General features: G+C 69.6%; 48 protein-coding genes (1 of these 48 running past the window's edge). 20 read left to right on the top strand and 28 right to left on the bottom strand.

Annotated elements, in window-relative coordinates:
- The 3 genes in view from PGB34_RS13055 to imuA are tightly spaced (each overlapping or abutting the next) and all read right to left on the bottom strand, a layout consistent with a single transcriptional unit that may run on beyond the window.
- Positions 1-2,958: the 5' portion of an error-prone DNA polymerase gene (locus PGB34_RS13055; protein ID WP_271428533.1), read on the bottom strand. It extends 552 nt beyond the left edge of the window; only the first 2,958 of its 3,510 coding nucleotides appear in the window; it begins with the start codon at positions 2,956-2,958; its stop codon lies beyond the left edge, outside the window.
- A complete protein-coding gene (locus PGB34_RS13050; RefSeq protein ID WP_271428532.1) occupies positions 2,951-4,372 on the bottom strand; it encodes a DNA polymerase Y subunit UmuC family protein in 1,422 nt (473 codons plus the stop codon). Before PGB34_RS13050 ends, PGB34_RS13055 begins: the two co-directional genes overlap by 8 nt.
- Positions 4,338-5,183 (bottom strand): translesion DNA synthesis-associated protein ImuA, encoded by an 846-nt coding sequence (imuA, locus tag PGB34_RS13045; protein ID WP_271428531.1) that lies wholly within the window; start codon positions 5,181-5,183, stop codon positions 4,338-4,340. Before imuA ends, PGB34_RS13050 begins: the two co-directional genes overlap by 35 nt.
- A 269-nt stretch (positions 5,184-5,452) precedes the next feature.
- Here imuA and PGB34_RS13040 point away from each other — a divergent pair, with 269 nt between their 5' ends.
- Both PGB34_RS13040 and PGB34_RS13035 read left to right on the top strand, forming a co-directional pair.
- Positions 5,453-6,682 carry an efflux RND transporter periplasmic adaptor subunit gene (locus PGB34_RS13040; protein ID WP_271428530.1) on the top strand — a complete coding sequence of 410 codons (1,230 nt, stop codon included), beginning with the start codon at positions 5,453-5,455 and terminating at the stop codon, positions 6,680-6,682.
- Between the two features lie 13 nt (positions 6,683-6,695).
- Positions 6,696-9,836, top strand: a complete 3,141-nt coding sequence (locus PGB34_RS13035; protein ID WP_408647897.1) for an efflux RND transporter permease subunit — start codon at positions 6,696-6,698, stop codon at positions 9,834-9,836.
- Positions 9,837-9,968: 132 nt separating this feature from the next.
- On the opposite strand, the gene PGB34_RS13030 is transcribed toward PGB34_RS13035, so the two are convergent.
- Positions 9,969-10,712: a GntR family transcriptional regulator gene (locus tag PGB34_RS13030; RefSeq protein WP_271428528.1), complete on the bottom strand. Its 744-nt coding sequence runs from the start codon at positions 10,710-10,712 to the stop codon at positions 9,969-9,971.
- A gap of 177 nt (positions 10,713-10,889) precedes the next feature.
- On the opposite strand from PGB34_RS13030, the gene PGB34_RS13025 reads away from it, so the two are divergent.
- Genes PGB34_RS13025 through PGB34_RS13010 form a run of 4 tightly spaced genes read left to right on the top strand, consistent with a single transcriptional unit; the run spans position 10,890 to position 14,458 of the window.
- Positions 10,890-11,780, top strand: a complete 891-nt coding sequence (locus PGB34_RS13025) for a dihydrodipicolinate synthase family protein (RefSeq protein ID WP_271428527.1) — start codon at positions 10,890-10,892, stop codon at positions 11,778-11,780.
- A 47-nt stretch (positions 11,781-11,827) separates the two neighbouring features.
- Entirely contained in the window at positions 11,828-12,811 is a 984-nt protein-coding gene (locus PGB34_RS13020; protein WP_271428526.1) for a tripartite tricarboxylate transporter substrate binding protein, read from the top strand.
- Positions 12,812-12,848: 37 nt separating this feature from the next.
- On the top strand, positions 12,849-13,847 hold the full coding sequence (locus PGB34_RS13015; protein WP_271428525.1) for a dihydroxyacetone kinase subunit DhaK: 999 nt from the start codon (positions 12,849-12,851) through the stop codon (positions 13,845-13,847).
- Positions 13,847-14,458 (top strand): dihydroxyacetone kinase subunit L, encoded by a 612-nt coding sequence (locus PGB34_RS13010; RefSeq protein WP_271428524.1) that lies wholly within the window; start codon positions 13,847-13,849, stop codon positions 14,456-14,458. The genes PGB34_RS13015 and PGB34_RS13010 overlap by 1 nt, the downstream gene beginning before the upstream one ends.
- Positions 14,459-14,463: 5 nt before the next feature.
- Here the strand turns inward: PGB34_RS13010 and PGB34_RS13005 are convergent, their stop codons facing one another.
- The 4 genes from PGB34_RS13005 to PGB34_RS12990 form a co-directional block, all read right to left on the bottom strand.
- Positions 14,464-15,270, bottom strand: a complete 807-nt coding sequence (locus PGB34_RS13005; RefSeq protein ID WP_271428523.1) for a substrate-binding domain-containing protein — start codon at positions 15,268-15,270, stop codon at positions 14,464-14,466.
- A gap of 119 nt (positions 15,271-15,389) precedes the next feature.
- Complete coding sequence (locus PGB34_RS13000; protein WP_333909031.1) at positions 15,390-16,247, bottom strand: alpha/beta hydrolase; 858 nt, start codon at positions 16,245-16,247, stop codon at positions 15,390-15,392.
- A 77-nt stretch (positions 16,248-16,324) separates the two neighbouring features.
- The gene (locus PGB34_RS12995; protein ID WP_271428522.1) at positions 16,325-16,483 is read right to left on the bottom strand and encodes a hypothetical protein; all 159 of its coding nucleotides are present in this window, start codon (positions 16,481-16,483) and stop codon (positions 16,325-16,327) included.
- 97 nt (positions 16,484-16,580) lie between these two features.
- Positions 16,581-17,198: an NAD(P)-dependent oxidoreductase gene (locus PGB34_RS12990; RefSeq protein WP_271428521.1), complete on the bottom strand. Its 618-nt coding sequence runs from the start codon at positions 17,196-17,198 to the stop codon at positions 16,581-16,583.
- 124 nt (positions 17,199-17,322) lie between these two features.
- On the opposite strand from PGB34_RS12990, the gene PGB34_RS12985 reads away from it, so the two are divergent.
- Positions 17,323-18,240 (top strand): LysR family transcriptional regulator, encoded by a 918-nt coding sequence (locus PGB34_RS12985; protein WP_271428520.1) that lies wholly within the window; start codon positions 17,323-17,325, stop codon positions 18,238-18,240.
- On the opposite strand, the gene PGB34_RS12980 is transcribed toward PGB34_RS12985, so the two are convergent.
- Complete coding sequence (locus PGB34_RS12980; protein WP_271428519.1) at positions 18,227-19,039, bottom strand: DODA-type extradiol aromatic ring-opening family dioxygenase; 813 nt, start codon at positions 19,037-19,039, stop codon at positions 18,227-18,229. The genes PGB34_RS12985 and PGB34_RS12980 overlap by 14 nt on opposite strands.
- A 204-nt stretch (positions 19,040-19,243) precedes the next feature.
- On the opposite strand from PGB34_RS12980, the gene PGB34_RS12975 reads away from it, so the two are divergent.
- The 3 genes from PGB34_RS12975 (at position 19,244) to argG (ending at position 24,381) form a co-directional block, all read left to right on the top strand.
- Positions 19,244-21,073: an ABC transporter ATP-binding protein gene (locus tag PGB34_RS12975; protein ID WP_271428845.1), complete on the top strand. Its 1,830-nt coding sequence runs from the start codon at positions 19,244-19,246 to the stop codon at positions 21,071-21,073.
- Positions 21,074-21,075: 2 nt separating this feature from the next.
- Positions 21,076-22,899 (top strand): hybrid sensor histidine kinase/response regulator, encoded by a 1,824-nt coding sequence (locus PGB34_RS12970; RefSeq protein WP_271428518.1) that lies wholly within the window; start codon positions 21,076-21,078, stop codon positions 22,897-22,899.
- Positions 22,900-23,043: 144 nt separating this feature from the next.
- Positions 23,044-24,381 carry an argininosuccinate synthase gene (argG, locus tag PGB34_RS12965; RefSeq protein WP_271428517.1) on the top strand — a complete coding sequence of 446 codons (1,338 nt, stop codon included), beginning with the start codon at positions 23,044-23,046 and terminating at the stop codon, positions 24,379-24,381.
- 94 nt (positions 24,382-24,475) lie between these two features.
- On the opposite strand, the gene PGB34_RS12960 is transcribed toward argG, so the two are convergent.
- From PGB34_RS12960 to PGB34_RS12915, 10 genes are all read right to left on the bottom strand, one after another.
- Positions 24,476-25,093 (bottom strand): glutathione S-transferase, encoded by a 618-nt coding sequence (locus PGB34_RS12960; RefSeq protein ID WP_271428516.1) that lies wholly within the window; start codon positions 25,091-25,093, stop codon positions 24,476-24,478.
- Positions 25,094-25,111: 18 nt separating this feature from the next.
- Positions 25,112-26,827, bottom strand: coding sequence for an FAD-dependent oxidoreductase (locus PGB34_RS12955; protein WP_271428515.1), 1,716 nt, complete (start codon positions 26,825-26,827; stop codon positions 25,112-25,114).
- The gene (locus PGB34_RS12950) at positions 26,824-27,573 is read right to left on the bottom strand and encodes an SDR family NAD(P)-dependent oxidoreductase (RefSeq protein ID WP_271428514.1); all 750 of its coding nucleotides are present in this window, start codon (positions 27,571-27,573) and stop codon (positions 26,824-26,826) included. Before PGB34_RS12950 ends, PGB34_RS12955 begins: the two co-directional genes overlap by 4 nt.
- 19 nt (positions 27,574-27,592) lie before the next feature.
- On the bottom strand, positions 27,593-28,345 hold the full coding sequence (locus PGB34_RS12945) for an SDR family NAD(P)-dependent oxidoreductase (RefSeq protein ID WP_271428513.1): 753 nt from the start codon (positions 28,343-28,345) through the stop codon (positions 27,593-27,595).
- Between the two features lie 38 nt (positions 28,346-28,383).
- Positions 28,384-29,115: an ABC transporter ATP-binding protein gene (locus PGB34_RS12940; RefSeq protein WP_271428512.1), complete on the bottom strand. Its 732-nt coding sequence runs from the start codon at positions 29,113-29,115 to the stop codon at positions 28,384-28,386.
- Positions 29,108-29,875 carry an ABC transporter ATP-binding protein gene (locus PGB34_RS12935; protein WP_271428511.1) on the bottom strand — a complete coding sequence of 256 codons (768 nt, stop codon included), beginning with the start codon at positions 29,873-29,875 and terminating at the stop codon, positions 29,108-29,110. The genes PGB34_RS12940 and PGB34_RS12935 overlap by 8 nt, the downstream gene beginning before the upstream one ends.
- Entirely contained in the window at positions 29,872-30,819 is a 948-nt protein-coding gene (locus PGB34_RS12930) for a branched-chain amino acid ABC transporter permease (RefSeq protein ID WP_271428510.1), read from the bottom strand. The genes PGB34_RS12935 and PGB34_RS12930 overlap by 4 nt, the downstream gene beginning before the upstream one ends.
- 5 nt (positions 30,820-30,824) lie before the next feature.
- Positions 30,825-31,727 carry a branched-chain amino acid ABC transporter permease gene (locus PGB34_RS12925; RefSeq protein ID WP_271428509.1) on the bottom strand — a complete coding sequence of 301 codons (903 nt, stop codon included), beginning with the start codon at positions 31,725-31,727 and terminating at the stop codon, positions 30,825-30,827.
- A gap of 64 nt (positions 31,728-31,791) precedes the next feature.
- On the bottom strand, positions 31,792-33,000 hold the full coding sequence (locus tag PGB34_RS12920; RefSeq protein WP_271428508.1) for an ABC transporter substrate-binding protein: 1,209 nt from the start codon (positions 32,998-33,000) through the stop codon (positions 31,792-31,794).
- A 46-nt stretch (positions 33,001-33,046) separates the two neighbouring features.
- Complete coding sequence (locus PGB34_RS12915) at positions 33,047-33,895, bottom strand: SDR family NAD(P)-dependent oxidoreductase (RefSeq protein WP_271428844.1); 849 nt, start codon at positions 33,893-33,895, stop codon at positions 33,047-33,049.
- A gap of 160 nt (positions 33,896-34,055) precedes the next feature.
- Between PGB34_RS12915 and PGB34_RS12910 the strand changes: the two genes are divergently transcribed.
- Entirely contained in the window at positions 34,056-34,760 is a 705-nt protein-coding gene (locus PGB34_RS12910) for a GntR family transcriptional regulator (RefSeq protein ID WP_271428507.1), read from the top strand.
- 66 nt (positions 34,761-34,826) lie between these two features.
- On the opposite strand, the gene phhA is transcribed toward PGB34_RS12910, so the two are convergent.
- Both phhA and hppD read right to left on the bottom strand, forming a co-directional pair.
- Entirely contained in the window at positions 34,827-35,741 is a 915-nt protein-coding gene (phhA, locus tag PGB34_RS12905; protein WP_408647883.1) for a phenylalanine 4-monooxygenase, read from the bottom strand.
- A gap of 20 nt (positions 35,742-35,761) precedes the next feature.
- A complete protein-coding gene (gene hppD / locus PGB34_RS12900) occupies positions 35,762-36,850 on the bottom strand; it encodes a 4-hydroxyphenylpyruvate dioxygenase (protein WP_271428506.1) in 1,089 nt (362 codons plus the stop codon).
- Positions 36,851-36,980: 130 nt separating this feature from the next.
- On the opposite strand from hppD, the gene PGB34_RS12895 reads away from it, so the two are divergent.
- The gene (locus PGB34_RS12895; RefSeq protein ID WP_271428505.1) at positions 36,981-37,463 is read left to right on the top strand and encodes an Lrp/AsnC family transcriptional regulator; all 483 of its coding nucleotides are present in this window, start codon (positions 36,981-36,983) and stop codon (positions 37,461-37,463) included.
- 19 nt (positions 37,464-37,482) lie between these two features.
- Here the strand turns inward: PGB34_RS12895 and PGB34_RS12890 are convergent, their stop codons facing one another.
- Entirely contained in the window at positions 37,483-37,716 is a 234-nt protein-coding gene (locus PGB34_RS12890) for a hypothetical protein (protein WP_271428504.1), read from the bottom strand.
- Between the two features lie 191 nt (positions 37,717-37,907).
- The gene (locus PGB34_RS12885) at positions 37,908-38,837 is read right to left on the bottom strand and encodes a LysR family transcriptional regulator (RefSeq protein ID WP_271428503.1); all 930 of its coding nucleotides are present in this window, start codon (positions 38,835-38,837) and stop codon (positions 37,908-37,910) included.
- Between the two features lie 118 nt (positions 38,838-38,955).
- Here PGB34_RS12885 and hpaH point away from each other — a divergent pair, with 118 nt between their 5' ends.
- Genes hpaH through PGB34_RS12865 form a run of 4 tightly spaced genes read left to right on the top strand, consistent with a single transcriptional unit; the run spans position 38,956 to position 43,118 of the window.
- Positions 38,956-39,759, top strand: coding sequence for a 2-oxo-hept-4-ene-1,7-dioate hydratase (hpaH, locus tag PGB34_RS12880; protein WP_271428502.1), 804 nt, complete (start codon positions 38,956-38,958; stop codon positions 39,757-39,759).
- An 18-nt stretch (positions 39,760-39,777) separates the two neighbouring features.
- Positions 39,778-41,250, top strand: a complete 1,473-nt coding sequence (locus tag PGB34_RS12875) for an aldehyde dehydrogenase family protein (protein ID WP_271428501.1) — start codon at positions 39,778-39,780, stop codon at positions 41,248-41,250.
- Positions 41,251-41,265: 15 nt separating this feature from the next.
- Complete coding sequence (locus PGB34_RS12870; protein ID WP_271428500.1) at positions 41,266-42,159, top strand: DODA-type extradiol aromatic ring-opening family dioxygenase; 894 nt, start codon at positions 41,266-41,268, stop codon at positions 42,157-42,159.
- The gene (locus PGB34_RS12865; RefSeq protein WP_271428499.1) at positions 42,156-43,118 is read left to right on the top strand and encodes a fumarylacetoacetate hydrolase family protein; all 963 of its coding nucleotides are present in this window, start codon (positions 42,156-42,158) and stop codon (positions 43,116-43,118) included. Before PGB34_RS12870 ends, PGB34_RS12865 begins: the two co-directional genes overlap by 4 nt.
- A gap of 82 nt (positions 43,119-43,200) precedes the next feature.
- Here PGB34_RS12865 and PGB34_RS12860 read toward each other — a convergent pair whose 3' ends face one another.
- From PGB34_RS12860 to PGB34_RS12845, 4 genes are all read right to left on the bottom strand, one after another.
- Complete coding sequence (locus PGB34_RS12860; protein ID WP_271428498.1) at positions 43,201-44,928, bottom strand: sensor histidine kinase; 1,728 nt, start codon at positions 44,926-44,928, stop codon at positions 43,201-43,203.
- A 164-nt stretch (positions 44,929-45,092) separates the two neighbouring features.
- Positions 45,093-45,800: a response regulator transcription factor gene (locus PGB34_RS12855; protein ID WP_271428497.1), complete on the bottom strand. Its 708-nt coding sequence runs from the start codon at positions 45,798-45,800 to the stop codon at positions 45,093-45,095.
- 159 nt (positions 45,801-45,959) lie between these two features.
- Positions 45,960-46,745, bottom strand: a complete 786-nt coding sequence (locus PGB34_RS12850) for a GNAT family N-acetyltransferase (RefSeq protein WP_271428496.1) — start codon at positions 46,743-46,745, stop codon at positions 45,960-45,962.
- Positions 46,746-46,812: 67 nt separating this feature from the next.
- Complete coding sequence (locus tag PGB34_RS12845; RefSeq protein ID WP_271428495.1) at positions 46,813-48,996, bottom strand: bifunctional 2',3'-cyclic-nucleotide 2'-phosphodiesterase/3'-nucleotidase; 2,184 nt, start codon at positions 48,994-48,996, stop codon at positions 46,813-46,815.
- 169 nt (positions 48,997-49,165) lie between these two features.
- Here PGB34_RS12845 and PGB34_RS12840 point away from each other — a divergent pair, with 169 nt between their 5' ends.
- Entirely contained in the window at positions 49,166-51,727 is a 2,562-nt protein-coding gene (locus PGB34_RS12840; protein WP_271428494.1) for an ABC transporter permease, read from the top strand.
- A 196-nt stretch (positions 51,728-51,923) separates the two neighbouring features.
- Positions 51,924-52,982 (top strand): PLP-dependent cysteine synthase family protein, encoded by a 1,059-nt coding sequence (locus PGB34_RS12835; protein ID WP_271428493.1) that lies wholly within the window; start codon positions 51,924-51,926, stop codon positions 52,980-52,982.
- 23 nt (positions 52,983-53,005) lie between these two features.
- Here the strand turns inward: PGB34_RS12835 and PGB34_RS12830 are convergent, their stop codons facing one another.
- Complete coding sequence (locus PGB34_RS12830; RefSeq protein ID WP_271428492.1) at positions 53,006-54,226, bottom strand: ABC transporter substrate-binding protein; 1,221 nt, start codon at positions 54,224-54,226, stop codon at positions 53,006-53,008.
- A gap of 143 nt (positions 54,227-54,369) precedes the next feature.
- On the opposite strand from PGB34_RS12830, the gene PGB34_RS12825 reads away from it, so the two are divergent.
- Together PGB34_RS12825 and PGB34_RS12820 are read left to right on the top strand one after the other, a co-directional pair.
- Entirely contained in the window at positions 54,370-55,452 is a 1,083-nt protein-coding gene (locus PGB34_RS12825) for a lipocalin-like domain-containing protein (RefSeq protein WP_408647882.1), read from the top strand.
- A gap of 122 nt (positions 55,453-55,574) precedes the next feature.
- Entirely contained in the window at positions 55,575-56,039 is a 465-nt protein-coding gene (locus PGB34_RS12820) for a hypothetical protein (protein WP_271428491.1), read from the top strand.
- Positions 56,040-56,141: the final 102 nt, after the last annotated feature.

The raw sequence follows: 56,141 nt of genomic DNA, 5'->3' as shown, positions 1-56,141 counted from the left end.
GCCGGTGCCAGCCACGCGCGGGCCCGTGGCCTCCCACACCTGCTGGCGCCGATGGCCGGCCAGTGCGCGCAGGGCCTCGGCGCCGGCCAGCGCCGCCATGTCGCGGCTGTCCAGCGCCGCGCGCAGCGCCAGGTCTTCGACGCTGCAAAAAGGCTGCTGGGCGCGGGCCTCGATCAGGCGCTGGGCGCCAGCCTGGCTCAGGCCCTCGATGCGCGACAGGCCCAGGCGCACCGCCGGCTGGCCGCGCCCTTGCTGGCGGCCCTGACGCGCGGCATGGCGGGGCTCGAGCTGGGGTGACTCGAAGCCCGGTGTGCGCGGCTCCAGCGTGCTGTCCCATTCGCTGGCCATCACGTCCACGGGCCTCACCTGCACGCCATGGCGGCGCGCGTCCTGCACCAGTTGCGAAGGCGTGTAGAAGCCCATGGGCTGCGAATCGAGCAGCGCCGCGAGGAAGCAGGCCGGCTCGTGGCACTTGAGCCAGGCACTCACCGTGACCAGCAAGGCAAAGCTGGCCGCGTGGCTTTCGGGAAAGCCGTATTCGCCGAAGCCTTCGCACTGCTTGAAGATGGCTTCGGCGAAGGCGCGGTCGTAGTCGCGCGCCACCATGCCTTCGACCAGTTGGTCGTGAAACCTGTCGATGCCGCCTTTCTTCTTCCAGGCCGCCATGGCGCGGCGCAGGCGGTCGGCCTCGTCAGCCGTGAAGCCGGCCGCGATCATCGCGATCTGCATCACCTGTTCCTGGAAGATGGGCACGCCCAGGGTGCGGCCCAGCGCATCGTCGAGTTCTTCCTTGGCCAGCACGATCGGGTCCCCACGCCGCTGCCGCTCGCGCTGCTTGAGGTACGGATGCACCATGCCGCCATGGATGGGACCGGGCCGCACGATGGCCACCTCCACCACCAGGTCGTAGTAGCAGCGCGGGCGCAGGCGCGGCAGCATGGACATCTGGGCCCGGCTCTCGATCTGGAACACGCCGATGGTGTCGGCCGCGCAGATCATGTCGTAGGTGGCTTCGTCGTCGTTGGGCAACTGGTGCATTTCGCACTGCGTGCCGCGCCAGTCGTTCATGAAGCGCAGCGCGCGCCGGATGGCGCTGAGCATGCCCAGCGCCAGCACGTCGACCTTGAGCATGCCCATGGCCTCGAGGTCGTCCTTGTCCCACTGGATCACCGAACGGTCCTTCATGGAAGCGTTCTCCACCGGCACCAGGCTGGTGAGCCGGCCTTCGGTGAGCACGAAGCCGCCCACATGCTGGCTCAGGTGGCGCGGAAAGCCGCGCAGCGTGCGCGCCAGCTCCACCCACAGGTGCAGCTTGTGCGGCGGCGCCACCGCGCCGGACTTGTCCATGGCCTGCTGCAGGCTGGCGATCACGCCTTCCGTCATGACGCTCTGCGCCGACGCCTCCTGGCCAGGCCCGAGCGAATCGAACCAGTGGTGGTCCTTGGCGAAGGCGTCGATCAGCCGCGCATCCACGCCCAGGGCCTTGCCCACGTCGCGGATGGCACTGCGCGTGCGCCAGGCGATGACCACGGCCGCAATGGCCGCGCGCTCGCGGCCGTACTTGCCGTAGATGTATTGAATGACCTCCTCGCGCCGCTGATGCTCGAAATCGACGTCGATGTCGGGCGGCTCCTTGCGCTCGCGGCTGAGGAAGCGCTCGAACAGCAGGTTGGCGTCATCGGGCGCGAGCGCCGTGATGCCCAGGCAGTAGCAGACCGCGGAATTGGCCGAGGAGCCGCGGCCCTGGCAGAGGATCTTCTTTTCCCTGGCAAAGGCGACGATGTCTTCCACCGTCAGGAAGAACATCTCGTAGCCCAGCTCGATGATCAGGTCGAGTTCGCGCCGGACCTGCACCTGCACGGACTCGGGTACGCCGCCCGGGTAGCGCTGCTGCGCGCCGGCCCAGGTTTTGCGCCGCAGGGTCTGCGCGGCCGTTTCGTTGGGCTCGACCAGCTCCAGCGGGTACTGGTAATGCTTGCGCAGCGCTTCCAGGGAGAAGCCGCAGCGCGCGCGCACCTGCATCGTGCGCGCCAGCAGCTGCGCCGGGTAGGTGCGCGCCAGCCGCATGCGCGAGCGCAGATGGCGCTCGGCATTGGCCGCGCGCGCCAGGCCGCATTCGGCCACCGGGCGCCCCAGGTCCACGGCCGTGAGCACGTCCAGCAGCGGCTTGCGCGAGCGCACATGCATGCGCACGCCGCCCGCGGCCACGCAGGGCACGCCGCTGCGCTCGCCGGCCTGCTGCAGGGCGGCCAGCCAGAGGTCGTCATCCAGCTCGTGGTGCAGTTCCACGGCCAGCCACAGACCGGGCGGAGCCTCCTCATCGGGCTGGGCCGGGTCGGCGGGCGGCACCACCTGTTCGGCCACGGCGCGCAGGTCGGCCACCAGCGTGTCGATGTCGATGGGCGCACCGCTGTGCCGGTGCGGCACGAACAGCAACTCGCAGTCGCGCAAGGCCGCAAGCGCCGCCAGGCCGCCTTCGAGCTGGTACCGGCCCTTTTGCACCTCGTCCTGCGTGCGCGCGGCGGTGATCGTCTCGCACAACTGGCCCCAGCTCTTCAGGTCGCGCGCCAGGGCCACGAGCGTGTAGCGCTCCAGGCGGAACTCGCTGCCGTAGAGCAGCCTGAAGTCGGGGTTGCGCGGCAGTTTGGGGCGTTCGGGCTCCTTGCGCTCCAGCTCATCCAGATCTTCGATGAATTCCTTCAAACCCACCATGGCGCGCACCACGCCTGCCACCGAGCATTCGTCGGTGATGGCCAGCCCGCAATAGCCTCTGGACCAGGCATGCACCGCCAGCTCTTCCGGGTGCGAGGCGCCACGCTGGAAGCTGAAGTTCGTGATGGCATGCAGCTCGGTGTAGGCGGGCAGGCCCGGGCGCTGCGGGCCTGGCGGCAGCGCTTGCGGCAGCGTGCTGCGACGCCCGTGGCGCGCCGCCTCTTCCTTGGCGCTCAGGTCAGGCATACAGGCCCTGCAGAAACCAGCGCGGCACCTGCCCGGCGCCGTGCAGCGTCGTGCGCTCGCGGTAGATCCAGACCAGGCCGGCCTGCGGGCTGCGCGCGATGTAGTAGTCGCGCGCCACGGCCGCGCCCGGTGCCTGGGCATCGGCCCCCTCTTCCCGCGGCTCCCACCAGCCATCGCCTTCCAGGCGTTGCGGCCCCACCAGCGTCTTGAGCTGGCCGTGGTAGTGCGGCCTGCCGTCGCGCACGTCTAGCGGCAGCGGCTCGGGCAGCAGCCAGGTTGGCAGCAAGGCACTGATGGGCGTGCTGGCCTCGGGGGCGGCGCAGGGGGTGCCGGGGCCGGCAGAGTGCACCGCCGGGGCCCAGCGCTGCATGCGTTCGGGCCGGTGATCGGCCTGCGGCACGGGCACCTGCACCGCCTGCGGGCCCAGCCGGGCGCTGAGTTTCTCGACCAGCTGGTGCAAGGGCTCGCCGGCCCCCGGCTGCCCGGCCTCCTGGGCCTTGCCGTCCCTGGCCGGCAAGTGGCGCGGCGGCAGCAGACTGCGTGCGGCGCCGCCCCAGGGTGCCGTCTCGATGGAACGCAGGCGCAGCCAGCCCGTGGGCGCCAGCAGCGTCACCAGCGCCAGGCGCTCGGCCAGCAGGCGGCGCAGATGGGCCATGTCCTGCGTGGGTTCAGCGGTGCGCACCAAGAGATGCTGCGTGCGTGGCAGGTCCACGCCCTGCAGGCGCTTGAGGTCCAGCGTCCATTCCAGCTCGAAGGCCAGCACGCCGCGCTGGCGGGCCTGCAGCCACAGCCGCAGCGCGCTCATCAGGCGCTGGGCCGACCACAGCAGCTCGGGCCCCGAGGTCGCCAACGCCGGCAGCTCGGCCTTCTGGTCGAAGGTCTCGGGCACGCTCAGCCAGGGCAGCCGATCGGGCCGCAGGCCCCAGGCCACATCCAGCGCTTCGCGCAGTTCGGCGCCAAAGCGCCGCACCACGCCCGCGCGCGGCAGCGCCGCCACGTCGCCCCAGGTCTGGCAGCCCAGGCGGGCCAGCACGTTCAGGTGCGGCCGGGCGGCGTCCAGCGTCCGCAGCGGCAGCGCATGGGGCAGGCGCGCAGGCGGCTGCTGGCCTTCGCAGTACAGGCGCAGCCGGGCCAGCGCCACCAGGCTGCTGGCGCCCTGCGCCTGGCGCGGGCGCAGGCCTTCGGGCGCGTCGGCGGCCATCTGGCGCATCAGCGCCTGCCGCCCGCCCCACAGGCGCTCGCAGGCCGACACCTCCAGCATCAGGGCCTCTTCGCACCAGGCCACATGCGGCGTGAACTGCAGCGCCCACCAGCCCAGGGCCTGGGCATCGGGCAGCTCGGCGTCGCGGGCCACGGCGGGCGGGGTGCCGACCGCGGCCTCAGGCGCCGACCAGTGAAGGGCGATCCAGTGCATGGCCGGTGGAAGATGAAGGCCCGGCCCCGCGCGCACCCGGCCACGACAGCACGCGCGCGCCCGCCACAGGCGCCGCTGCCGCACCTGAAGGCGCAAGCACCTGCCGACGTGCGTGCGCAGCGGCCAGCAGGGCTTGCAGCGGCAGCGGCTGCGCCGGCACCTGCACGGGCCGCACGGCGGGCGGGCCGCGCCGCTTGAGCAGCTGCAGCGACATCAGGGCCGGCGCATCCGCTGGCGCCGGCAGCAGCTCCATCGCCAGCCGCAGCCGGGCCGGCGATGCCTGCTGCGCCTGGCTGGAAGGCCGCAGTGCGAACAGCAGCCCGCCCTGGCGTGCGGCAGCCAGCTGCAGCCGGCGCAGATCGGCCACGCGCGACTGCGGCAGCCACACCAGCACCGCGCCCACGTCGGCACAACGCAGGGCCTGCTCGCTGGCCCACAGGCGCTCGGCCGCCGCCTGGGCCTGCACGCACAACAGCGCGGCCGAGGGCAACCCGCCGGCCGCCAGGGCCGGGCCGAAAGGAGGCAGGGGCGGCGCCACCAGCACCACCCGCGCGCTGGGGCGCTGCGCCACGGTGAGCGCCAGCGCCGGCAGCAACAGGGGCCACAGCGGCTGCGTCGGCTCGCTCTGCAGCAGTTCGGTGAGCGCGCCCAGCGGCCAGCCGCCGCCGGGCAGTTCGGCGTCCAGTGCCGCATGGCCGGTGCTGCAGGCGGCCTCGCTGCTGCCGTCCAGCTCATCCGCACGCCAGATGCCCTGCTCGCGAAAGGCGGCAGGGTCCACGGCAGACACGGCATGCAAGGCAGAGGAAGACATGGCAAAGCTCAAAGACTGGTTATTTATACAGTATTTGACCTTTGCTGTGCGCTTGAACTTGTTCAAACGCTCGGAAAACTTTGCTTGCCGTTCACACAATCCCTTTACGCTAGAAGAAACTTCGGTGCATACAAGGCACTCTTTTTGCCTAACACCCAGGCTCGTCAAGGATGTACATCACACAGTGCATGCCTGATGACGGGATTGCTGAATTTGATCTGGCCGCTGTCCATGCCCCATGCCGCGGCCCGGCCCTCCAAGGACGACCTTTGACAGTCACTCGATATCCGGCCCTGGCGGCCCTGTTCTGTGCCGTGGGCCTGCTGGGCGCCTGCCGTGAAGCCCCCAAGCCCGCCGCCGCGCCGCCCGTGCCCGAGGTCACCGTGCGCACGCTGGCGGTGCAGAGCGTGCCCCTGCGTACCGAGCTGCCGGGGCGCACCGCCCCCTTCATGACCGCCGAAGTGCGGCCCCAGGTGGGCGGCATCATCCGCCAGAAGCCCTTCACCGAAGGCACGCAGGTCAAGGCCGGCCAGGTGCTGTACGAAATCGATCCGGCCCCCTTCCAGGCTGCACTGGCACAGCAGGAAGGTGCGCTGGCCAACGCCCAGGCCACGGTCAATTCCACGCGCGCGCTGGCCGAGCGCTACAAGGCGCTGCTGGCCCACAACGGCGTGAGCAAGCAGGAATACGACAACGCCCAGGCCGCCTACGGCCAGGCCCAGGCCCAGGTGCGCGTGCAGTCGGCGCTGCTGGAGACCGCGCGCATCAACCTGCGCTACACGCGCGTGACGGCCCCCATCGCCGGCCACACCAGCCGCAGCGCCGTGACGCCGGGCGCGCTGGTGGCCGCCGGCCAGGCCACGCCGCTGCTGACCATCTCTCAGCTCGACCCGATCTATGTCGACATTTCGCAGTCGAGCACCGAAATACTGCGCCTGCGCCAGGCGCTGGCGGCCGGCAAGCTCAGCCGCGAGGCGGCGGGCCAGCGCGTGTCGCTGACCCTGGAAGACGGCAGCACCTACGCCCACGAGGGCCGCATCCAGCTGACCGAGGTGACGGTGGACCCGAGCAGCGGCTCGGTCACGCTGCGCGCCAGGTTCCCGAATCCCGAAGGCCTGCTGCTGCCGGGCATGTACGTGCGCGCCGTGGTCACCGAGGGCAGCACGCCCGACGGCATCGTGGTGCCCCAGGCCACCCTCTCGCGCGACCGCCGCGGCACCCCGCAGGCGCGCCTGGTCAATGCCCAGAACAAGCTGGAGGTCCGCCCCGTGGTGGTGGCGCGTGCCGTGGGCAACCAGTGGCTGGTGAGCGAAGGCCTCAAGCCCGGCGAGCGCCTGGTGATGGCCGGCGGCCAGAACCTGCAGCCCGGCGCCACCGTCAAGCCGGTGGAAGAACCGCCGGCCGCCGCCGCGCCGCCGCACAGCAGCGCTGCAAGCACGCCCACGGCCACCAGCAGCGCCGCCACGGGCACCGCCGCCGAAGCCGCCCGCAAGCCCTGATCCGCCGCCGATGATTTCCCGCTACTTCATCGACCGGCCCATCTTCGCCTGGGTCATCGCCATCACGATCATGCTGGCCGGCGCGCTGGCCATCCACCTGCTGCCGCTCACGCGCTACCCGACGGTGGCGCCGCCTTCGGTCAGCATCTTTGCCTACTACCCGGGCGCCAATGCGCAGACGCTGGAGAACAGCGTCACGCAGGTGATCGAGCAGCAGCTCACGGGCCTGGACGGCTACCTCTACATGACGGCGCGCAGCGACTCCTCGGGCCGCGTGCAGATCCTGGTGAGCTTCCAGCCCGGCACCGACCCCGACACCGCGCAGACGCAGGTGCAGAACCGCGTGCAGCAGGCCACGCGGCGGCTGCCCACGGCAGTGCAGGAACAGGGCGTGACGGTGCGCAAGGCCGGCGTGGCCACCGACCTGTTCGTGACGCTGTACGACACCACCGGCCGCATGACGCCGGGCGACGTGGCCGATTTCCTGGTCAGCGATCTGCAGGACGTGATCAGCCGCGTCAACGGCGTGGGCGAGGTGCAGGTCATCGGCGGCCAGTACGCCATGCGCATCTGGCTGGACCCGTTCAAGCTGCGCAGCTACGCGCTCACGCCTTCGGACGTGCAGGCCGCCATCCAGGCGCAGAACGTGCAGCTGGCGGCCGGCCAGATCGGCGACCAGCCGGCGCCGCCGGGCCAGCAGCTCAACGCGGTGGTCAACGCGCAGTCGCGCCTGCGCACGGCCGAGGAATTCCAGGCCATCCTGCTGCGCAGCAACCCCGACGGCTCGCTGGTGCAGCTCAAGGACGTGGCGCGCGTGGAGCTGGGTTCGGCCAACTACACCTTCAGCGGCAACTTCAACGGCCATCCGGCCTCGGGCATCGCCGTGCGGCTGGCGCCCGATGCCAACGCGCTCGAATCCATCGCTGCCGTGAAGACCCAGGTGGAGCAGATGCGCGGCGCCTTCCCGCCCGGCGTGGAGGTGTTCTACCCGGTGGACAGCACGCCCTTCGTGGAGCAGGCCATCGGCGACGTGGTCAAGACGCTGATCGAGGGCATCGTGCTGGTGGTGCTGGTGATGTTCCTGTTCCTGCAGAACTGGCGCGCCACGCTGATTCCGGCCATTGCCGTGCCCGTGGTGCTGCTGGGCACCTTCGGCGTGCTGTCGGTCTTCGGCTATTCGATCAACATGCTCACCATGTTCGGCATGGTGCTGGCCATCGGCCTGCTGGTGGACGACGCCATCGTGGTGGTGGAGAACGTCGAGCGCATCATGGAAGAGGAGCACCTCCCGCCCAAGGAGGCGACGCGCAAGTCCATGGGCGAAATCACCGGCGCGCTGATCGGCATCGGCGTGGTGCTGTCGGCCGTGTTCCTGCCCATGGCCTTCTTCGGCGGCGCCACCGGCATCATCTACCGCCAGTTCTCCATCACCGTCGTCTCGGCCATGGTGCTCTCGGTGATCGTGGCGCTGGTGCTCACGCCCGCGCTGTGCGCCACGCTGCTCAAGCAGCACGCCGCGGGGCACGAGAAGAAGACCACGGGCTTCTTTGGCTGGTTCAACCGCTTCTTCGACCGGCAGGTGGAGCGCTACGACGGCAGCCTGCGCAAGCGCCTGCCGCGGCGCGCCCTGTTCATGGGCATCTACGTCCTGATCTGCGGCGGCATGGTCATGATGTTCATGAAGACGCCCACGGGCTTCCTGCCCGACGAGGACCAGGGCTCCATCATCGTCAACTACAGCCTGCCCGAAGGCGCGACGCTGGAGCAGACGCGCGCCGTGGCGCAGCGCATCAGCACCTATTTCCGCGAGCAGGAAGCGGCCAGCGTCGACGGCGTGTTCACCTCGCCGGGCTTCAGCAGCGCCGGCTCGGGCCAGAACCTGGGCCAGGCCTTCGTCAAGCTCAAGGACTGGGCCGACCGGCCCGGCGCCGACAACAGCGTGTTCGCCATCCGCGAGCGGGCGCGCCGGGCGCTGGCCAACGACCCGGTGGCGCGGCTGATCACCGTCATCGTGCCGCCTGCCGTCTCGGGTCTGGGCAACTCGGCCGGCTTCGACCTGCAATTGCAGAACACCGCCAGCCTGCCGCGCGACGAGTTCCTCGCCCTGCGCGACAAGCTGCTGGCCCGCGCCCGCGCCGACCAGGACCTGCGCCAGATGCGCTTCTCGGGCCTGGAAGACCAGCCGCAGCTGCAGGTGGACATCGACCGCGCCAAGGCCGGCGCGCTGGGCATCGCGCAGGCGCAGATCAACACCCTGCTCAGCTCCACCATCGGCAGCGTCTACATCGGCGACTTCATCGACCGCGAACGCGTCAAGAGCGTGTACCTGCAGGCCGATGCGCCCTACCGCATGAACCCCGAGGACATCGGCCTGTGGAGCCTGCGCACCGGCGACGGCGCGATGGCGCCCTTCTCCACCATCGCCAACACCTACTGGACCTACGGCCCCTCGGCCCTGTACCGCTACAACGGCATGCCCTCCTTCAACATCCAGGGCGAGGCCGCGCCGGGCTTCAGCTCGGGCGAGGCGCTGCAGCGCATCGAGCAGTACGTGGCCGAGCTGCCCGACACCGTGCGCGGCGCCTGGACGGGCCTGTCCTACCAGGAGAAGCTGGCCTCGGGCCAGGCCCTGGCGCTGTACCTGATTTCGCTGCTGGTGGTCTTCCTGGCGCTGGCCGCGCTGTATGAAAGCTGGACCATCCCGATCTCGGTGCTGCTGGTGGTGCCGCTGGGCATCGTGGGCGCGCTGGTCGCGGCCAACCTGCGAGGGCTGAACAACGACATCTTCTTCCAGGTGGGCCTGCTCACGACCATGGGCCTGGCGGCCAAAAACGCGATCCTGATCGTGGAATTCGCCGCCGACGGCGAGCGCCGCGGGCTGAAGCTGTGGGACGCCACGCTGCAGGCTGCCAAGCTGCGCCTGCGCCCGATCCTGATGACCTCGCTGGCCTTCGGCGCCGGCGTGATCCCGCTGACCATCGCGTCCGGCGCGGGCTCCGGCAGCCAGCATGCCATCGGCACCGGCGTGATCGGCGGCGTGGTCACCGGCACCGTGCTGGCCATCTTCTTCGTGCCGCTGTTCTACCTCATCGTCCGTTCGCTCTTCGGGCGCCACAAGGACGACGCCGCGCCCGAACCGGCGGCGGCGCACTGAGCGCGCCCGCCAGGCGCGCCATGCATACGAAGGCCGGGCATCGCCCGGCCTTCCTCTTTGTGAAGCAGCCACCGGCTGCTCAGCAACCGCAGCGCCTCAGTCCAGCCTGCTCACTCCGCTGAACGAACACGCCTAAGCGGCCAGCGGCGCCCCGCCCTGCAGCATGCCGGACAGCACGCGGTGCTTGGACTGCTCGATGTGGCTCATCATCCGCGCCAGGGCACCCGCCCGGTCGCCGGCCTGCAGCGCGCGCAGGAACTCGAGGTGCTCACGCATGGCGGGCACCACCTGCATGGGCCGCATGGAGTCGGCGTCGTAGCGGATCAGCCGCACGTGCAGGCTGTTGACCCGGTAGATCTCGGACAGGATCTCGTTGCCGATGCTGTCCACCATCAGGTCGTGCAGCCCCCAGTCCACCGCCTGCGCATCCTTCTCCAGGCCCGGGTCGGGCTGCGGCTGCAGCGCCCGCTGCAGGATGGCCTCGTGGTCATCGATGAGCCGTTGCAGCGTGGCGGGCGTGGCCACTTCGGCAAAGCGCAGCACGGCTTCGCGCTCGACCATGGCCCGCACCTGCCAGGCGTTGCGGATCAGCTTCATGTCCACCGTCGCCACCTGCAGCCCGCGCTTGGGCACGGCCTTGATCAGGCCGGCGGCTTCGAGGCGCGGCACCATCTCGCGCACCGCCGCCAGCGACATGCCCAGCAGTTGCATCAGTTCGCGCTGCGACACGAACTGGCCGGGGCGGATGCGCGCATCGATGATCTGCTGGCGAAAGCCCTGGAAGGCCAGGTTGCGCTGGGTCATGGCCGGCGCGGGCCCGGAGGCGGCGGCCGGGGCGGCGTCGGCATCGGCTCGGGCGATGGCGGGGGAAGTCATGGCGCACATGGTATCGGTGGCGGGGGCGCGGCAAGCGCCTGAGCACGGGCTAGGGATAGTACTAGCATCGATCTGACATGTCAGTGAGCGTATAGTTCGAGCTCAGCACGGCACCTTCGGGGCTGCGCGGCTCTTTCCCACCCATTCCCTCCTCTCTTTTTTCCGGAGCACCTGTCCATGGCCCTCGAACTCACTGGCGTCATTCCGCCCCTCGTCACGCCCTTCACCGCCGACGGCGACATCGACGAAGCGGCCTTCCGCCAGGTCATCCGCTTCAACCTGGGCAAGGGCGTGCATGGCCTGTGCCCCGGCGGCAGCAGCGGCGAAGGCCACACGCTGACGGCCGAGGAGTTCAAGCGCCTGCTCGAGATCACCTGCGAAGAGGTGGCGGGTCAGGTGCCCGTGGTGGCCGGCATCATTTCCAACAGCACGCGCGACGCCATCGCCCGCGCCCGTTCCATCGCCCACCTGCCCATCGCCGCGCTGCAGGTCACGCCGGTGCACTACCTCTTCAAGCCCGATGAGGAGGCCACCTTCAACCACTTCAAGGCGCTGACCGAGGCCGTGGACATCCCGGTCATCATCTACAACGTCGTGCCCTGGAACTACCTGAATCCGGCGCAGATGATCCGTCTGATGAAGGAGCTGCCCGGCGTGCAGGGCATCAAGCAGAGCCAGGGCGACCTGAAGCTGATGGCCGACCTGGTGCTGGGCGTGCCCGAGGGCTGCAAGGTGTTCTCGGCGGTGGACGCGCTGCTGTACTCGTCCTTCGCGCTGGGCGCGCACGGCACCATTGCCGCCACCCCGGCCGCCCTGCCCGGCGTGTGTGTGGCCCTTTGGAATGCGGTGCAGGCCGGCGACCACGTCAAGGCGCTGGAAATGCACCGCTCGATGCTGGCCTTCTGGAACGCCGTGGTGGGCGACAACCTGCCAGCCAACCTGAAGACCACGATCACGCTGCAGGGCTGCCCCGCGGGCCTGCCGCGCGCGCCCATGCCCGCCACCAGCCCGGCGCAGACCGAGCGCATCCGCAAGGCGCTGGACGACGTGCTGCGTTTCGAGGCCTGAGCGCCTGCACCGCCCCCGCAGCCTTTTCAAACAGAACGGAGACACGCATGAACATCCAACGACGCCAACTGATGCAGGCCGGCGCGCTGGCCGCGGCCAGCCTGGCCGCAGGCCCGCGGGCCTTCGCGCAGGGCAGCTTCCCCAACAAGCCGGTCACGCTGATCGTGCCCTTCGCGCCCGGCGGCAACACCGACCTGGTGGCCCGCACCTTCGCGGTGGCCTTCGGCAAGGCGCTGGGCCAGTCGGTGGTGGTGGACAACCGGGGCGGCGGCGGTGGCGCCATCGGCGCGAACCTGGTCGCCCGCGCGCCGGCCGACGGCTACAACCTGCTGGTGGCCGGCGGCGGCGTGGTGGCGGTGCTGCCCGAGATGATCAAGACGCCCTACGCCCTGTCGAACTTCACGCCGCTGGGGCTGGTGAACAAGAGCTCGATGGTGCTGCTGGCCCGCAAGAACGAGACACGCTTCAGGAACCTCAAGGAGCTGGCCGCCTACGCCCGCTCGGCCGACGGCAAGCTCACGGCGGCGCACTCCGGCCCGGGCACGCCGAACCAGCTTGCGCTGCTGCAGCTGGAAAGCCTGCTCAAGGCCAAGTTCACGGTGGTGGGCTACAAGGGCGCCGGCCCGGCGCTGGTGGACCTGATCGGCGGGCAGGTGGACGTGGCCTTCGACCAGATCACCGGTTCCATGCAGCACATCAAGGCCGGCACCCTGCAGGCGCTGGCCGTGGTGGGGCCCACGCCCGATCCCGCGCTGCCCGAGGTGCCCACGGTTTCGCAACTGGGCCTGGGCGACATCGACGGCACCACCTACCTGGGCATCCTGGCTGCGGCCGGCACGCCAAAGGATGTGCTGGACAAGCTCTCGGCCGCGCTGCAGCAGGCCACCAAGGACCCGCAATACGTCAACACCATGCGCGAGATGGGCGCGGTGGCCCAGGGCAGCGCGCCCTCCGAGTTCGGCCGCATCCTGCAGGCCGAACAGACGCTGGCGCAGCAGGCCGTCAAGGACGGCCGGCTGAAGGCCGAATGACGCCCCCGCACTGCCCACCGCGCCAGGACCCCGCACCGTGAAGAAGATCCTCAACGACCCCCAGGCCTACGTCGACCAGATGCTCGACGGCCTGGTGCTGTGCCACCCCGAACTCGCACGCACGGGCGACGATGGCCGCGTCATCGTGCGCAGCCGCGGCGCGGTGCCCGGCAAGGTGGGCATCGTGACCGGCGGCGGCTCGGGCCACCTGCCGGTGTTCCTGGGCTACGTGGGCGAAGGCCTGCTCGACAGCTGCGCCGTGGGCAACGTCTTCGCGGGCCCGCGCATGGACGACTGCATGACGGCCGCGCGCGCGGCCGACGGCGGCGCGGGCGTGCTGCAGCTGTACGGCAACTACGGCGGCGACCGCATGAACTTCGACATGGCGGCCGAGATGCTGGCGCTGGAAGGCCTGCAGGTCGCGTCGGTGCGCGTGGCCGACGACGTGGCCAGCGCGCCCGCCGAGCAGCGCGAGAAGCGCCGCGGCGTGGCGGGCCTGGTCTTCGTCTACAAGGCCGCCGGCGCCAGGGCCGCCGCAGGGGCCTCGCTCGAGGAAGTGGCCGCGCTGGCGCGCAAGGCCAACGACGCCGTGCGCTCCATCGGCGTGGCGCTCACGCCCTGCGTGGTGCCCGAATCGGGCAAGGCATCCTTCGAGATCGCCGACACCGAGATCGAGTTCGGCATGGGCATCCACGGCGAGCCCGGCATCTGGCGCGGCCCGCTCAGGAGCGCCGACGCGCTGGCCGACGAGATGCTGCAGCAGGTGCTGCCCGAGCTGCAGCTCGCGCGCGGCGACCGCATCGCACTGCTGGTCAACAGCCTGGGCGCGACGCCGCTGGAAGAGCTGTACATCCTCTACCGCCGCGTGCGCCAGGTGCTTCATGATCTCGGCATCGTCATCGCACGCCCGCTCGTGGGCCGCTACGCCACCTCGATGGAGATGGCCGGCGCCTCGATCAGCGTGATGAAGCTGGACGACGAGCTGGCGCAGTTGCTGGCCGCGCCGGCCGACTGCCCCTTCTGGAGCGTGCGCTGATGGCCTCCCCTGCCCTGAGCGCCGCCGGCTTCGCCGCCGCCCTGCCCCGCTGGTGCGCGGGCGTGCACCGCGCCGCGCCCGAACTCAACGAACTCGACGGCCGCCTGGGCGACGCCGACCTGGGCGCCACGCTGGACAAATGCGCCACCCTGGTCGAACAGGCCCTGCCCGAGCTGGCCGGCGCCCCGCTGGACGCGATGCTGCGCCGCTGCGCACAGGCCTGCGCCAAGGCTTCGGGTTCGAGCTTCGGCACCTTGCTCACGGTCGCGCTGATGACCGCCGCCAAACGCTGCGCCGGCAGCGAGGCGCTGGCGCGCAGCGACCTGGCTGCGCTGCTGGGCGAGATCGTCGACACGCTGGCTGCACGCGGCGGCGCCAGCCTGGGCGACAAGACCGTGCTGGACAGCCTGCATGCCGTGCGGCAGGCCCTGGCCGAAGCCCCGGAAGGCGCAGCCCTGCGCCCCATTGCCTGCGACGCGGCCCAGGCCGCACTCGACGCCTTCCGCGACCGGCCCAACCGCATCGGCCGCGCGCGCATGTTCGCCGACAAGACCATCGGCATGGACGACCCGGGCATGGTGGCGCTGCTGCGCATGGCGCAGAGCCTTTAGATCGGCTACTTCGCCGTGATCGGCTCCAACCCCGTCTTCGCGATGGCCGGCGCGACCCCGGGCGAGGTCAGGTAGCGGATCAGCTCGCGCGCCGCCGCGGGCTGCTTCGACGAGGTGGTGATGCCGGCCGAGAAGACCGTCACCCGTTGCACCTCGGCGGGCAGCGGGCCGATGTAGTCCACGCCCGGGATGGGCAGCAGCTCGCTGATCTGCTGCAGGCCCAGCGCCGCGTCGCCGCGCGCCACCACCGTGCCCACCCGCTCGCTCAGGATGCGCCGGCTCTTGGGCTTGACTTCGGCTTCGATGCCCAGCTTCTTGAGCAGCTCGGTCTCGTAGTACGTGCCGCTGGCGCTGGCCGAGTAGGCCACCGAGGGCGCGGCCAACAAGGTGCGCTTGAGCGCTTCGACGCTGCTCACGTCGGGCCGGGGCTGGCCCTGGCGCACCACCAGGCCGATGGACGAGCGCACCAGATCGACCTGGCTGCCGGCAACGACCTTGCCGTCCTTGACCAGGGCGTCGAGCGCCGGCCGTGCCAGGATCACCACGTCAGCCGGCTCGCCGCGCCCGAGACGGCTGGGGATGGAATCGCTCGCGTTGCCCATCGACGCGCCGTAGGCGGTTTTCACGGAGTGGCCGGACTGCTTCTCGAAACCGGGGCGCAGGTCGTTGTACGCCGCCGTGAAGCCGCCCGAGGTCATCACGTGGATGTCGGCGGGTGCGGGCCTGCCGCCCAGCGAGGTGCAACCGGCCAGTGCGAGCGCGCCGCCGATCAGCGCCAGGCGCCGGGTCAGGAAAGGAATGGTTGGGGGCATCGAGGTCTCCGGAAGTGCTTGTTCCGAAGCATCCTAGGCAGCGGAGCTGTCAATTGGCCCACAGCGATCTTTGGGTTTTCACCAAGTCCCGGCCCGGCGGCCCTGGCTCTTTTCTTTCTTCAGTCGCCGAAGCCGAACAGGGCCCGCAGGGCTTCGCGGTAGGCCGGCTCGCCCATCACATCGGCGTTCTCGTGCACGGCGCCTTCGATCAGCACGAAGCGCTTGGGCGGCAAGGCGCGCTCGTACAGCGCGCGGCCCAGCGCGGGGTCGATCATGGTGTCGCCGGCCGCATGCACCACCAGCAGCGGCGAGCCCACTTCGGCCACGCGCGATCCGGCATCGAAGTGCTGCGTCATCAGCGGCGCGATGGGCAGCCAACCCCAGCGCGTGCTGCGCACCACGTCCAGCGCAGACGTGAAGCCGCCTTCAACGATCAGGCCGGCTTCGTCCGGCACCTCGGCCGCCAGCCGCACCGCCACGGCGCCGCCCAGCGAATGGCCAAACAGGAAGCGGCGTGCCTGCGGGTGCGCCTGCGCCAGCCACTGCCAGGCTGCGCGCACGTCTTCGGCCACCAGCGTTTCGGAAGGCATGGCCGCGCTGCTGCGGCCAAAGCCGCGGTAGTCGATGCCCAGCACCGAGAAGCCCAGCCGGTGCAGCTGGCGCATGCGCGGCGCGCTGGCGCGCACGTCCCAGCGCACGCCATGCAGAAAGAGGATCACCGGCGCGTCCGGCGCCGGCTGCGGCAGCCACAGCCCGTGCAGGCGCACGGCCTCGCCGGGCTGCTCGGGGTGCTGCGAGACATAGTCGATCCAGACGTCTTCCATGCCCACGGCCGCCGCCACGCCGGGCGCCCAGCTGCGCTCGCCGGGCATGAAGATCCAGCGCCGCTGCTCGTGGTCGACGATGGCGCAGCCGGCCAGCAGCAGGCCGGCGGCCAGCAGGCTCGTGATCAGGAAGGCCCGGCGCATGAGGAGCATGTTCTCATGCGCCCGCCCGCAGCCCGCGCGCTCGCGCCTCGGCTGCGGGCGAGGGGCTCAGGCTGCGCGCGCAGCGCTCAGCAATTGCCCTTCTTGGCCTGGCCGGGCGGGCAGAACTTGCCCTGACCACCGCCATGGCCGCCCGGCGGGTCGATGATGACGGCGCCCGAAGGGCCATGAACCGCGCAACCGGTGAGGGTGGATGCGAGGACCAGCAGTGCGAGCAGTGACTTCATGGGATGACCTTTTCGTTATGGATGGAAACGCGGTGAAGTCTAGGGCCTGTGCACTTTGTTTCAGTGTCGGCCCGCCCGCCATCCGGCCTCACCCGCTTCAATACGCCACAGCGAAGCGCTGGCGCGAATGCCGCGGCTTCTCGATCTCGTCGACCAGCGCGATGGCGTAGTCCTCCATCGAGATGCGGCTGTTGCCCTGTGCGTCGGCCATGAACTGGTCACCGCCCAGGCGGAAGCGCCCCGTGCGCTCGCCGGGCTCGAACAGCGCCGCGGGCGAGAGGAAGGTCCAGTCGATGCCGCGCTCGCCGCGCAGCGCCTCGAGGAAGACGCGGCCGGCGCCGGCTTCGGCCTTGTAGGCCTCGGGGAACTGGGGCGTGTCGATCAGCGCCACGCCGGGCGCCACTTCCAGGCTGCCCGCGCCGCCCACCACCAGCACGCGCGGCACGCCGGCCTCGCGGGCAGCGGCCAGCAGGGTCGGCGCCGTGATGCCGTCGGCAAAGCGGGTGCTGCTCACCACCGCGTCGTGGCCCTTGAGCAGCGGCGCCAGCGTGTGGGCATTCGTGGCGTCGGCCGCCACCAGCGTGAGGCCCGGCTGCGCCGGCACCTGGCTGACCTTGCGTGCGATGCCGGTGACGGTGTGGCCGCGCTGCAGCAGCTCGGCGGCGATGCGGGAACCGGCGCGGCCGGTGACGCCCAGGACAACGATGTGGCTCATGGAATAACTCCTTGGAATCGAGACAGAAGACGGGTTCGGACAAGCAATGCAGGCATCGTAGGTTTCCTTTCTTGAACGAAATAGCCCCTAATATGGCGCTCTTTGTTGCATCAATCGATCAAATATGGACCGTGTGACCGCCGCCCAGGTCTTCGTGCAGATCGCCGAGCGCGGCAGCATGGCCGCGGCCGCCCAGGCGCTGGAGATGTCGCGCGCCATGGTCACGCGCTATCTGTCGCAGATGGAGAACTGGGCCGGTGCGCGCCTGCTGCACCGCACGACCCGGCGCCTGAGCCTGACGCCCGCCGGCGAGCAGACGCTGGCGCGCTGCCGCCAGTTGCTGGAGGTGGCGCAGGAAATGGCGATCGGCCCCGCCGAAGATGGCGCCGACCCCGTGCAGGGCCTGCTGCGCGTGGCCTGCGCGCAGTCGACGGCGCAGACCCTGCTGGCGCCGCTGGTGCGGCGCTTCCTGGCGGAGCACCCGCAGGCGTCCATCGACCTGCGCATCGATGCGCGCGCAGTGAACCTGGTGGAGGAGCGCATCGACCTGGCGATCCGCATCACCAATGAGCTGGACCCGAACCTCATCGCACGCCGGCTCGGCGACTGCCCTTCGGTGATCTGCGCCGCGCCGGCCTATCTGGCGCAGCGGGGCACGCCCATGCAGGTGAGCGAGCTGGCACTGCACAACTGCCTGACCTACACCTACTTCGGCCGCAGCCTCTGGGAGTTCGACCATCCGCGCCTGGGCCGCAGCAGCGTGGCGGTGGGCGGCAACCTGAGCGCCAACGAATCACAGGTGCTGCTGGCCGCCGCCCTGGAGGGCGTGGGCATCAGCATGCAGCCGCTTCATGTGGCGCAACCCCACCTGGCCAGCGGCGCGCTGCAGGCCGTGCTGGGCGAGCACGAGCCGCTGTGCCTGGGCATCCACGCGGTGTTCGCCTCGCGCCGGCAGATGTCGCCGGTGCTGCGCGCCATGCTCGACCTGCTGGCCGCGCATTTCGGCGGCGCGCAGGCCATCACGCCGGTCAGCCGATCCTGAAGCTGGACACCGTCAGGCCGCCCATGAAGGCGTTCTCGTGGTAGACGCACTGGCCGGGCTCGGCCTCGGCGGCGCCCACGGCCACCATCAAGGGCAGCAGGTGTTCTTCGCGCGGATGGGCGATGCGCGCGGCCGGGGCCTGTTCCCAGGCGATCAGCTGCTGCGTGCGCACGGCCGGTTCGCTGTTCACCACGGCCTGCTGCAGCCAGTCGTCAAAGGCGCGCGAAGGCGCGGCGGCCACGGGGCCGAAGGCCCGCAGGTTGTGATAGCTCAGGCCGCTGCCGATGATCAGCACGCCTTCGCCCCGCAGCGGTGCCAGCACGCGGCCCAGCGCCAGGTGCTCGGCCGGGTCCAGCCCCTTCTTCAACGAAAGCTGCACCACCGGCACATCGGCCTCGGGGTAGATGGCTTTCATGGGCGAGAACATGCCGTGGTCGAAGCCGCGTTCGGCGTCCAGCCCGGCCGGCAGGCCCGCGGCCTCCAGCAGGCCCTGCACGCGCGCGGCCAGCGCCGGGTCGCCCGGCGCGTCGTAGCGCACGCTGTAGGTGTGGGGCGGAAAGCCGCCGTAGTCGTAGACCATGGGCGGCTGCGGATGGGCCTGCACGGTGAAGTTCATGCGCTCCCAGTGCGCCGACACCATGAGGATGGCCCGCGGGCGCACGCCGATCTGGCGCGGCATGTCGGCCAGCGCGGCTTCCAGCTTCGCGTAGGTGTCGCCCATCTCGTCCTTCATCCAGGGCCAGGGGCCGCCGCCGTGCGAGATGAAGTAGGTGGGCAGGCGTGGGGTCGTGGTGCTCATGGCGCAAATCTCCGTTCCCTGGAATGTAGGGGCGGCGGGCGGCGCCGCGAGCCCTGGCCTTGCAACAATCCGGTCCACGCACCGCACCAATGATCGGCCGCCGGCGCCGGCTTGACCCCTTCCTACATGCGGTCACGGCGGCGCCGCGCCACGCGGTCACGGTGGCTCGCTACAGTCGGCCGCTTCACGGGAGCCCCTGGTTTGCTGTTCCGCTTTTTCGAAAAACGACTTTCCCCCTACCCCGAGGCCGAGCCGGTCCTGCCGCCCAAGGGCTTCTTCGCCTTCTTGTGGGCCTGCACCGACGGCGTGCGCGGCAAGGTGGCCTGGCTGGCCGGGCTGACGGCGCTGATGTCAGCCTTCGAGGCTCTTCTGTTCGCGCTGCTGGGCCGCCTGGTGGACTGGCTGGGCGGCGTGGCGCCGGACCAGCTGTGGGCCGAGCGTGGCGGCGCCCTCGCCTGGCTGGCGGTCGCGCTGGCCGCCAGCGTTCTGGTGGTGGCGCTGCAGACCATCGTCAAGCACCAGGTGCTGGCCATCAACCTGCCCATGCGCCTGCGCTGGAACTTCCACCGGCTGATGCTGGGCCAGAGCATGTCCTTCTACCAGGACGAGTTCGCGGGCCGCATCACGACCAAGGTGATGCAGACCGCGCTGGCCGTGCGCGACACCCTGTTCGTGATGGCCGACGTGCTGGTGACCATGGTGATCTACGTGGCCACCATCGTGGTGCTGGCCAGCGTGTTCGCGGGCGCGCTGGTGTGGCCCTTCGTGGTGTGGCTGGTGCTGTACCTGGCGGCCATGGTGTGGTTCGTGCCGCGGCTGGGCCGCATCGGCAAGGCCCAGGCCGATGCGCGTTCGGCCATGGTGGGCCGCGTGACCGACGCCTACACCAACATCGCCACCGTCAAGCTGTTCTCGCACACCCACCGCGAAGCGCATTTCGCGCGTGCGGCCATGAAGGACTTCATGGCCACCGGCTACAGCCAGATGCGGCTGGTCAGCGCCTTCGAGATCGTGAACCACACCCTGTCCATGGGGCTGGTGGGGGGCATGGCGGGCATGTCGCTGTGGATGTGGTCGCAAGGCCAGGTGGGCGTGGGCGCGGTGGCTGCCTCCACGGCCATGGCGCTGCGGCTGCAGGGCATGTCGCACTGGATCATGTGGGAGATGACCAGCCTGTTCGAGTCGGTGGGCACGGTGCAGGACGGCATCAACACCCTGAGCCGGCCGCGCACGGTGGTGGACGCACCCGATGCGCGCGCGCTCACCGTGAGCCGCGGCGAGGTGCGCTTCGAGCACGTGAGCTTCCGCTACGGGCCCGGCAAGCCGGCCGTGGTGGAAGACCTGAACCTCGTGGTCAGGCCCGGCGAGCGCATCGGCCTGGTGGGCCGCTCGGGCGCGGGCAAGAGCACGCTGGTCAATTTGCTGCTGCGCTTTCACGACATCGAGTCGGGCCGCGTGCTGATCGATGGGCAGGACATCGCCCATGTCACGCAGGACTCGCTGCGCGCGCACATCGGCATGGTCACGCAGGACACCAGCCTGCTGCACCGCTCGCTGGCCGACAACATCGCCTACGGCCGGCCCGACGCCACCGAGGCCCAGATCCGCGCCGCCGCCGAACGGGCCGAGGCCTCGGGCTTCATCGACCACCTGACCGACCTGCAGGGCCGCACGGGCCTGGCGGCCCACGTGGGCGAGCGCGGCGTCAAGCTCAGCGGGGGCCAGCGCCAGCGCATCGCCATCGCGCGCGTGATGCTCAAGAACGCGCCCATCCTGCTGCTGGACGAAGCCACCAGCGCGCTCGATTCCGAGGTGGAAGCCGCCATCCAGGCCAGCCTGGACACGCTGATGGAAGGCAAGACCGTGATCGCCATCGCGCACCGGCTGTCCACCATCGCGGCGATGGACCGGTTGATCGTGCTCGAAGGCGGCCGCGTGGTCGAAGAGGGCACGCACCGCGAACTGCTGGCCACGGGCGGCCTCTATGCCCGGCTGTGGGCGCACCAGAGCGGCGGGTTCATCGGCGAAGAGTAAGGATGGAAGCCGCCCAGCCCGTGCCGCCCGCCGGCGCCGAGCCCATGGCCGCGCGCGTGCTGCGCGAGCAGGTGGCCATGCTCTATGCCAACATCGGCGCCTCCACGCTGGCCGACACGCTGGTCGCCTGGCTGCTGGGCGCCCTGTTCTGGTGGCGCCTGGGCGACCCGCTGGTGGGCGTGTGGCTGCTGGCGCATCTGGTGCAGACGCTGCGCTACCCCGTGATGGGCGCCTACCACCGCGACCCCCAGGCCGCCCGACGAAGCGCGCACTGGGCGCGCGTGCATTCGCGCGAGCTGCTGATGTACAGCATCGTCTGGGGCCTGGCGCCCTGGTTGCTGCTGGGCGGGGCCGACCTGCCCATGACCACGCTGCTGATGCTGGTCATGCTGGGCCTGATCGCCGGCGGCATGGCGGCCATGTCGGCGCATTGGCCTTCCACGCTGTGCTTTGCGGTGCCCATGAGCCTGGGCCTGGCCAGTGCCCTGGCCTGGTACGGCGACCTGATGCACATCTTTTTGGCGGGTTGCGCGCTGATCTACCTGGCCACCTCGCTGTACTTCGCCCGGCTGCAGAACCGGCTGCTGATCGAGGCCCTGAGCGGTCGCTTCGAAAAGGAGGCCCTGGCCGACCAGCTGCGCGAGCAGATGCAGGCCGTCGAGCGCGTCAGCGCCGAGAAGACACGCTTCCTGGCCGCGGCCAGCCACGACCTGCGCCAGCCCCTGCATGCCATCAGCCTGTTCGGCACGGCCCTGCAGCAGGAACTGCAGAGCCAGCCTGGCGCCGCCATCGCGCGCCGGCTCATGGGCGCGGTGGGCACGCTGAACGCCTCGCTCGAGGCCATGCTCGACATCTCGCAACTCGACGCCGGCGTGGTGCATGCCCGGCCGCAGCCCCGCCCGCTGCAGCCACTGCTGCGCCGGCTCGGTGAGGTGTTCGAGCTGCAGGCGCGCAAACGCGGCCTGCAGCTGCGCGTGCGCCCCAGCGCGCTGTGGGTCCACGGCGACGAACAGCTGCTGTACCGCCTGCTGGCCAACCTGATCGACAACGCCATCAAGTACACGCCGCAGGGCGGCGTGCTGGTGAGCGCCCGCGCGCGCGGGCCGCAGGTCTGGGTCGAGGTGTACGACACGGGCATCGGCATCGCGCCGGAGCACGCGGCGCTGGTGTTCAACGAGTTCTACCAGGTCGACAACCCGGGGCGCGACCGCTCGCGCGGCCTGGGCGTGGGCCTGTCGATCGTCAAGCGGCTTTCGCTGCTGCTCTCGCACCCGCTGCAGCTGCATTCGCGGCCCGGGCGGGGCACGCGCTTTCGCCTGTGCCTGCCGGCCGCAGCGGCCCGCAGCCAGGCGCCCGAGACCGAATCCGCCTGCCCGCCCCCGGCCGGCCCGCTGCCCACCCGCGTGCTGGTGCTGGACGACGAGCTGGAGGTGCGCGAGGCCATGCAGGCCCTGATGCAGGCCTTCGGCATCGCCGTCACGCTGGTGACCGACGAGACGCAGGCCCGCGCGGCACTGGACCATGCGCAGGCGCAAGGCCAGCCTTTCGACGTGCTGCTGTGCGACTGGCGGCTGGCCGAAGGCCAGGACGGCCTGGCCGCTGCGCAGCGCCTGCAGGCCCTGGCACCGGGCCTGGGGCTGCCGGTGCTGATGATCACCGGCGAAACCGACGCCCAGCGCCTGCAGCGCGTGCACGACAGCGGCCTGCCCGTGCTGTTCAAGCCCGTGGCAGCCCACACCCTGATGCAGGCGCTGGCCGAACGGGTGCCCCATGGGCTGGTGGCGCCCGCTGCGGCGGTGCAGCCCGACCCCGAACCGGGGTTCTGAGACCCCGTTCCGCGCCAGGCCTGGCTACCCCAAGGCCCCCGCATGCCGAATGCGGCCCTTTTCTATGGTCCAATTTCGGGTTTCGCATCCGGGGGCGCGGCGCGCCGGCCCGCGATGCACGCGCCGTCTACTTTCCCGAGCACCATGAGCACCATCCTGCAATCCCTCCCCACCGGCCAGAAGGTCGGCATCGCCTTCTCCGGCGGCCTGGACACCAGCGCCGCCCTGCTGTGGATGAAGAAAAAGGGCGCCCAGCCCTACGCCTACACCGCCAACCTGGGCCAGCCCGACGAGCCCGACTACGACGAGATCCCGCGCAAGGCCATGGCCTACGGTGCCGAGAAGGCGCGCCTGGTCGACTGCCGCCAGCAACTGGTGGCCGAGGGCATCGCGGCGCTGCAGGCCAACGCCTTCCACATCTCCACCGGTGGCGTCACCTACTTCAACACCACGCCGCTGGGCCGTGCCGTCACGGGCACCATGCTGGTGGCCGCGATGCGCGAAGACAACGTCAACATCTGGGGCGACGGCAGCACCTTCAAGGGCAACGACATCGAGCGCTTCTACCGCTACGGCCTGCTGACCAACCCCTCGCTGAAGATCTACAAGCCCTGGCTGGACCAGAGCTTCATCGACGAGCTGGGCGGGCGCAAAGAGATGAGCGAGTTCCTGATCGCCAACGGCTTCGACTACAAGATGAGCGTGGAAAAAGCCTACAGCACCGACTCCAACATGCTCGGCGCCACGCACGAGGCCAAGGACCTGGAGGAGCTCTCTAGCGGCATCCGCATCGTCAACCCGATCATGGGCGTGGCCTTCTGGAAGCCCGAGGTCGAGGTCAAGGCCGAGGAAGTCACGGTGCGCTTCGAGGAAGGCCGCCCCGTCGCCCTGAACGGCCAGAGCTTCAGCGACCTGGTGGCGCTGATGGAAGAAGCAAACCGCATCGGCGGGCGCCACGGACTGGGCATGAGCGACCAGATCGAGAACCGCATCATCGAAGCCAAGAGCCGCGGCATCTACGAAGCCCCCGGCATGGCGCTGCTGCACATCGCCTACGAGCGCCTGGTCACCGGCATCCACAACGAAGACACCATCGAGCAGTACCGCATCAACGGCCTGAAGCTGGGCCGCCTGCTCTACCAGGGCCGCTGGTTCGACCCGCAGGCCATCATGCTGCGCGAGACCGCCCAGCGCTGGGTGGCCCGCGCCGTGACCGGCGAAGTGACGCTGGAACTGCGCCGCGGCAACGACTACTCGATCCTCAACACCGACTCGCCCAACCTGACCTACGCGCCCGAGCGCCTGTCGATGGAAAAGGTCGAAGACGCCCCCTTCTCCCCCGCCGACCGCATCGGCCAGCTGACCATGCGCAACCTCGACATCGTCGACACGCGCGCCAAGCTGGCGACCTATGTGGCCACCGGCCTGCTGGCCAAGCCCGAAGGCACGGAGCTGCCGCAGATCAAGGACGAGCGCCACTGAGAAGTTGCGCGCCCGGGCCCGGCATCGGGCCCAGGCAGCCACAAAAAAGGCGACCTCGCGAGGTCGCCTTTTTCATGGCGATGGGGCGCTGCCCTCAAGCCGGTGGCAAGGCCCAGCTTGCCTGCAGCGAGGGACGCTGGGAGAAGCTCTCGTACCAGGCCGCCACCGCTGCAAAGCGCTCGCGCCATCCGAAGTCGGGAAAGCGCAGGTCCAAATACCACAGCGCGCAAGCGACGGTGAGTGTCCCGATGTCCACCCGCCCGGGCGCAAGCAGCGCGGGATGGGCTTGCAGGTGGGCCAGCGAGGTCTGCGCCTTGTCCAGCTGGGCCGCGCGCCACTCGGGCCAGCGCAGCGCTTCAGGGCGCGCCACATCTTCGTAGCGGGCGAGCAGCGCGCCGTCGAGGATGCCGTCAGCCAGGGCCTGCAAGGTCAGCGCGTCCCAGCGGGCGGCACCGCCGGAAGGCAGCAGCGAGCCGTTGCCCATCTCGTTCAGGTATTCGCAGATCACCCGGCTGTCGTACAGCACGACGCCGTCATCGGTGATGAAGGTCGGCACCTTGCCCAGCGGGTTCTTGGCGATGATGTCCTGGTCGCGCGTGACCGGGTTGGCGTTCGAGGGCAGCAGCTGCACACGATCGCTCAGGCCCAGCTCATGGGCCGTCACCAGGCACTTGCGCACATAGGGAGAAAAAGGAGAGAAAAAGATCTGCATGGCAATTCAGTGGTCCGTTCATTGATCGTGGGCAGCCGCCTGCTGCGCCAGATGGCGGCCGGCTATCCAGCCGAAGGTCAGCGCGGGGCCGAGTGTGATGCCCGGCGCAGGATACTCGCCGCCCATCACCGAATGCATGTCGTTGCCGGCCATGTACAGCCCCCGGATCGGCCGGCCGGCGTCGTCCAGCGCCTGGGCCTGCGCATTGCACGCAATGCCCACGGCCGTGCCGATGTCACCCGCCACCACCTTCACCGCATAGAACGGCGCCTTGCGCAGCGGCCCCAGGCAGGGATTGGGTTGGTGGTCGGCATCGCCCAGGTAGCGGTTGTAGGCAGTGCTGCCCTTGCCGAAGTCATCGTCGCGGCCCTGCTCGGCCAGCGTGTTGAAGCGCGCGGCCGTGGCCTCCAGCGCCGCACCGTCCAGGCCCAGTGCCTGGCCCAGCGCGCGCAGCGTCGGCGCCTTGCTGAGGTAGCCGGCCTTGACCAGGTGCTCGCGCGGGCGACCGCCGGGCAGCGCCAGGCCCATGCCCCACTTTTCCATGAAGTCGTGGTCGCAGATCAGGTAGGCGGGCATCGTCGGCACCGTCTGGTGCGAGTGGTACATGGCTCGCACGAACTCGTGGTACGAGGTCGATTCGTTGACGAAGCGCCGGGCGGCGCCGTTGACGGCCATCAGGCCGGGCTTGGCGCGGTCCCACACCAGGTGCGGGTAGCGCGTGACGCTGCCGTCGGGCCGCTGCAGCACCGACACCGGCGCCCAGAAGGCGGGGTTGGTGTGGCCCTGGCCCAGCACCGCACCGGCCTCGCGCGCCAGCGTGATGCCTTCGCCGCGGTTGTCCTGCGGGGACATCGACCACGGCCCGCTGGGCTGCGGGTACTGCTCGCTGCGCAGCGCCTCGCCCCAGGGAAAGCCCCCCGTGGCCACCACCACGCCGCGGCGCGCCTTCACGCGCTGGGTCCGCCCCTGGCGAGTCACGGCGACGCCGGTCACGGCGCCATCGACCCGCTCCAGCTTCTGCAGCGGCGTGCCGAGCCAATAGTCGATCCTGTGGTCCAGCACGCTCTTGAACAGGCGTGCCGCCAGCGCATTGCCCAGCACCACGCGCGTGCCGCGGTGATAGCCGCGCAGCCGGTCGCCGAAGTAGCGCAGCACCAGCTTCATGCCTTCGCGCCAGGACTTGAAGGACTTCGTGACCGCCAGCAGGTGCCTGGCATCGGTCATCGTGATCATCATGCCGCCCAGCACCATGAACTCGGGCAGCGGGTCGCGCAGTTCCTTGAACTTTGCGCCCAGCTCGCGGCCGTCGAACATCGCCGGGTCCAGCGAGCGGCCACCCATCGCAGCGCCTTCACGGTCGGGGTAGTAGTCGGGCGAGTAGCTGCGCGCCACCAGGCGCACGGCCGTGTGCTTCTCGAAGTAGTCGACCATGCCCGCGCCCTCGCGCAGGTAGGCTTCCTGCAGCGCGGCCGGGGCGGCATCGCCCACCGTGTTGCGCATGTAGGTCCACACCTTCTCGAAGCTGTCGGGGTGCCCGACCTTTTCGGACTGCGCGTTCAGCGGTGCCCATACGGCCCCGCCCGACACCGCCGTAGAGCCGCCCACGCGGTCGGTCTTCTCGACCAGCAGCACGCTCAGGCCTTCGATCTTCGCGGTGAGCGCCGCGGCCATGCCGCCGGCGCCCGCGCCGATCACGACCACGTCGTACTCGGCGTCCCAGTTTTCCTGTGTCATGCGCCCGACCCACCCAGTGACTTGCCGCCATCCACGAACAGCACCTGGCCCGTGATGAAGCCGGTTTGCGGCGACACGAGGAAGGCCACGGCCTGCGCGATGTCTTCCGGCCGGCCCGCCTTGCCCGTGGGCTGCAGCGCCAGTTGCGCAGCCAGGCGCTCGGGCGTGAGCGCCCGCAGAATCGGTGTGTCGATCAGGCCCGGCGCGATGGCGTTCACCAGAATGCCGCGGTGCGCCAGCTCCATGGCGCTGGCGCGCGTGTAGCCGACCACGGCCGCCTTGGAAGCCACGTAGTGCGGATGGTTCTTGGCACCCAGGTAGGCGCGCGAGGCGATGTTGACGATCCGCCCACCCTCGGGCATGGTCTTGGCCACCTCCTGCGTCAGCGTCGCCACGGCGATGAGATTGACCTCGTAGGCACGGCGGAAATCGGCGTTGGCCACTTCCATGAACTTGCGCTCATCGAAGATGCCCGCGTTGTTGACCAGCGCACTGACGGGCGGCAGCGACTGCACCAGGCCACGCACGGCGGCCTCGTCGGTCAGGTCGAGCACGCGGCACTGCACATCCAGGCCGGCTGATTGGAGCCGCTCGGTTTCGCGCGTGGCCATCGCTTCGTCGCGATCCACCATCACGACGCTGTAGCCCTCGCGGGCCAGGCGCTCCACCGTGGCCAGGCCCATGCCGCCGGCACCACCGGTGACGATCGCGATCGGTTTGCCGCTTCTGCTGTTGTTGTTGTCCATGTTTCCGATGACTCCCATTTCAGGCGGAGAGGAAGCCGCCGTCGACCGGCAGCACCACGCCATTCACATAGCTGGCCATGGCCGAGCACAGGAAGACCACCGGCCCCACGATCTCCTCGACCTCGCCGCCTCGCGCCATGGGCACGCGCTTCATGTACCAGTCCGTGCCACCGGGCACGGCCAGCTGCGGCGCCACCATCTCGGTCAGCATCAGGCCCGGCGCCACGGCATTGGCCCGCACGCCGGCCGGTGCCAGGTCGCGCGCCAGCGCCTGCGTGAACGAACGCACCGCCCCTTTGGACGCGATGTAGCCGGCCGAAGAGATGCCGCTGACGAAGGCCACGATGGACGACAGGTTCACGATGCAGCCCTGCGTCTTCTTCAATGCGGGCACGAAGGCGTGCGTGACGTTGAACAGGCCCTGCAGGTTCACGTCGATCAGCCGGTCCCACACCTCGGTGGCGTTGGGATCGTCGATGCGCGCGCGGCCCGAGATGCCGGCGTTGTTGATCAGGATGTCGATCGGGCCCAGGCGGCTTTCCAGCTCCGCCGCGCAGGCCTGCACGGCGGCGCGGTCACACACGTTCACGGCCACGCTCCAGGCCTGTCCGCCGGCGGCGGTGATCTTCGCCACGGTGGCGTCCGCGCGTGCGGTGTCCACGTCGGCCACGATCACACGTGCGCCCTCTTTCGCAAAGCCGAGCGAGATCGCCGACCCCAGCCCGCCGCCCGCGCCAGTGACCAGCGCAAGCTTGTCCTTCAACAGATCCATTCCGATGCTCCTGCAATCAATGGGAGAAAGCCCGGGCGTCAGACGCCCAGGTAGGCCCGGCGCACGGCCGGGTCGTTCATGAGCTGCGCCGACGCGCCCTGCAGCGAGATCTCGCCGTTCTCCAGGATGTAGGCGTGGCTGGCCACCGTCAGGGCCAGGCGCACGTCCTGCTCCACCAGCAGGATCGTCAGGCCCTGTTCGCGGTTCAGGCGCTGGATGGCCTCGAAGATCTGCTCCACCAGCAGCGGCGACAGGCCCATCGACGGTTCGTCGAACATGATCAGACGCGGCCGCGACATCAGCGCGCGCCCGATCGCCAGCATCTGCTGCTCGCCGCCCGACAGCGTGGCGGCGCGCTGCTCGGCACGCTCCTTGAGCCGCGGGAACAGCGTGAAAACCTTGTCCAGGTCATCTGCCATTGCGGCCCGGTCCCGGCGCAGGAAGGCACCCAGTTCCAGGTTTTCGCGCACGCTCATGTCCTTGAACACTTCCCGGCCCTCGGGCACCTGCACCAGGCCGCGCCGCACGATCTCGTCCGACGGCAGGCGATGGATCGCCTCGCCGGCGAAGTGCACTTCGCCAGCCGTGGGGTTGATCAGGTGCGAGATGACGTTGAGCGTGCTGCTCTTGCCTGCGCCGTTGCTGCCCAGCAGCGCGACGATGGCGCCCTCTGGCACGGCCAGGCTCACGCCCGACAGGGCCTGGATCGCGCCATACGACGCGCTGACGCCGCGCACTTCCAGCAGCGGTTTCGTGGATTGCTCAGACATGCGCGGCTCCCTTGCCGAGGTAGGCTTCGATCACCGTCGGGTTCTCGCTGATCTCCTTGGGCGTGCCTTCGGCGATCTTCTGACCGAAGGACATGACGGTGATGCGGTCGGAGATCGACATCACCAGCTGCATCACGTGCTCGACCAGCAGCACCGTGATGCCGTCTTTTTCGGACAGCTCGGTCAGCAGGCGGTCGAGGTTCTCGATGTCGCGGTTGCGCAGGCCGGCGGCGGGCTCGTCCAGCAGCAGCAGCCTCGGCTTGAGCGCCAGCGCACGCGCGATCTCCAGCAGCTTCTGGTGCCCGAAGTCCAGTTCCTTGGCGCGAGTGTCGCGGTCGTGCATGAGGCCGACGCGCTCGATCAGGCTGTCCACCAGGTCGCGGATCTCGCCGCTGGGTCGGCGCAGCAGGCGCCCCAGCGTGTTGGCGCTGTGCGAATGGCAGCCCAGCAACACGTTCTCGTAGACGCTCAGCTCACCGAACAGCTCCAGGTTCTGGAAGGTGCGCGCAATGCCCATGCCGGCCATGCGCGTGGGCGCGTGGTGCGTCACGTCCTCGCCATCGACCACGATGCGGCCCTCGGTGGGCTGGTAGTAGCGCGAGATGCAGTTGAAGGTGGTCGACTTGCCGGCCCCGTTGGGACCGATGAGCGCGTGGATCGAGCCGCGCTGCACTTCGAAGGACAGGTTGTTGACGGCCACCAGGCCGCCGAAGCGCACCGTGATGCCCGAAACCTCCAGGAAGGGACGATGGCCGCTCATGCCTGCGCCTCCTGGGGCTCGACCGGGCGCGCTGCGCGGCGGTTGCGGTCGGCGAACAGGCCCTTGGGCTTGAACATCATGAAGCCCATGAGGATCAGGCCGTAGATGATTTCCTGCACCGACATGAGTTGGCGCAGCAGTTCGGAGATCAGGCCGAAGGCGATGGCGCCAGCCACGGCACCGCGCACCGAGCCCATGCCGCCCACCACCACCATGGTCAGCACGAGGATGGTGGTCTGGAAGCCCAGGCTCTCCGGATGGATGAAGGAGGTGAACAGCGTGTACATGCCGCCCGCGATGCCGGCGAAGGCCGCCGAGATGGCGAAGGCGCTTTGCTTCATGGCCTTGACATTGATGCCCATGGCCATGGCGGCCACGTCGCTCTCGCGCACGGCGCGCAGCGACGAGCCGTATTGCGAGCGCGCCAGCGCCACGGTGAGCCACAGCATCAGCGCGGCCAGCACGATGACGAAGGGATAGGCCTGCAGATCGTTCGTCAGCTTGTAGCCGAACAGTTCGGCCGGATCCATGCGCATGCCGTTGGAGCCGCCAGTGACCTTCTCCCAGCTCAGGAAGACCCACTGCATGGCCTCGCCGAAGGCGAAAGTCGCCAGCGCCAGATAGATGTCGCGCATGCGCAGCGCGAGGTAGCCGATCAGGTAGCCCAGCACGGCCGACAGCAGGCCGCCGGCCAAGATGGAAACGATGAAGGGCGGATGCCAGGCCGTGTTGATGAGACCTGCGGTGTAGATGCCGATGCCGAAGAACGCGGCATGTGCGAGGGCGAACTGGCCGGTCTCCCCTATCACCACATGCATGCCCAGCGCCAGCACGACGAAGACCATCAGCAGGTTGACGACGTACAGGACGTAGCCCGACACAGTGAAAGGAAGAACGAGCAGCACCAGCGCGGCGGCCGCCAGCGCCCAGTGATCGCGGGTCATGTTTTTCATACTTTCTTGACTTGGGGCTTGCCGCCCAGGATGCCCTGCGGACGCACGATCAGCGTCACGAGGATGGCCAGGAAGGGAGCAACGACGATGGCGTTGGTCGAGATGAACAGGCCCACCAGGTTCTCGACGATGCCGATGATCAAACCGCCCAGCACGGCGCCGGGCAGACTGGTGAAGCCGCCGACGATGGCCGCCGCGTAGGCCAGGATCGCGATGTGCGCAATGTCCGGCGTGATCAGGATCTTGGGGGTGATCAGCAGCGCGGCAAGCGCGGAGATCACGCCGGCCATGGCCCACACCAGCATTCGGATGCGCGACAGCCGGATGCCCACGATCTGCGCGGCGCGCGGGTTCATGCCCACCGCACGCATGGCCTTGCCGATGCGCGTGTGGCTGAACATCAGGTAGATCAGGATCATCGCGACCAGCGAAGCGAGGAAGATCGCCACGTCCAGTCGGGTGAGGAAGGCGTCACCGATGAGGACGGGCTCGTTGGAGACCAGCGACGGCAGCGAGCGCGGCGTGTCGCCCAGGCCGGTCTGCCGCACCAGGCCCTTGAGCGCGTAGGCCAGCCCCAGCGTGGCGATCACCAGTTGCGGGCCCACGCCCTTGGAGTGCGTCACGCGCTCCATCACCACGCGCTGGAACAGCGCCGCACCCACGGCCACCGCCACCACGGTGACGGGAATGACCAGCGCATACGACCAGCCGGCGATCAGCAGCAGCGACAAGGCCACGTAGCCGCCGATCATGAAGATCTCGCCCTGGGCGAAGTTGGGCACGTCGGTGGTCTTGAAGATGGCGACGATGGCGATGGCCAGCAGCGCATAGACGCTGCCGGTCACCAGACCGGACAGAAGGCCCTGCTGCAGGAACAGCCAGATTTCACTGAGACTCATAGCGTTGCGGGGACCGGCCCGCGAGAGGATGCGCTCGCGGACCGGCCCCGTTCCTCCGGGTGGGTTACTTGGGCTGGTAGGTCCAGAGGCTGCGGTAGGCGCCGGGCACGGCCGCCATGTTCGTGCCGTCGAACTTCAGGTAGATGGCCGACTTCTGGCCTGCGTGGTCGGTGGGCGTCAGCTCGATCGGGCCGGCCATCACGTTCGATTCGAACTTGGTCTGCGACAGCGCCGTCAGGAACTTCTCACGCGTGAGCTGCGGGCCTGCGGCCTTGAGCGCGTTGACCACCGTCATCGCCGACGGGATGCCGTAGGGCATGTAGGTCTGCGGATAGCCGGGCTTGGCGGCCAGCTCGGGGTAGTAGCTCTTGTACATGTCGTACACCCACTTGAGCTTGGGGCCGCCGGCCACGTCGGCCATCACTTCCTGCAGGTACACGTTCTTGAACGCGTCCTTGTTGCCCACGTTTTCCACCAGCTGCTTCAGATCGGCCGTGCCGTTGACGGCAATGACGATGGGCTTGGTCCAGCCCAGCTCCTGCGCCTTCTTGACCAGCAGGCTCACGGGACGCGCATAGGTGGTGATCAGCAGCACGTCGGGATTGGCGGCGCGGATTTTGAGGATCGGCGCCGTCACGTCCGTGAGGTTGGGTGCCACCGATTGCACCTGCAGGTTCACGCCCAGCTGCTTGGCCTGGAACTCGGCCGCTTCCAGGTTCCAGCCGCCATAGGCATCGTCGTGGTTGATGTAGCCGATCTTCTTGCCCTTGAGGTGTTCGGCCGCGAACTGCACCATCGAGCCGCCCACCGCGCGCTGCGAGATAGAGAAGGCGCCGTAGATGTACTTCGAGGGCGGATACAGCGCGCCGTCGCCCGAGGCGTTGAGCATCACCAGCGGGATCTGCGAGCGTTCGACGTACTCACGCGCGCCCACCACTGCCGCCGAGCAGGAGCCGCCGTTGAGCGCGAAGACCTTGTCCTGCTCCGTCAGCTTCTTCACGGCGGCCAGCAGGTCGTTGGCGTTGCAGCGGTCGTCCTCGACCACCAGTTCGATCTTGCGCCCGTGGATGCCGCCTTCCTTGTTGATCTTGTCGTAGTACATCTTGGCCGCGTTCATCACGTCGAAGCCGTAGGCCATCGAGTTGCCCGACAGCGGGCCGAACATGCCGATCTTGATGCTCTTGTCGCTCAGGCCAGGGTCGGTCTGCGCCTGAACGCTGAGGGCTGAAAGCGCGGCCACGGCGGCCACGAGCAAGGTCTTGACGGGTTTCAAGGAAGTCTCCTGTTTATGGGTGCGGGGGGAACGGGAACACGGGCTTTCAGGACGCCGGCTGTGCGGCCGAGTCGCTTTTTTCGAAACCGGGACGGGGGATCAGGCTCAGCCAGGCCTGGGTCAGGCCGCCATCGACCAGGAACTCCTGGCCGCTGATGTAGCTGGCCCGCTCGCTGGCCAGGAAGAGCACCGCGCCGGCGATGTCCTGCGGGGTGCTGATGCGGCCTGCCGGCACGATCTGCTCACGGCGCTCGCGCACGGCCGGGTTCTGGTAGATGCCCTCGCTCATGGGCGTACGGATCATGGCGGGGCTCACCACGTTGCTGCGCACGCCGTGCTCGCCCAGCTCCACGGCCAGCAGTTGCGACAGCATCTTCACGCCCGCCTTGCTGACGCTGTAGGCACCGCTGTAGGGCTGAGGGATGCTGGCCGAGATGGAGGCGATGTGCACCATCGCACCGCCGCCGTTGCCAATCATCTGGCGGCCAAAGACCTGGGCGCACAGCAAGTAGCCCGTGAGGTTCACCTGCAGCAGCTGGTTCCACTTGTCGATGGAGATGTCCATCAGCGCGTCGGCATAGAGGGAGGCTGCGTTGTTCACCAGCAGCTGCGCCGGGCCCCAGGCCTGGCTCACCTGTTGAGCCGCGGCTTCGATGCTGGCGGCGTCGGTCACGTCGCAGGCCAGCGTCATCACGCGCCCGGGCGATGTATCCAGGCTGCCGGCAATCTGCACCAGACGTGCGCTGTCGCGGTCCAGCAGCGCCACGCGCGCGCCGGCTGCCAGCAGTTGCACGGCCACTTCCGAGCCAATGCCGCCACCTGCCCCCGTGACGACGCACACACAGTCCTTCAAACCCAACCAGCCGCCGCCGGCTTCCAGTGCGGCATGTGCCATATCCACGCTCTGTCCTTCTTGAAATCTGAATCACGCAACATGCGCAACGGCGGCGATTATGTATACATGAATAGGTAGATATCTCGGTATTAACCCGAATCAAAGGCTAAAACGGAGCCTCTATGTATACTTGACCAAACCTCAAGCGGAGCAAAAAGGGATGAGAACGCTGGCCCAGGACGTCACCGAAACGCTGCGCAACTGGATCCTTCACGGCCAGTTGCAACCGGGTGAGCGGCTGGAGGAAATTCCGTTGGCGCAAAAGCTGGGCGTGTCCAGAACGCCCGTGCGCTCAGCCCTTGGCACCCTGGCCAACGAGGGGCTGCTGGACCACCAGCCCAAGCGCGGGTATCTGGTGCGCGCCTTTGACATGGAGGCCATTGCGGCCGCCTATGAGGTGCGCGCCGTACTCGAAGGCCTGGCCTGCCGCAATGCCGCCACGCGTGGCCTGACCGAAGAGCAGCGGCAGCGGCTGCTGCAGGCGCTGGCCGATGGAGACCGCATCCTGTCGCGCGGCGAGTTGCGGCCCGAGGACCATGAGCCCTACCAGCAGATGAACGTGACGATCCACGACACGCTGCTGCAAGCCTCGGGCAACCCCTGGGTGAACCGCTTTGCGGAGCAGGCGCAGAACATTCCCTTCGCCTCGGACAGAATCATCCTGTGGGACGACCACCCCATCATCTTGCGTTCGCACGGTGACCACCACCGCATCATCGAAGCCGTGATCGCACGCGACGCCTTGCGTGCCGAGCAACTGATGCGCGAGCATGTCTATTACGCCGGCCTGATCCTGCGCCGCAACTACGAGAAGCTGATTGCCGGTGGCGTCGATGCCCCTGGCGCCAAGCCCCCTAAGCGCTGAGAAAAAAGGCAGCCTGCATGGGCTGCCCTTTCGTGTTCTGGCCGAAGAAGCAGCAGCCTCTGTCGTTCAGCTCCCGGCTTTTGCCACGCGCCGCTGCGCGTGATAGCTGCCCGTGCCGCGCGTGATCACCGAATCCGTCGGCAGCACGTCGCCGGGCTGGTACTCCACGCCGTCGCGCACGCGCGCATACAGCGGCGCGAAGTCGATGCTCGCCAGCTCCATCAACGAATCCAGGTCGTCGATCACGAAGTAGCTTTCCTGGAAGTCGTCGATGCGGTAGTGCGTGCGCATCACCCGCTCGAGCTCGAAGCCGATGCGGTTGGGCGAGGCATCGTCCAGCGAGAACACGGTCTCGGTGCGTGACGAGGCGATGCCCGCGCCGTAGATGCGCAGCCCGTCCTTTTGGCGCAGCAGGCCAAATTCGACGGTGTACCAGTACACGCGCGCCAGCTTGTCGAGCACGCCCAGTTCCTTCGCCCGCAGCCCGCCCTGGCCGTAGGCCTGGATGTAGTCGGCAATCGCCGGGTTCATCAGCATGGGCACGTGGCCGAACACGTCGTGGAACACGTCGGGCTCTTCCAGGTAGTCCAGCTCGTGCGGCTTGCGGATGAACTGACCCGAAGGAAAGCGCCGGTTGGCCAGGTGCTCGAAGAACACCTCGTCGGGCACCAGGCCGGGCACGGCCACCACCTGCCAGCCCGTTTTCCTCATCAGCACCTCAGACAGGCGCCGGAAGTCCGGGATCTCGTCGGCGCCGATGGGCAGCTTGCGCATGCCATCGACGAAGGCGTCGCAGGCGCGCCCGGGCAACAGCTTGGTCTGGCGCTCGAACAGCGTCTTCCACACGCCATGCTCTTGCGCCGTGTACTGCTCCCAGCTCTGGTCGATGGTCCAGTCGGGGCGCTCCGGCGTGGCACCACCGGCCAGGCCATGCTTGGCCTTGGCGGTGTCGGAGCCGGGCGCTTCCATGAGATTCAGCATGGCGAGGGCTGCAGAACGTCTCAGGCTTCCGTCGTTTCCAGCACGCCGCGGCGGATCTGGTCGCGTTCGAGCGATTCGAACAGCGCCTTGAAGTTGCCCTCGCCAAAGCCCTGGCTGTAGTCGCCCTTGCGCTGGATGAATTCGAAGAAGACCGGGCCCAGCATGGGCGTGGAGAAGATCTGCAGCAGCAGGCGCGGCGTGCCGTCTTCGGTGGTGCCGTCCAGCAGGATGCCGCGCGACTGCAGCTCGGGCACGTTCTCGCCGTGGCCCGGCAGGCGCTTGTCGAGCATCTCGTAGTAGATGTCGTTGGGCGCGGTGGCGGTGGGCACGCCGGCCATGGCCAGCTTGTCCACGGCGGCGGGCAGGTCGTCGCAGATCAGCGCGATGTGCTGGATGCCTTCGCCGTTGAACTGCATCAGGAACTCCTCGATCTGGCCGCCGCCCTGCTTGCTCTCTTCGTTCAGCGGGATGCGGATCTTGCCGTCGGGCGCGGTCATGGCCTTGGAGGTCAGGCCCGTGTATTCGCCCTTGATGTCGAAGTAGCGGATCTCGCGGAAGTTGAACAGCTTCTCGTAGAAGCCGGCCCAGAAGCCCATGCGGCCCCGGTAGACGTTGTGCGTCAGGTGGTCGATCTCCATCAGCCCGTGGCCCGCGGGGTTGCGGTCCACGCCCTCGATCCACTCGAAGTCGATGTCGTAGATCGACTTGCCTTCCTCGAAGCGGTCGATCAGGTACAGCGGCGCGCCGCCGATGCCCTTGATGGCCGGCAGGCGCAGCTCCATGGGGCCGGTGGCGATCTCGATGGGCTGCGCACCCAGCTCCAGCGCGCGCTTGTAGGCCTTGTGCGAATCCTTCACGCGAAAAGCCAGGCCGCAGGCCGAGGCCCCATGCTCGGCCGCGAAGTAGCCGGCTTCGCTCTTGGGCTCGTTGTTGACGATGAAGTTGATGCCGTTCTGGCGGTACAGCAGCACGTTCTTGGAGCGGTGCTTGGCCACCAGCGTGAAGCCCAGGGCCTCGAACACCGGCTCGAGCACGCCGGGCGTGGGCGATGCGAATTCGACGAATTCAAAGCCGCACAGGCCCATGGGGTTGTCAAACAGGTCGGCCATTTGCTGTCTCCGGTCTCGCAGGAAGTGGGGTGGGGAATGGACGCATTGTTGGCTTTTGCAGGCGCACAATTCCTGCAAATTTCGGCACGGCAAGTGCTGGCCAAGCAGGTTTCCTGCAAAAATCCTGGCCATGAGCACTGAACTCACCCTCGACGCCATCGATCTGCGCGTGCTTCGCGCGCTGCAGGCCAATGGCCGCGCCACGTACGACGAACTGGCGGGCGAAGTGAGCCTGTCTCCGTCGGCCACCCTGCGGCGCGTCAAGCGGCTCGAGGACGCGGGTGTGATCGGCAGCTATGTGGCGCTGGTGCGGCCCGAGCGCGTGGGGCTCACGCTCACGGCCTACCTCAATGTGCGCCTGGAAAAGCACACCGACTCGCACAAGCGCAGCCCCATGGACGCGTTTCGCGCGTCAATCCAGGGCTGGCCCGAAGTGGTGGAATGCCACGCCCTGACGGGCGAGATGGACTACCTGCTGCGCGTGGTGGTGGCCGACATGGCGCACTACTCGCGCTTCGTGATGGACACGCTGCTCAAGCACCCCAGCGTGCAGGACTGCAAGACCAGCTTCGTGCTGGACCGGGTCAAGAGCACCACCGCGCTGCCCATCTGAGCGGCGGCGGCGACCCGCTTCAGAGCACCGCGCTGGACCAGGCCATGCGGCGCAGCATCTCGGTGTTGCGCGCCGTCTCGGCCTCGCGCAGGCTGCGCGCCGCGCGCGCGGCGCTGTAGGCCACGTAGGCTTCATTCACGCGTTGCTCCCAGCCGGCCCGGTCGGCGGCTGCCGATCCGAACTCATCGCCCGCGGGGCCCGCACCCAGCCCTGCCTGGGCAAGAATTTTTGCTTTCTGTTCGATGGTGAGCATGGCAACGGACCGATGAGGACAGTGGACGCCGGCGAGCTTCGAGGCTTGAAGTCGAATGCCTTTGGACGGCGGACTTTTTGAATGCATCGAAGATAGCAACGACTGTCTCAATTCGTATCGGCCAGGCGGCGTATGAAAAGTCGGTGATTGCCTACAAAGCCCCAAGGGCCCGGATTTCCTGCGGCGCGCGCTCAGGCTGGGGCGCGAGCCAGGTTGCCTTCCCACCCGGGCATCCACTGCACGAGATAGTCCGCAAAGCCAGCGGCCGATGGCGACAGCGGGCGCCTGGCTGATTGATACAGGCACACGCTGCGGATCGCCTCGGGCTGCACCACGGGCCGCATCTGCAGCCCGAAATGCCGCGCCAGCGGCGCCACGTAGGCTGGCGCCAGCGTGGCCACCTGGCCCTGCGCCGCGATGCCCAGCGCGGTCGAAAGGTGGTCCACCACGGCCACGGGCGCGATGCGCTCGCCCTCGGGCACGTTCACGCGCATCATGGCCACGCTGCGCTCGTGGTCCCGCCCCGCGGCGACGAGTGCATGGCCCTGCAGTTCCTTCCAGCGCACCTTCGGGCGCCGCGCCAGCGCATGCGTGGGCGCGCACCACAGCACCCATGGGCTGTCGAACAGCGGCTGGCAGCGCACGTCATCGCCGGTCGCGCGGTCCGGGCCGATGGCCAGGTCCACGTCACCCGAGGCCACGGCCTCGACCATCGCGTCCACGGCGAGGTCGTGGATGTTCACGATGACCTTGGGCCGCTGCTGCGCATAGGCGCCCATGGCCGCCGGCAGGGCGGTGGCCGCGATCACCTGCGGCGCGCCCACGCGCACGCGCCCTGCCGCGCGGTCGCGCACGTCGGCGGCGGCGCTTTCGGCGGCCCGCACGTGGCGCAGCGCGGTCTGCACCGGCGCGAGGAAGTCGCGCCCCGCGCTCGACAGCGCCACGCGGCGCGTCGTGCGCTCGAAGATGCGAAAGCCCACACCGGCCTCCAGTTCGCCCACGAGCTGGCTCACGGCCTGGGCGCTCAGCCCCAGGCGGTCGGCGGCGGCGGCAAAGCTCATCAGTTCGGCCACGGCGCTGCAGGCTTCGAGCTGGCGCAGGGTGAAGCGGGTCAAAGGCATGCGCAATTATCAATCCAGGGTTGATAACTGCCCATCAACAATCGCTTGTTCTCAGGCAATGGCGCACCCACACTGGCGGCCTTCCAACCCCTGTTGGATGCCTCTTGGAGACACAGCCATGCTCGATGCCGCCACCCACCAGGCGCTCGCCCGGGAACTGCACGAATCCGAAGCTTCGCGCCAGCCCATCACGCAGTTCTCTCGCCGCCACCCCGGCATGCAGATCGAGGACAGCTACGCGATCCAGCGCGCCTGGATGCAGATCAAGCGTGCCCAAGGCCGCCGCGTGGTGGGCCACAAGATCGGCCTGACTTCGCGCGCCATGCAATTGGCCTCGCAGATCACCGAGCCCGACTACGGCACGCTGCTGGACGACATGGTCATCGAGCCCGGCAGCGAGCTGCCCGCCGCGCGCTTTCTGGTGCCGCGGCTGGAGGTGGAGTTCGCCTTCGTGCTGGCGCGCCCGCTCAAGGGCGCGCACGTCACGCTCATCGACGTGCTCAACGCCACCGACTATGTGGTGCCCGCGCTGGAGCTGATCGACGCGCGCATCGAGCAGTTCGACCGCGAGACCCGGGCGCCGCGCAAGGTGCTGGACACCATTGCGGACAACGCGGCCAACGCCGCCATCGTGATGGGCGGCCGCCCGATGCGCCCCGACGCCGTGGACTGGCGCTGGGCCGGTGCGCTGCTGTTCAAGAACGGCGTGGTGGAGGAATCGGGCCTGGGTGCTGCCGTGCTCAACCACCCGGGCAACGGCGTGGCCTGGCTGGCGAAGAAGCTGGCCGCCTTCGACCAGGGCCTGGAGGCCGGCGAGATCGTGCTGGGCGGCTCCTTCACACGGCCCGTGCCCTGCGCGGCGGGCGACGTCTTCCATGCGGACTACGGGCCGCTGGGTTCCATTTCACTGCGCTTCGTCTGAAGAGGCTCTTTTTTTGATATGACTGCTGCACTGGACATCGCGGGCATCGCCGTTTCGCCCGATCACTACATCGACGGCCGGCGCGTGCCCAGCGCCGAACGTTTTGCCCTGCACTCCCCCATCGACCAGCGCCTGCTGGGCGAAGTCTGCGAAGGCGGCGAGGCCGAGGTGGAAGCCGCCATCGCCGCTGCCGCGAAGGCCTTCCCGGCCTGGAGCGCAATGACGGCCGCCGAGCGCCTGCCGTACCTGGAGCGCTTTGCCGAAGAGATCGGCAGGCGCGCCGAAGCGTTCTGCCAGCTGGAGAGCAACGACGCGGGCGTGCTGCTTTCGCGCATGCAGCATGGCGTGGTGCCCCGCGCCATGCTCAACATCCGCTGGTTCGCGCAGCATGCGCTGGACTTGCAGAACCGCCCCATCGAAACCGAGCAGGCCACGCACCGCGTGCGGCATGACGCGGCCGGCATCGTGGTGGTGATCACCCCGTGGAACGCGCCGCTGATGCTGTCGACCTGGAAGCTGGGCCCGGCCCTGGCCGCGGGCAACACCTGCATCCTGAAGCCACCGGAATGGGCGCCGCTGACCTGCTCGCTGCTGGCCGATGCGGCCCATGCGGCCGGCCTGCCGCCGGGCGTGTTCAACGTGGTGCAGGGCTCGGGCGCGAACACCGGCGCCAGGCTGGTGGCCGATCCGCGCATCGCGCGCGTGTCCTTCACGGGCTCGGTGCCCACGGCGCGGCGCATTGCGCAGGCGGCCGGCGCCAACCTCGTGCCCTGCAGCCTGGAGCTGGGTGGCAAGAGCCCCTTCATCGTGCTGGAAGACGCAGACCTCGACGGCGCGGCCGCCACCGCGGCGCTGATGTACCGCAACGCGGGCCAGGTCTGCCTGGCCGGCACGCGCCTGCTGGTTCACGAACGCATCGCCGATGCCTTTACGGCCGCGCTGCGCGCGAACGTGCAAAAGCTCAATGTGGGCGACCCGCGCGAGGCCGGCACCGAAGTGGGGCCGATCATCCACCCGCGCCAGCTCGAGCGCGTGGCCGGTTTTGTGGAGCGCGCGGTGGCCGACGGCGCCACCTTGCTGTGGGGCGGCGCGCGGCATGCCTTCGGCGCGCAGTACTACCAGCCCACCCTGCTGACCGATGTGAAGCAGGACAGCGAAATCGTGCAGAACGAGGTTTTCGGCCCGGTGCTCACGCTGCAGACCTTTTCCAGCGACGAGGAGGCCATCGCCCTGGCCAACGGCACCGACTACGGCCTGGGCGGCGTGTGCTACGGCGAAACCGAACACGCCGCTGCCGTGGCCGAGCGCGTGCGCACGGGCTTCATCTGGGTCAACAGTTTCGGCATCCGCGACCTGGCCGCGCCCTTCGGCGGCATCAAGCGCAGCGGCGTGGGCCGCGAGGGCGGCGACTGGAGCTTCGAGTTCTTCTGCGACGTGAAGGACGTGGTGCTGCCCAGGAAGCCCTTCAAGGCCAGCTTCTCTCACCGTTGAACGGAGATACGCAAGATGGGAAAGATCGTCGGCGCGGCCCTGGTGTCGCACCACCCGGGGCTGATGCAGTGCGAGGAGTTCCGCCGCCTGCAGGGCGCGGGTGAGGACTCGGACCTGATCGCGGGCTATGCGCGGCTTCGGCAGAAGATCGAAGCGGCGCAGCCCGACGTGGTCATGATCTTCGATTCGCACTGGTTCACCACGGGCTACCACCTGGTCGATGCCGGTGCGCACTACAGCGGCACCTATCTCTCAGACGAGATGCCCTGGTACCTGCACGGCGTGCCCTACGACTACCGCGGTCTGCCCGCGCTGGCCGTGGCCATCGAGGACGTCTCGCGCGAGATGCGCGGCTACCACCGCGCCATCAGCCACCCCGACCTGGGCCGGCAGTACCCCACCATCAACCTCGTCAAGCAACTGCGGCTGGAAGGCGCGGGGTTGCCGGTGGTCACGGTGAGCAGTTGCCAGAACTGCGAATGGCCGCAGTTCCTCGACTCGGGCACCGTGATCGGCGAGGCCATCCGGCGCAGCGGGCTGCGCGTGCTGCTGCTGGCTTCCGGCGCGCTCTCGCACAGGTTCAACGGCATCGACTGGAAGCCCATGCACCCGCGCATCTTCCACGAAAGCAATGTCTCGCGGCCCGAAAACATCGCGAGCGACAAGCAGGCGATCGAGCTGTTCAAGCAAGGCCGGCACGACCTGATCCTCGAGCGCTGGGACGAGGACTACCGCAGGAAGCCCTGGGAGGCCTTCGGCGCGCATTACCTGCAGATGCTGGGCGCGCTGGGCGGCGCCAGCTGCCGCGCCCGCGGCGAACAGCTTTCCGACTACGAGAACGCCCGCGGCACGGGCAATGTCCACATCTGGTTCGACACCGTCGAGCCCACCCGCAAGGTCCAGGCATGAACTTCGAATTCCCGATCCAGGCGCTTCCGGCCGTGATGCAAGGCCCGCGCGTGGAGCGCCGCCGCGTGCTGATCGGTGGCTCGGCCTTCTGGGGCACGATCATCGAGCCCGGCGAGCAGGCCGGCCCGGCGGGCCATCTGCGGCTGGACGACGGCCGCGTGCTGGACCCGGCCACCCTGCCCCATCTGCCGCCGGTGCAGCCCAGCAAGATCATCGCGGTGCACATCAGCTACCGCTCGCGCAGCATCGAGACGCGCAACAAGGACAGGCCCACCGACACGCCCACCTACTTCACCAAGCCGCCCACCTCGCTCAACGGCCATGGCGGGCAGATCCTCAAGCCCGAGGACTGCAAGTACCTCAACTACGAAGGCGAGTACGCCGTGGTCATCGGCCGCACCTGCCGCAACGTGACACCCGACGAGGCCTGGGACTTCATCGAAGGCTTCTGCCCCGCGCTGGACATGGGCCTGCAGGACTTTCGCGACACCGACCAGGGCAGCATGCTGCGCGTCAAGGGTGCCGACACGCTGCTGCCCATCGGCCCCGGCCTGGTACGCGGCGTGGACCTGTTCGCGCAGACCCTGCGCACCCGCGTCAATGGCCAGGTGGTGCAGGAGGCGCACATCGGCGAGGAGACGATCTGGGGTCCGCACTACGTGATCGCCGACATCGCGCGCCACATCACCCTGGTGCCCGGCGACGTGATCCTGATGGGCACGCCCTGCCATTCGCGCTCCATCGACGCAGGCGACGTGGTGGCGTGCGAGATCACGGGGCTGGGGCATTTGTCTGGCACGGTCACCGCCATCGCAGCGCCGCGTGCGGCTGCGCTGGGCGTGGGCCATGCCCCCACCGACACGCCTGAGGTGCGCCGCGTGGCGCTGGGTTTTGACGAGCGCGTGCCGGAGGTGCTCAAGCAAGGGTTGGAGCGGGCGCGCAGCCGCGCACAGGAATGATGGTTCGTGCTGGCGCAGCGCCCTCGCCTGATGGCGTAGGGCCCTGGCCGGACCGCCCGCTACTGCCAATCAAACACCGCGCCTAAGCCACCACCGGCGCACCCACCGCCGCCCTCAGCCAGGCCACCAGCCGCGTGCCGCCGGCGCCAGAGACGATCTGCATCCCGCCCCCCAGCCGCTCGATGCGCGCGTGCATGCTGCCCAGGCCCAGCCCGCCGATCAGCTGCTGCGCGATCTGCACGTCGAAGCCCACGCCGTCGTCCTCCACCACCAGTTGCAGGCCGCCGGGTGCACCGGCCGGCGACATGCGCACCGTCAGATGGCGCGCCCGGCTGTGCTTGACCACGTTGGTCAGCGCCTCTTCCAGCAAGCGCGTCAGCCCCAGCGCCTGCCGCGCCGACAAGGGCGCGGGCCAGTGCGGCGGCACCTGCCACTGGCAGCGCACGCCCATTTCGTCGAACAGCCTGCCAAAGCGGTGGCGGATCGGCGCCAGCCACTGCGCGGGCTCATCGGGCACGGCCGCCGCAGCGCTGCCATGCGTGTCGATGATCTGGCGCAGGTCGTCGCGCAGCGACTTGAACATCGACAGGTAATGCTGGCGCTGCAGATCCGAGCCCGAGCGCTCCACCAGCGCCACCGAGCGCACCAGCGAACTGCCCAGGCCGTCGTGCAGCTCGTGGGCCACGCGCAGCCGCTCGTGCAGGCGCACGTTGTCCAGCTCCAGCGCGTGTTCGCGCTCCAGCGTCTGGCGCAGGCCCTCGCGCGCCAGACGCACCTGCGAAGCCAGCTCGCCATTGAAGCGCTCCACCTGGCGCAGCGTGCGCGTGAAATGGCCGGCCAGCACCAGCGACATGCCCAGCGTGATCATCAGGGCCGTCACCGGCGTCCAGGGCGGGCCCTCGCCCAGCACGCCCACGACCATCAACGCGTCGTGCACGGCCGGCGCCAGAAAGCCCGCGCAGCAGGCCGCCAGCAGCAGATGTTCGAGCTCGCGCGTGCGCAGCAATGCATGCACGATGAACTGCACGCACACCGAAAGGATCAGCAGCACGCAGGCCACGAACACCACCCAGGTCGCCGTGCCGATGGCCGGTGCCGACAGGCACAGGATGGCGATGGCACTCAGCGCGCACGCGCCAGCCAGCGCACGCACGCGCCAGGGCCGCAGCAGGCCGCCAAAGTGCCACAGGAACATCGAGAAGCCGCCCGCATAGGCCACCAGCCACAGCGTGATCCAGCGCGGCCAACTGCCCAGGCTGGTGAAGGGCCAGGGTGTTTCGATCAGCACGTTGTTCAGCCCCACCATCACCCAGGCCAGCGCCGTGAAGGCATACCAGCCATAGGCTTTCTCCCCGCGCCGCAGCAGCCACAGCATGAAGAAGAACACGCCCAGCGTGGCCGAGATCAGCACGTTGGCGCCGGGCAGCACGCGCCGGTACAACTGCTGGCTTTGCGCCAGGGCCAGGGCCTCCTTCGCCTGCGCGACGACCACCGTGCCCAGGCCCGAGCCCTGGTCGGCCGCGCCCACCACCTGCACCCAGAAGCGGTTGAGCCCGGGCTGCAGCCCGTCGGCCGGCAACGCGAAGGCGCGCGGCATGTTCCAGCTTCGGCTCAGCGGCTCCACGAGGTTCTGGTCGCGCCACAGCAGGCCATCGTTGAGGCGGATCACGCCGGCCATGTTGACGTAGCTGAACGATGCGCCCAGCGGCTGCGCTTTGCTGTCGCAGCCACCGGCCCGCCAGTCGATGCGGTACCAGACCACGCCGTCGAAGGCGGGCCAGCGCGATTGCCAGCGGTCGGGCAGGCTCACCGGCACCCAGCCCTCGGCGGGTGCGGGCGCTTCGATGCCGCTGGCCGGCGCGGCGCGTGCGGCCCAGACGCCTTCGATCCGCGGCGCGCAGCCCGTCGCTTCAGGCCCGGGGCTCTGCGCCTGCGCCTGCGCGAATGGGAAGAGAAGAAGGAGGAACAGCCACCTCAGGCCAGCCAGCCACGCGTGCGCGCTTCGTGCACGGCGCGCGTGCGCGTGGAAACCGCCAGCTTGCGGTAGATGTGCTTGATGTGGCATTCGACGGTGTGGCGCGAAAGAAAGACGGTTTCGGCGATTTCGCGGTTGGTCATGCCCTGCGCGACCATGCGCAGGATCTCGTTTTCGCGCGACGTCAGCGCCCCCTCCTCCAGCCGGTCCGGGCTGCTGGCGGGCGCCTTGGAAAGGTCGAGGATACGGCGCGCGATGAAGGGGTCGATGGGCGCGCCGCCGCGCAGCACGCTGCGCACGGCCAGCACCAGCTCCAGGTCGTCGCGCTCCTTGAGCACATAGCCCGTGGCGCCGGCACGCAGGGCCGTGAGGATGCGCTCCTCGGTGCTCCAGGCCGAGATCACGAGGATGCCCAGGCCCGGGTCGTCGGCGCGCAACTCGGCGATCAGTTCCACCCCGCTGCCGTCGGGCAGGCCCAGGTCCACCAGCGCCAGCGCATGCGGCTGCTGCGCCGCCTGGGCCCGCGCCTGGGCCAGCGAGGTTGTGAACACCAGCGCGTCGTCGGTGTAGCCCAACTGGCCCAGGATGCGCTGAAGGCGCTCGCGCATCAGCGCGTCGTCCTCCACGATCAGCACCGGGGCCGGCAGGGCCGGGCCCATGGCCCCGATCAGGCTCTGGCGTTCATCGGGAGGCAAGGGAGGGTTCATCGAAGGAAGCGAGAGCGCGGCGATGGCGAAAGCAGACCGACGGTGGCGGCGGCGCCACCCCTGGGGCCAGTGTGCCCAAGGCAGCCGGTCCATCCTATCCCTGGAACTGGGGATATTGGCCGGCCGGCGCCGCGCGCGGACACAGCCGCTGCGGCTCCTTCAGGGCCGATCCACCGCGCGGCCCAGGGGCCGGCGCCAGTAGACGTAGGTCCACAGCGGCTCGAAGCCCGTGCGTGCGTAGAGCGCGCGGGCGAGCTGGTTCTCGATCTCCACCTGCAGGAAGGCGCGCGTGACGCCGCGCGCCAGCGCGGCCTGGCCCATGGCGGCCAGCACGCGCCGCGCGTAGCCGCGGCCGCGGTACATGGGGCGGGTGCGCATGCCGTGCACGCCGGCCCAGCCTTCGGCAAAGCAGGCGCAGCCCACGGCGGCCACGCAGCCGGCGCCGCTCTCGCCCTCGGGCACGCGCAGGCTCACGTACACGGCGTCCTGTGCGCGCTGCAGCAGGCGCACGCGGTGCGCGCCGTCCACCGCGTCGAAACCCTCGCCCAGGTAGACGCGCGACCAGTCGGCCTGCGGTTGCAGGTCCACCTGCACGCCGGTGGCGTCGCCGCTGTCGGCCATGCGCCGGGTTTCGCCCTGCATCACCAGCGTGGGCTGCGTGGGCGTGTAGCCGCGCTCGCGCAGTGCGGCACCGAATTCGGCGAAGGCGGTGCCTTCCACCGGCAGCCTGAACACCGGCGCCAGGCCCTGCGCGGCATAGCGCGCCTCGATCTGCGGCAGCAGCGCCAGCGCGGGCGGCTCGTGCGTCAGCGGCACGGCGCTGTGGGCGCGGCCCACGGTCCCGCTGTCCAGCGGCAGCAGCCAGCCCGGCAGTTGATCCAGCGTATCGGGCGGCACGGCCGCGACCGTGGCACGCTCGATGGATTCGATCAGGGAAGACGACATGGGCCTATTGTGCGGGCGGGCGGGCCTGCGCGAGCCGGCAAGCGCAGCGAAGCGGCCTGGGGGCTGTTTACTTCCCGAGGTCGATCGCGTAGACCGCGTAGCTGCCCGTGCCGCCGTTGACGCCGGTATCGTCCGCGCGGTCCACGCGGATGTTGCTCAGGCCGGCGGCCTGGGCCACGCCCAGCGCGTCCTTGCCCGACTTGAACAGCACCTTGCCGGCCGTCGGCACCGTGGTGAAGCGCCAGCTGCGGGCTGCGCCGTCGTTCACGCGCTGCAGGTTCTGCCGCGTCTTCACGTAGTTCAGCACCACTTCGCGGTTCGCGTCGGGGCCGGCCCAGATGATGTCGAAGCTCTTGCCCGTGCCCAGGATGAAGCGCGCGCTGCTGTTGGCCCGGTAGTTGTTGGTGGCGATGATGAACTCCTGCGTGGCACTCATCGGCGCGCCCTTGTAGCGCAGGTTCTTGATGCGCTCGCCGCCCAGGCTGGGGTTGTTGACGTTGTATTTGGGCTGCGTCACGTCGATCTCATACGAGATGTCCGGCGTGGTGAAGACGTCGAAGTTGTAGCCCGGGAAGGACGAGCCGGGCTGCACGCCGGTCTTGCTGTCGTTGATGATCCACTGGTCTTCGGTCTTGGCCGGATCGATCTGGTTGAAGCGGTTGGCCGCGTTCTCCAGCCACATCTTGACCTGCGCGCCATTGACCTTCACGGCGTGGATGGTGTTGTTGTCGTACAGGTACAGGTCGGCCGCGTTGGCCACGGTCATAGTGCCGGCGGCCACGTCGGTGTAATCGCCTGCATTGCCATAGCCGGCCTTGAACGGCGCGGTCACCGACAGCACGGGCAGGCCGGCGTATTGCGGCAGGTTGTTCTGCACGTAGTTGGCCACATGCGCCTGCTGTGCCTGGTTGACCACCTGCAGCGCGGTCACGTCGCCCATGTCCGCGAACAGCGTGCTCAGGCGGAAGTCCGTGGTGCCGATGGGCGAAGTGACGTACGTGCGGGTCTTCTGATGCAGCTCTTCCACCGCATTGACCACCTGCGCATCCGAGGCCACGTACTCGCTGCCGTTCTGGATGTTGCGCACCTGCACGTCGGTCTTGTCCGCGTCCACGCTCCACTTGGCCGTGGCGCCGTCCCACTTGAGCGAGTACTTGATCAGGCCGATGGCCTTGCCCCACGAGCTGGGCATCACCGCCGGCACGCCATGCACGGTGCCCTTGGCGTTGTCGGTGCCGGCGAAGCTGTAGACCGGGTTGGTGCCGCGATCGGGGAACACGCCGTGCTGGTGCCCCATGATCAGGCCGTCGATGCCCTCCACCTGCTCGGCGATGTGGGCGCCGGGGTTCTCCATGCCGTCGGAGTGCTCGCCGTCCTGCATGCCACCGTGCAGCAGCACGAAGACCAGGTCGGCGCCGTTGCTGCGCGCCTCGGCCACGTACTTCCTGGCCGAAGCCACGCCATCCTGCGTGCTGATCTTGCCCTCGAGCTTGTCCTTGTCCCAGTTCAGGATGCCGGGCGTGGTGATGCCCACCACGCCGATCTTGATCGGCCGCGTGACGCTCTGGCCGTCGGCCTGCGTGGCCTTCAGTTCGCGCTCCAGGATCACGTACGGGTCGACCAGCGGCTTGTTGGTCTTGAGACTGGTCACGTTGGCCGTGACCATCGGGAAGCCCGGGCCGTTGGCCTTGATGCCGGCCGCCGGATCCACGCCCTCCACATCCAGGCCGCCGCCGAGGATCTGGTTCAGGAAAGGCAGGCCGAAGTTGAACTCGTGGTTGCCCAGCACGCCCGCGTCGTAGTTCAGCGTGGCCATGGCCTTGTACATGGTCAACTGCTGCGTGGCCGGAATGGGGGCCACCTGGGCTTCGTAGGAGCCGAGCACCGTGCCCTGCACCGTGTCGCCGTTGTCCACCAGCAGCGTGTTGGGAAACTCCTCGCGCGCCTGGCGGATCAGGGTGGCGGTGCGCTCCAGGCCCACCGTCTTGTCCTCGCGGTCGCTGTAGTAGTTGTAGCTGCGCGCGTAGTAGTGCAGATCGGTGGTGCTCAGCAGCGCCAGCTCGGCCGTGGCGCTTTGGGCGGCCGGTGCGGGTGCAGGCGAAGGCGCCGGCGCGGGCGAAGGCGCGGGTGCCGGCAGGATCGGCAGGAAATTGCCGCCGCCATCACCGCCGCCGCAGGCAGCCACGAGTGCGGCACAGGCCGCGGCGATGACAAGGCGCGTCATCGACGCGGGCAAGACGGGATGCTTCATGGGCTTGGGGCTCCTGAGTACTGCGGGTCGCAAGGGCAGCAGTCTGTAAAGCGGCCGTGACAGCCCCATGAATGGCATGCGTGTGCGCAACGCCGGCCCGCCAGCCGACCCTTCGGTGTCGCAAGGCCGTCATGCGCATCTGCGCGACCGTGCCGGCCACAATGCCCGCATGCTCGCACTGCTTCGCACCTTCTCGTGGCAAGAGCTGCGCCATCACCCCTGGCGCAGCGGCGCGGCCGTGCTGGCCGTGATGCTGGGCGTGGCGCTGGCCTTTTCAGTGCACCTGATCAACGCCTCGGCGCTCGACGAGTTCCAGGGCGCGGTGCGCGCCGTCAATGGCCAGCCCGACCTGGAGCTGCGCACGGTGCAGGGGCCGTTGCCCGAATCACTCTACGGCCCCGTGGCTGCGCAGGCGCAGGTGGGTCTGGCCAGCCCCGTGCTTGAAGCCGCCGTGCGCCTGCGCCATGGCAACGCCGCGCCCGTGGCGGTGCGCCTGCTGGGCGTGGACGCGCTGGTGGTGGGCGCGATGGCGCCGGCGCTGGCACCCGTTGCCGACACCGCGCTCGGCGAGCGCCTGGCCCTCGTCTCGCCGGGCCGGCTGTTCCTCAACGCCGCCGCGCGGCAGGCGCTGGCGCTGCAAACAGATCCGCGCGCGCCTTTGCAGATCGACGGCAACGCGCAGGCACTCCAGGTGGCCGGCAGCGTGGCCGCGGGCGGCGAGCCCCTGGCCGTGATGGACATCGGCGCCATGCAGGACCTGCTGGGCCGCGGCGGCGAACTGTCGCGCATCGACATCCGGCTGGCACCGGGCGCCGACGCGCGCGCGCTCACGGCCGCGCTGCAGGCCCTGCCGCAATGGTCCGCGCAATGGCGGCTGGTGCAGCCCGCAGACAGCGCAGCGCGCGTGAGCAATCTTTCGCGCGCCTACCGCGTCAACCTCACGGTGCTGGCGCTGGTGGCCCTGTTCACGGGCGCCTTCCTGGTCTTTTCGGTGCTGGCGCTCAGCGTGGCCAAGCGCGCGCAGCAGTTCGCGCTGCTGGGCGTGCTGGGCCTGGCGCCGCGCGCGCGCCTGCAACTGGTGCTGGCCGAATCGCTGGCACTGGGCGCGCTGGGCAGCGCGGCCGGGCTGGCGCTGGGCACGGTGCTGGCGTGGGCCGCGCTGCGCCTCTTGGGCGGCGACCTGGGCGGCGGCTACTTTGCCGGCGTGGCGCCCAGCCTGCGCTGGAGCACGCCGGCCGCCCTGCTCTATGGCGCGCTGGGCCTGGCGGCCGCGGCCGTGGGCGGCTGGTGGCCCGCGCGGGCCGCGCAGCGCCTGCCCGAAGCCCAGACGCTCAAGGGCCTGAGCGCCACGCAGGGCCGCGGCCAGGGCCCGTGGATCGGCCTGGCGCTGATGGCGCTGGGCGCGCTGCTCACGCAGGCGCCCGTGGTGGCCGGCATTCCGCTGGCGGCGTACCTGTCGGTGGGGCTGCTGCTGGTGGGCGGCATCGCGGCGCTGCCCGCGCTGATCGCCCTGGCCTACGACCGGCTGGCGCCGCTGTTCGCGCACAGCCCGCTGCCACTGCTGGCCGTGGAGCGCGCGCGCCGCATGCGCGGCACGGCGGCCGTGGCCGTGAGCGGCGTGGTCGCCAGCCTGGCCCTGTCGGTGGCGCTCACCGTGATGGTGGCCAGCTTCAGGGATTCGGTCACGCGCTGGCTCGACGTGGTGCTGCCGGCCGACCTGTACCTGCGCGAGGACAGCGGCGGCGGCAACAACAGCACCGGCGAGCGCGCGCCCTTCGACGCCGCGCTGGTGCAGCAGATGGCGCGCCTGCCCGGCGTGGCGCGCGCCAGCGGCACGCGCACGCGCAGCCTGCTGCTCGACCCGGCGCAGCCGGCCGTGGCGCTGGTGGCGCGGCCCATAGCCCGCGGCGATGCCGCGCAATCGCTGCCGCTGGTGGGCGCCGCGCTGCCGGTGCCGCCGGGCCACATCGGCATCTACGTGAGCGAGGCCATGGTCGCGCTGCATGGCGCGCAGCCGGGGCGCGACTTTGCGCCACTGGCGGGTGCGTTCGCGGCGTCCGCAGGGGGAACCACATTCTTCGTAGCCGGCGTGTGGCGCGACTACGTGCGCCAATTCGGCGCGATTGCGCTCGACGGCGACGACTACCGGCGCCTCACGGGCGACACGCGCATCAGCGACATCGCGCTGTGGCTGGCGCCCGGCGCCCAGGAAGCGCAGGTGCAGCAGGCCGCACGTGAACTCGCGCAGGCGCACAGCGGCGCCCTGCTCAGCTTCTCTTCGGTGGCGCAGCTGCGCGCCAACTCGCTGCGCATCTTCGACCGCAGCTTCGCCGTCACCTACTGGCTGCAGGGCGTGGCCATTGCCATCGGCCTGTTCGGCGTGGCCGCCAGCTTCAGCGCGCAGGTGCTGGCGCGGCGCAAGGAATTCGGCCTGCTCGCGCATCTGGGCCTCACGCGCGCGCAGGTGCTGGCCGTGGTGGCCGGCGAAGGCGCAGCCTGGACGGCCATCGGCGCGCTGGCCGGCCTGGGGCTGGGCCTGGCCGTCTCGGCCGTGCTGGTGCATGTGGTCAACCCGCAGAGCTTTCACTGGACCATGGACCTGCGCCTGCCCGCGCTGCGCCTGGCGCTGCTGTGCGCGGCCGTGGTGCTGGCCGGCACGCTCACGGCCTGGCTGGCCGGCCGCGCGGCAGCGGGGCGCGACGCGGTGCTGGCGGTGAAGGAGGATTGGTAGGCCCCCGGGGGCCCGATCGGAACGCGCCCCCTGGGCTGGCACACTCGGGGCCTTCCCGAGCGCGGACAATGCAGCCCTTCCCGGAGGCCTGGCTGGCGGGCCACGACTGTCGCTCGTGCACGAGCCGCCGCCCGACGCTCACCCTCTCCCTCGCCTTTTTTTCGCGCGCCGCCTCGCGGCGCCCTGCCTACATTTCATGTCCACTTCCTCCTGGCTTGCCAACGCCCTGCGCCGCATCGAGGCCGACTACCAGCGCAGCGCCGACACGCACCTGATCCCGCTGGAGCTGCCCATCTTCAGTTCCGCCGGCATCGACCTGTACCTCAAGGACGAATCCACGCACCCCTCGGGTAGCCTCAAGCACCGGCTCGCGCGCTCGCTGTTCCTGTATGCGCTGGTCAACGGCCAGATCCGTGCGGGCACCACCATCGTCGAAGCCTCCAGCGGCTCCACGGCCGTGAGCGAGGCCTATTTCGCGCGCCTGCTGGGCCTGCCCTTCGTGGCCGTGATGCCGCGCAGCACCTCGCCCGAGAAGGTGGCGCAGATCGCCTTCTACGGCGGGCGCAGCCATTTCGTGGACCGGGCCGAGCAGATGTACGACGAGGCGGCGGCGCTGGCCACGCGCCTGGGCGGCCACTACATGGACCAGTTCACCAACGCCGAGCGCGCCACCGACTGGCGCGGCAACAACAACATCGCCGACAGCATGTTCGCGCAGATGGCGCGCGAGCGGCATCCGGTGCCGGCCTGGGTCGTCGTGGGCGCGGGCACGGGCGGCACCAGCGCCACCATCGGCCGCTACACGCGCTACAAGGGCCACGCCACGCAGCTGGCCGTGGCCGATCCCGAGGGCTCGGTCTTCAGCCGCTACCACGCCAGCGGCGACGAGCGCCTGACCGGCACGGGCTCGCGCATCGAAGGCATCGGCCGCCCGCGCGTGGAACCGAGCTTCGTGCGTTCCGTGGTGGACCGCATGATCGAAGTGCCCGACGTGGCCTCGGTCTCGGCCATGCACACGCTGTCGGGCCTGCTGGGGCGCAAGGTGGGGCCCTCCACGGGCACCAACTTCGTGGGCATGCTGGTGCTGGCGCATGAAATGCGCGAGCGCGGCCAGCAGGGCTCCATCCTCTCGCTGCTATGCGATTCAGGCGAGCGCTACCTGCCCACCTACCACGACGCGCAGTGGGTGCAAGAGAACTTCGGCGACTGCACCACGGCGCAGGAACAACTGCGGCTACTGCTGCAGCACGGCTGAGGCCGGGCGCGCGCCCGGCGTGCTCAACTGCCCACGAACTTGCCGCGGGTGTTCAGCAGCATCTGCGCGACGTAGGCACTGCCGCGGCCGCTCTTGTCGAAGGCCAGCGGCCATTCGTCGATGCCCACGGCGCGGCGCTGCTGCACTTCGGTCAGCACCTGCGCGCGCGTGGGCGTGCTGCCCAGCCGCGCGAACATCTGCGCGGCGTAGCGGCCCACCACATAGCCGGCCAGGCTGACGGGCGACGGCGCCTCGTCGAAGTAGCGCGCCAGCGCCTGCCGGTAGCTGAGCACCAGCGGCACGCGGCCCGTGCGCGGGTTGGGCACGCCCTGGGTGAAGACCACCGGCACGCGGTTGTCGGGCACCAGTTGCGTAAAGGTGTTGGGGTCCACGCCCGTGAGGCAGACCACGATGCGCTGCATGCCGTGCGCGCCCAGCCCGCGCACGAACTCGGCCAGCTCCACGCTGGTGCCCATGAACACCAGATGAAAGGGCGTGGCGGCCGGCAGCCGCGACGCGAAGGCCTGCAACCCCTGGCCGTACGCCGGCGCGATGACCCGCATCTTCATCGCCATGCCCGTGACCAGGGCCTGCGTGGCGCCCGCCATGTCCTGGGCCATGCGCGCGTCGGGGTAGACCAGCGCAAGCTCGCCCACGCCCGCCGCCGCCAGGCTCTGCATGGCGTAGCGCAACTGCTGTTCGCGCGAGGCCAGGAAGGTCAGCAGGCGGGTGTCGGCGTCGTGGCGGGTGTCGAAGAGCCAGGGGCCGATGTGCGCCAGGCGCAGGTCCTGCCGCTGGATCTGGTCCATCGCGTGCAGGGCCGTCGTCTCGCCCACCGTGCCCAGCAGCGCGAGCTGCGAGCCGTCCTGCGCCACCGCGCGCAGGGCTTCTGCCACGGCACCGGGCGAGCCGTCGGTCTCGACGGTCGTCAGTTGCGGCAGTTGCGGTTGCGCTTCCTTCAACTGCGCGAAGGCCAGGCGCAGGCCGGTGGAATAGTCGCGCGAGAGCTCCTGCTGGCTCGGGCTCATGTCCAGCAGCTGCGTCACGCGCGGCGCCGGTGCGCTGCCCGCGCGCGTCTGTGCCGACACGCCCTGAAAGCCCAGCAGCAGCGGCGGCGCCGCGCAGGCCAGCGCCGCGCCGCGCAGCAGCGTTCGTCGGCGAGGATGCCCCGACGACGCCAGCGCACCGTGGCCGGCGCCTTGACGCGCCTCCCACCTGATCTGATCCTGATCATCCGCCCTCATGGGCGCCATGATTGCCGTTGCAAATGTCAGTACAAAGACGGTGCGCGCCCCGCGACATCGTGCCCGCGCACAGAATGCGGCATGTCGCCGAGTTCCTCCTTCCCCGCACAGGCGCGGCGCCCTGCGCTGCGCAGGACGCTGCCATGCTGAGCCGCCGCAGTGCCATGCTCGGCGGCGCTGCGCTGCCCGCCTGGGTGCTGGCGGGCCTGGCCCCTGCCCGATCCTGGGCCTTGCCAGCAAGACCGCTGAGCTTCCCGCGCGACTTCGGCAGCCATCCCGAGCTGCGCACCGAATGGTGGTACGTGACCGGCGAAGCCTGGGCCGGCGCGCGGCGCTTCGGCTTCCAGCTCACCTTCTTCCGCTCGCGCGTGGAGGCCGCGCAGGCGCTGCGCTCGGCCTTCGCGGCCAGGCAACTGGTCTTTGCCCATGCCGCGCTCACCGACCTGCAGGGCGGCCGCCTGCTGCACGACCAGCGCATCGCGCGTGCCGGCTTCGGCATTGCCGAGGCCGGCGAGCAGGACACCGACCTGCGCCTGCGCGACTGGCGCCTGCAGCGCGACGCCGCCAGCGGCCATTACCAGGCCAGCCTGCCGGCCGAAGGCTTTGCGCTGCAGTTGCGCTTCGCGCCCACGCAGCCCCTGCTGCTGCAGGGCCAGGCCGGGCTGTCGCGCAAGGGCCCCGAGGCCGCGCAGGCCAGCTACTACTACAGCGAACCGCAGTTGGCCGTCTCGGGCAGCGTGGCGCTGGGCGACGGACGCGCCCTGCCCGTGCAGGGCACCGCCTGGCTGGACCATGAGTGGAGCGAAGCGCTGATGCACCCCGAAGCCGTGGGCTGGGACTGGATCGGCATGAACCTGCACGACGGCAGCGCGCTCACGGCCTTCAGGCTGCGCCGCCGTGACGGCAGTGCGCTGTGGGCCGGCGGTTCGTGGCGCGCCGCGGGCCAGGGTGCGCGCAGCTTCGAGGCCGCGCAGGTGCGCTTCGAGGCGCAGCGCCACTGGCACAGCCCGCGCTCGGGCGCACGCTATCCGGTGCAGTGGCGCGTACACACGCCCGCGGGCGTGTTCGAGGTGCTGAGCCTGCTGGACGACCAGGAGCTGGACAGCCGCAGCTCCACCGGCGCCATCTACTGGGAAGGCCTGAGCGAGCTGCGCGACGCGCGCGGCCAGGCCGTGGGGCGCGGCTACCTGGAGATGACGGGCTACGCCGATCCCTTGCGGCTCTGAACACGCTTTCATCCGGTCACAAGCGCGGGCCCCGCAGGCGACTTTGGCTGACGGGGTGGGCGCAGCGGGCTGCCGATACTGCCGGCTCCATCACAAGCAGCAGTTCCAAGGAGGAATGAGTCATGCCGCATCGCCCCCGCCGCCTTCGGCCCCTCACGGTCATGGCCCTGTGCGCCGCCGCGTTCGTCACCAGCGCCCACGCGCAGAGCGACCGGCAGACTTATGAAAGCACGCTGGAGCGTTCGGCGCGCGTGTGTACGGGCCATTCGCCCGAGCGCAGCACGCCCGGCGTGCGCGCCGTGCCGGTGGGCGCGCTGCGCGTGCTGCTCAAGCATGAGGTGACGCTGTGCCCCGACCGCCGCATCGACGCCGCCACGCCGGTGGTCTGGTACGGCGATGCGCGCGTGTTCGCGTGGAATCCCGAGGCCGCCGACGCCCCCAAGGTGCTGGCCGCGCAGGCCGACGCCATGACGCGCAAGGAAGACTTCCCCACCGGCACGCGGGTCTGGAAGGCCGATGGCAGCGCGGCCCAGGGCGTGACGGTGCCAGCCCTGGAGCTGCGCGCGCGCCCGGCAGCGCGCTACTAGGGCCTGTTCACGCTATTTCAGGGGTCGCGAAGCTCATCCCAGCCCGCCCATCAAGGCGCGCGACGCCGTGCGTGCATGTGCACGCACAAGGAGCGCAACGCC

The sequence above is a fragment of the Xenophilus arseniciresistens genome (genome assembly GCF_028023875.1).
GTDB classification, from domain to species: Bacteria; Pseudomonadota; Gammaproteobacteria; order Burkholderiales; family Burkholderiaceae_C; genus Xenophilus; species Xenophilus arseniciresistens.
This window is presented reverse-complemented; position numbering and strand designations above follow the sequence as displayed.

Bases quoted from the DNA above. Each gene is read 5' to 3' on its own strand.
- PGB34_RS13050 (WP_271428532.1), bottom strand. From the start codon at position 4,372: ATGCACTGGATCGCCCTTCACTGGTCGGCGCCTGAGGCCGCGGTCGGC.
- imuA (WP_271428531.1), bottom strand. From the start codon at position 5,183: ATGTCTTCCTCTGCCTTGCATGCCGTGTCTGCCGTGGACCCTGCCGCC.
- PGB34_RS13030 (WP_271428528.1), bottom strand. From the start codon at position 10,712: ATGACTTCCCCCGCCATCGCCCGAGCCGATGCCGACGCCGCCCCGGCC.
- PGB34_RS13025 (WP_271428527.1), top strand. From the start codon at position 10,890: ATGGCCCTCGAACTCACTGGCGTCATTCCGCCCCTCGTCACGCCCTTC.
- PGB34_RS13020 (WP_271428526.1), top strand. From the start codon at position 11,828: ATGAACATCCAACGACGCCAACTGATGCAGGCCGGCGCGCTGGCCGCG.
- PGB34_RS13010 (WP_271428524.1), top strand. From the start codon at position 13,847: ATGGCCTCCCCTGCCCTGAGCGCCGCCGGCTTCGCCGCCGCCCTGCCC.
- PGB34_RS13005 (WP_271428523.1), bottom strand. From the start codon at position 15,270: ATGCCCCCAACCATTCCTTTCCTGACCCGGCGCCTGGCGCTGATCGGC.
- PGB34_RS13000 (WP_333909031.1), bottom strand. From the start codon at position 16,247: ATGCTCCTCATGCGCCGGGCCTTCCTGATCACGAGCCTGCTGGCCGCC.
- PGB34_RS12995 (WP_271428522.1), bottom strand. From the start codon at position 16,483: ATGAAGTCACTGCTCGCACTGCTGGTCCTCGCATCCACCCTCACCGGT.
- PGB34_RS12990 (WP_271428521.1), bottom strand. From the start codon at position 17,198: ATGAGCCACATCGTTGTCCTGGGCGTCACCGGCCGCGCCGGTTCCCGC.
- PGB34_RS12985 (WP_271428520.1), top strand. From the start codon at position 17,323: ATGGACCGTGTGACCGCCGCCCAGGTCTTCGTGCAGATCGCCGAGCGC.
- PGB34_RS12980 (WP_271428519.1), bottom strand. From the start codon at position 19,039: ATGAGCACCACGACCCCACGCCTGCCCACCTACTTCATCTCGCACGGC.
- PGB34_RS12970 (WP_271428518.1), top strand. From the start codon at position 21,076: ATGGAAGCCGCCCAGCCCGTGCCGCCCGCCGGCGCCGAGCCCATGGCC.
- argG (WP_271428517.1), top strand. From the start codon at position 23,044: ATGAGCACCATCCTGCAATCCCTCCCCACCGGCCAGAAGGTCGGCATC.
- PGB34_RS12960 (WP_271428516.1), bottom strand. From the start codon at position 25,093: ATGCAGATCTTTTTCTCTCCTTTTTCTCCCTATGTGCGCAAGTGCCTG.
- PGB34_RS12955 (WP_271428515.1), bottom strand. From the start codon at position 26,827: ATGACACAGGAAAACTGGGACGCCGAGTACGACGTGGTCGTGATCGGC.
- PGB34_RS12950 (WP_271428514.1), bottom strand. From the start codon at position 27,573: ATGGACAACAACAACAGCAGAAGCGGCAAACCGATCGCGATCGTCACC.
- PGB34_RS12945 (WP_271428513.1), bottom strand. From the start codon at position 28,345: ATGGATCTGTTGAAGGACAAGCTTGCGCTGGTCACTGGCGCGGGCGGC.
- PGB34_RS12940 (WP_271428512.1), bottom strand. From the start codon at position 29,115: ATGTCTGAGCAATCCACGAAACCGCTGCTGGAAGTGCGCGGCGTCAGC.
- PGB34_RS12935 (WP_271428511.1), bottom strand. From the start codon at position 29,875: ATGAGCGGCCATCGTCCCTTCCTGGAGGTTTCGGGCATCACGGTGCGC.
- PGB34_RS12930 (WP_271428510.1), bottom strand. From the start codon at position 30,819: ATGACCCGCGATCACTGGGCGCTGGCGGCCGCCGCGCTGGTGCTGCTC.
- PGB34_RS12925 (WP_271428509.1), bottom strand. From the start codon at position 31,727: ATGAGTCTCAGTGAAATCTGGCTGTTCCTGCAGCAGGGCCTTCTGTCC.
- PGB34_RS12915 (WP_271428844.1), bottom strand. From the start codon at position 33,895: ATGGCACATGCCGCACTGGAAGCCGGCGGCGGCTGGTTGGGTTTGAAG.
- PGB34_RS12910 (WP_271428507.1), top strand. From the start codon at position 34,056: ATGAGAACGCTGGCCCAGGACGTCACCGAAACGCTGCGCAACTGGATC.
- phhA (WP_408647883.1), bottom strand. From the start codon at position 35,741: ATGCTGAATCTCATGGAAGCGCCCGGCTCCGACACCGCCAAGGCCAAG.
- hppD (WP_271428506.1), bottom strand. From the start codon at position 36,850: ATGGCCGACCTGTTTGACAACCCCATGGGCCTGTGCGGCTTTGAATTC.
- PGB34_RS12895 (WP_271428505.1), top strand. From the start codon at position 36,981: ATGAGCACTGAACTCACCCTCGACGCCATCGATCTGCGCGTGCTTCGC.
- PGB34_RS12890 (WP_271428504.1), bottom strand. From the start codon at position 37,716: ATGCTCACCATCGAACAGAAAGCAAAAATTCTTGCCCAGGCAGGGCTG.
- PGB34_RS12885 (WP_271428503.1), bottom strand. From the start codon at position 38,837: ATGCCTTTGACCCGCTTCACCCTGCGCCAGCTCGAAGCCTGCAGCGCC.
- hpaH (WP_271428502.1), top strand. From the start codon at position 38,956: ATGCTCGATGCCGCCACCCACCAGGCGCTCGCCCGGGAACTGCACGAA.
- PGB34_RS12875 (WP_271428501.1), top strand. From the start codon at position 39,778: ATGACTGCTGCACTGGACATCGCGGGCATCGCCGTTTCGCCCGATCAC.
- PGB34_RS12870 (WP_271428500.1), top strand. From the start codon at position 41,266: ATGGGAAAGATCGTCGGCGCGGCCCTGGTGTCGCACCACCCGGGGCTG.
- PGB34_RS12865 (WP_271428499.1), top strand. From the start codon at position 42,156: ATGAACTTCGAATTCCCGATCCAGGCGCTTCCGGCCGTGATGCAAGGC.
- PGB34_RS12855 (WP_271428497.1), bottom strand. From the start codon at position 45,800: ATGAACCCTCCCTTGCCTCCCGATGAACGCCAGAGCCTGATCGGGGCC.
- PGB34_RS12850 (WP_271428496.1), bottom strand. From the start codon at position 46,745: ATGTCGTCTTCCCTGATCGAATCCATCGAGCGTGCCACGGTCGCGGCC.
- PGB34_RS12845 (WP_271428495.1), bottom strand. From the start codon at position 48,996: ATGAAGCATCCCGTCTTGCCCGCGTCGATGACGCGCCTTGTCATCGCC.
- PGB34_RS12840 (WP_271428494.1), top strand. From the start codon at position 49,166: ATGCTCGCACTGCTTCGCACCTTCTCGTGGCAAGAGCTGCGCCATCAC.
- PGB34_RS12835 (WP_271428493.1), top strand. From the start codon at position 51,924: ATGTCCACTTCCTCCTGGCTTGCCAACGCCCTGCGCCGCATCGAGGCC.
- PGB34_RS12830 (WP_271428492.1), bottom strand. From the start codon at position 54,226: ATGAGGGCGGATGATCAGGATCAGATCAGGTGGGAGGCGCGTCAAGGC.
- PGB34_RS12825 (WP_408647882.1), top strand. From the start codon at position 54,370: ATGCTGAGCCGCCGCAGTGCCATGCTCGGCGGCGCTGCGCTGCCCGCC.
- PGB34_RS12820 (WP_271428491.1), top strand. From the start codon at position 55,575: ATGCCGCATCGCCCCCGCCGCCTTCGGCCCCTCACGGTCATGGCCCTG.